Consider the following 55,404-nt stretch of genomic DNA (forward strand, 5'->3'; position numbering starts at 1 on the left):
TAACCCGCAAAGCTGGTCCAACGGGTGGGTCAGAATTCAATGCAAATCGTGGGTCAGGATTCCGTGCAAATCAACAGGTCAGCATCGCTGGCGCTACTTGAAGCGAGAGGCCGCTTCTCTAATGGTACGTTTTTGATGGTAACCGTTGATTCCTAAGGAAAACTTCTGCCGCTGCACCGATAGTTCTCCCTTCCCCTCAGAAGTAGCGATTGCATGCTCTGCATAGTGCTAGGAACCGCTGGCGGGTCTCGTCCGTCTTCGGAGATGTGTAGGGTCCGGGAACGGCTCCTAGAATCGAGAATGCTTAAATCTTGAGCAAACTTTAATGCAAGACTCGTCTGTCGCGTGGTCGTTGCTACAGGTCGCGCTGCTGCTGCACACCGCAGAATATTGTTGTGTGCCCTATGGGGGGCCTTCTCTCTGTTGGTGTCCAAATTGCCGCTCCCCTTACCCAGTAGGGCTCTCAGGGAACGGTGAGTCCAGATAAGATTCTCTACTCACCTTGGGGTTTCCCAGTGATTTATTCGAAAGAGGCTACCATGCTTGGAATATCTGGGTCGGCGCGTAGCGGCGCTACTTGGAGAGACACACTCGGTATGGTCAGCAGAAACCTGAAGAAACTCGTAGACAACACTGGGAGGCTGAAGGGAGGAAGGATTTTTTTAGGCCCTCTCTCCAATGGTAAGAAAATTACCGCTCCCCTTGTCCCGTCGGGCTCTCAGGGTACTAAACCTAAAACTTGGTAAAAGATAAGACTTCTCGGGATTGAGGGGGTCTGAGGGAATCCGGTGTGCTCGGTGGATGACTCTGAGAATGTCAAGGGTTTCCTTGAGATTCGTGCGCCTCTTTAAAAGTGTTGTATCCATACAACTACTAATAGCAATATGTACTAGACGGTACAAATACAGAGACCTCTGGATTCACCCCGATCCTTCGGCCCCTCGAGTCTCGCACGACGATCCTCAATCAATCACATACAGGGTGAACTCGTCGTCAGGTTCCGAATCGCAGTCGATCAGGGTGACCGTGAACTCATCATCGAGCGTGGAATCGCAGTCAATCAGGGTGAAAACGTCTTGTTGCGGCATTCTTGAATCCCTTGGTATCCGTCGCTTCCCGGTATTGGGGCGACTTGTTGTCATTAAGTACTAACGGCTGACTTTGGTTTTTCCTAAAGAGGCCCGAGAAACGGCCTCACCTGTCTGTGTGTTATGCGCGGTCTTTCACGCGAAGGATCGTTGCCCGGGAGGTGTCGAAATCCCTTGCCAACTGGGAGACCGTAACGCCTTGCCCCAGAGCCTCACGGACCTTCTGCTGGTCTGCGGTGCTGAGGCTTGCCTTACGGCCCAACTGTTTGCCTTCAGCCTTCGCGCGTGCCAGTCCTGCCTGTGTACGTTCAATGATCAGGTCCCGTTCAAACTCAGCCATTGAGGAGAGGACGCCCATGATCAATTTCCCTGCAGAGCTAGTGAGGTCCGCGCCGCCAAGCTGGAGGCAATGCACTCGCACACCCATGCTCGCCAGACGGTCAACCGTAGCCCGCACGTCCAGTGCCGAACGTCCCAGACGGTCCAGCTTGGTCACGATCAACACGTCACCCTTCTCCAGACGGTCAACCAACTTTGCGAAGAGGGGACGCTTGAAGGCTTCCGTGGATCCACTAATGGTCTCCTCAACGATCCGTTGGGGTTCCACAGCAAACCCCGCGCTCTGGATTTCCTGAAGCTGGTTGTTCGTGGTCGATTCGATCTTGCTGACTCGGGCGTATGCGAAGGTGCGGGACATTTCGTCTTCCTCGGTGTTCTTGATGTACGAAAGGGGTGAACGAAATATAACTAGTGTCCGGAATAGCGTCAACCTATATTTCGCACAGGCCGTAGCTATCTGTTCACAATTGACCGTTTTCGCACAGAGGACAATCCCTCCCACAGACTGCTGAAGTGTCCGCTATCCTTTCGTCGGATTATTCCAAGGGCATAGGTTGACCTAAGTCCACACATAACTACAGAAACGGGGAAGGTATGAAGATCGTCGCTATCGCTGCAGCAATAACGGTCCTGTCGGGTTGCGTATCTGCTCCAGACCTCGATCTAAGCAAAGTCGATTCAGCTTGTTCTCAGCGTTGCTCCTCTCAATATTCAACCTGCACTGCAGGGTTCAAACTCTTTCCCTTGGTGGCCCAAGCGCATTGCAATGAGTCCCTGAAGGTCTGCGCTTCGACTTGTCCGACTGCACAGCCTGTCATTGCAACCACGACGTCCGCCCAGAAGCTTTCCGAGCTAAATAGCTTGTACAAGCAGGGGCTGATTACGGAGAAGGAGTACGAGACCAAAAAGCAGGAAATCTTGAAGGCTCTGTAGCAGACGTGACCTTCGTGGAACATGTGGCCGCGCCGCTCTTATTTTTTCTGGGCACTTCAGGCTACAAGCACTTATACATATGAAAGCGATAACGACAACGATGCTGTCCGCCATTGCTCTGGCTGGCTGCGCGAGCGCATCAGGCGTGGTGCCTATGGGGCAAGATACATTCATGGTCTCTCGGCAGGCCGCCACAGGGTTTTCGGGCCTTGGCAACCTCAAAGCCGAAGCCCTCCAAGAGGCAAACCAATACTGCATAGGCCATGACAGGGCCCTCCAGCTTGTCCACACCGACGAGACGAAACCTCCTTACCTCCTCGGGAATTACCCCCGAGTGGAGGTTCAGTTCATGTGCCTTTCCGCGAACGACCCGCAATTGAAACGGGCACGCCCGAGGCGCGACGCAGATGCGACTATCGAGGTACGCTAGGTCGAAAGGACACTGCGCTAATGTCCCCGGGAATCTTCGGGGAATTAGGAAAAGATACGACGGCGGGACGACAGCGAGGTAGACCAGAGGCACAGCAAGGGTCAGCGGGGGCGAAGCGGTCTCAGCATTTTCCCGGCTGTTTCCCAAGGTACCGGGTATGCCTCTGCGGAATCCTTTTCCAAAATGCCGCTAAAGGTTTTTCGTTGTTCTTGTTGTTCAGACTCGTGAGTGAGAGAACTTCCCCCAGTTTTTCGAAAGGGAATACAAATCGAGGCTGAGGGTGTGTGGGCTGGGCAGAACAGGGGGGCTTGTTTTCCTACAGTGTCGGCCCCCCATAGGGGCGGGGCTATCTGGGGACTTCTGTAAGGTACCCGTAAGACAGCCTTGGTACTACAAACCTAGCATCTGAGGTACTACAGCGTCTCTAAACGGCCTCTCTCCTGACACCTTGCGATCGACCGCAAATCCTTATACAGTCTGGGGTTGAGCCCTTCACACGGCTATGTTAGGTTACGTTCCTTATTCCTCTTTCCGGCACCAAGCTTCATACAAAAAACCCGCGTGATCGCACACCACGCGGGTTTTTTCATTTTCGCCCTCAACGCCTTCTGCCACCTGCCCTGCGCGTCGCCGAGGCTGTGCACCGGATGTCGTCGAATGGCAAACGGATGGCGCTTTTAATACGCACGATTCGCTGGAATTACGATGCGAATCACGATTCTCCTGCTCTATGTGCGTTTCCACACAAGTGAATAATTATTCTCCCTGGGGCGATATTACGTCAACGATGGTTTCCCGCTATCGTTATATGTATGGAGTGAACGTTAAAGTGCTATTGCAGCGCGTCATCTGCCAGGGCCTGAACCGCCGTACGCCAAGCGCCGCAACGTGGCGCCGCAGCAGATAAAGGCGCACAAAGTACCGGGTCACCGCTGGAGAACGGTAAATCAGTCAATTTGATTTTGCAGGCAGATTTCACGAACGGTCATGCGTATATTAGATAGTCGGATTTATCCGCTCGACCTCAAGTAATGCTGCGACGTTCCGATAAAGCAACAAAGGAACTTGGAAATGTTCCTGCAGTGCAATGGGCTCGGGAAGAACTGAGGCCGAGTCTGAAATCGAGCTACAAGGAGAGAAATCATGGACGCCAAGCCGACGAAAATTCCGACACCCGACAAAGTCCGTTGTCCGGATCCGGAACCGGTCGGGGTCGAGTTCCTGGCTGCCGAACTGCCGGAGCACGTTCGCGCGTTTTTCGACGAGCAGCGCAATCTGCGCGAGTCGAAATAAACGTCGCTGACGGGAACGCCCGCCATCACCGCGCATTCGACGCATCGTGAAAGAACGCTCTCGCGGACTTCGCGAATCCTCGTGGCTCACGCCAAGCGTCGTTGCGCCTGATCGCCCCGACGACGCGCGACACCGGTCGCGCGCCATGCATAATCCTGCGCGGCGGGTAAACGACTGGCGAACGGGGACGCTGAGTTATGCTGGCGCTTTTCGCCGCCCGACCTGTCGCATGCATCCAACGTTTCGCTTCTTCGCCGCACTCGGACATCGCCGAGGCCGCGTACTCGCCGCCCTCGCCTCCTTGTTGCTCGGTTGCATCGGCGCCGCTCACGCCGACGGCGACGACGCGCCGCTCACGAGCCTCGTCGCGCTGGCGTCGCAACGGCTCGCGCTCGCCGAGCCGGTCGCCCGCTGGAAGTGGGCGCGTCACGAACCTATCACCGATGAACCGCGCGAAGCCGCCCTGCTCGCGAGCGTCGAACAAAAGGCGCAGGCGGCGGGCGTCGATCCGGCGTTCGTGCAGCGCTTCTTCCGCGATCAGATCGAGGCGAGCAAGGACGTGCAGAACGCGCTCTTTGCCAACTGGCGCGCCGCGCGCCCGCCCGAAGGATCGCCGCCCGATCTCGCCGCGGACACCCGCCCGAAGCTCGATCGCCTGACGCAGTCGCTGATCGCGGCACTCGCGCGCGTCGAGCCGATTCGCCATGCCGACGATTGCCCGCTGCGACTCGCCGACAGCGTCGCGCGTTGGAAGCACCTGACGCGCTACGACGCCGCACTCAACGCGCCGTTGTCGCGCGCGCTGTCGCACGTGTGCGCGACCGGCGGCGTCGGGGCGGTCGGGTAGATAAAGCAGAAATCAGTCGACGGCGACCATCGCGGCGAGCGGCACGAACGCGAGACCGCGCGCGAGCCGTTCGCCGAGAATCCGATAAGTCGATAGTTCAAAGCCCGTGGCCGGCGATTGCGCACGCAACATTGCCGCATCGACGAGCGTCGCGGCGGAGCCGAAGTACTGCCACTGATCGATGACATGCCACGCGCGCAGACCGGTGCCCGGATCGCGCTCCTCAATGGCGATCGCACCCGGATAGGGCCAGACTGCGCCGCGCGCGTCGTCGCGCCGCTCGCGCACCGGGCGATTGTGCGGCGGCCGCAAGCGCGCCACCGAGCTCGCCTCGGCAAGCAACGCACCGATCTCGCCGCCCGTGGCCGTCCATTCGACGTGCCGCACGAGCGCCGCGAGCCGCAGGTCTTTCGCCGACCGGCGCGGGCCCGTGAGGTGCGAACGCACGCGCTGGCGCAAGCGCACGCTTCTGCCGACGAAAAGCGGCATGTCGTTCTCGCCGTAGAACACATAGATGCCGCAGCCCGCCGGAATCCGCTCGATCGTATCCTCGTCGATGTCACCGGCGAGCCGGAAGCGTCGCGTGACTTTTTCCATATGTCCGCGCAGCACGTCCGACGCATGCGCGCGGTGCAGGTGCTGCCAGAACTGCCAGAGCAGATCCGCGTCGGCGAGCGCGCGGTGGCGCGCCGAAGGCACGAGCGCGTGCCGCTCGACGAGTGCGTCGAGACCGTGCCGCGCTTCCGACGGATAGACCGCGCGCGAGAGTTGGACCGTGCACAGCACGTCGGGCTGGAATTTCAATCCGACGCGCTTGAATTCGCCGCGCAGAAAGCCGTGATCGAAATGCGCGTTGTGCGCGATGAACAGCCGGCCGTTCATCCGCTCGAAGAGGTTCGCGGCGAGTTCGTCGAAGGTGGGCGCGTCGCGCACCATCGAGTCGGTGATGCCGGTCAGGTTCTGAATAAACGACGGGATCGGCTTCAGCGGATTGACGAGCGTGCTCCACTGCGTCACGCCGGACGGACCCGCCTCCACGATACCGATTTCCGTGATGCGATCGATACCGAGCGAGCCGCCGGTCGTTTCGAGATCGACGAAAACGACGGGGTCTGCGGGAAAGTGATTGACGGGAAACGGAGGAAGAGCGTGCATCGTGATGATTGAGGGCACGGCGTTCAGCGGACCCGATGTGAACCGCCGGAACTCACGCGCGTAAAAGATGCGGACATTTTAGCCCAGGCGCGCCATGTGGACGACTTCATCCAGTTCCTGATCCTCAATTGCAGCCGTGGATGTCGGCAGCTTAAAATCCGGAATCGACTCGGCATTTACCCCAATTTACGGATCACGCGTTTGTCGCCTCGATTATCTCGCGGCGTTTAATCATAACGAGCCAGATAGAAAACCGATGCGAAAACATGAACCGCGCCCGCGTGCAATACTGGTATTCCCGGCAAATTAAAAACCCCTTGCGAAGGCAAGGGGTTTCTCAAGGCACCGAATTCACTCGCGACTTAGAGCGCGCGGATGTTGGCAGCCTGCTTGCCCTTCGGTCCGGCCTTCGTTTCGAAGGACACGCGCTGGTTTTCCTTCAGCGACTTGAACCCATCGGCACGGATCTCGGAGAAGTGCGCGAACAGGTCTTCGCCGCCAGCGTCGGACGTGATGAAGCCAAAGCCTTTAGCATCGTTGAACCATTTGACGATACCGGTTTCCATATATTCGACTCCCTCGGAAGTTTGATCAAAGACGGGCGAACCCTTAAAATGCCGCGTGTATTTTATCTGCTGGAATGGACGCCAACATATTAATCCACGGCCTCGCTTTTATATAAGGCAGCGCCGCGACCGTCAAGTCAATTTTAATGACCACCGCGATTGATTCAGCAGTATTTGTGTAAAGCAAATCGGCTCTCGCACCATGAGTTAAGCACATCAGACAGAGTGCGTGGAACGCGCAATATAGTGGGTATTTGTTGTCATATTTGTAACAAGACATTTCTAATGGTAAGTGTTTACGCGTCTTGTTCGAACCGCGTCAGATCCGCAAACTGGAGACGTAATTTGCAGACGAATTAGGAGTATCAGTTGTGATGACCGAACTCAAGCGCGCACTTCAGAAAATGATGTCGCTGGTAGCACCGATGCCTTCCGAGACCACCGCGGTCGCCCCGCTCGAATTCGATCCAGCCTGGCATGGCGATCACTGGCAGAACCTTTTATCGTCGCCGATGGACGCCCGGCATTACGTGATGGAAGACTGGACCGTACCGTTGCAGTACGAATCGGCGGACGCGCCAGCCGGTTTCAGCGCCGGGAAAAAGGCCACATGAAGGGTTGACGGCCCTCGAACCGACGAAAAAAAGCGCGACTAAAGAGTCGCGCTGAAAGGTTTGGAGATCTTTTCCGTCAACGAAAAAGTCTGCTTCGGAAAGCAGAGACACTAGTATAACGAGCGTCGTAGCAATAATTACCACCACAAACGGCAAACGACTATTGCGCTTATCTCAATAATCTAACTTTCGGATTATTCTTCTTGTGCATTGCATTATCTTTGTCGTGAATGCGCAACGGCGAAAGGTTGACACCTCTTCCCAGCTATTTTCGATTTCTCAAAAAGCCTTGTCGCTCAAGGCTTTACGGCAATTTTTCGATCATTGCCGATCAAAGAATACTTTATTGCGTATTTCGGAATGTCTGCGCTGTAACCTCGTCTTTACACTTCGTGTGGTCCGGAAACAAATGTGTTCGAAATGAACATATTGCTCGCCTGACAGCGCCTCTCGCAGCGCGTCGGAGGGAAGGTTTCCTTCAAGCCTGGGCTCACCGCCCATTCTGCTCTCGGAGTTACAAAGATGAAAAAGACTCTCATGGTCGCCGCCCTGACGGGCGTATTTGCTACCGCCGCTCACGCACAAAGCAGCGTCACGCTGTACGGCCTGATCGACGCGGGCATCACGTATACCAACAATCAGCAAGGCCACAGCAACTTCAAGGCGACGAGCGGTTCGGTCAACGGCAGCCGTTGGGGCTTGCGCGGTTCTGAAGACCTCGGCGGCGGCCTGAAGGCAATCTTCACGTTGGAAAACGGCTTCAACATCATGAACGGCAACAACCTCCAGGGCGGCCGTGAGTTCGGTCGTCAGGCGTTTGTCGGTCTGTCGAGCCAGCAATTCGGCGCCGTGACGCTCGGTCGCCAATATGATTCCGTCGTCGACTACCTCGGGCCGCTGGCTCTGACGGGCACGCAATACGGCGGCACGCAGTTCGCCCACCCGTTCGACAACGACAACCTCGATAACTCGTTCCGCGTGAACAACTCGGTCAAGTACACGAGCGCGAACTACGGCGGCTTCAAGTTCGGCGGCATGTACGGCTTCTCGAACGAAGCGGGCGGTTTCGCGAACAACCGCGCTTACAGCGTCGGCGCATCGTATAACTATGGCCCGTTGAACGTCGCTGCGGCATACATGCAGTTGAACAACGCGAATTCGGCGCTTGCCTTGACGACGAACGCAGGCGGCGCAATCTCGACGGACGCTCCGTTCTCCGCGGGCCGTCAGCGCACCTTCGGCGGCGGCATCAGCTACGCCTTCGGCCCGGCAACGGTTGGCTTCGTGTTCACGCAGACGATGCTGGACGACGCAACGCAAATCACGGCAGCCGGCACGGGCGGCGCGGCGATCGCCCTGACCGATCCGCACGTTCGCTTCACCAACTACGAAGTCAATGGCCGTTACAACCTGACGCCGGCTCTGAGCCTGGCAGGCGCGTACACGTACACGGACAGCCGTATCGACGGCGTGAAGCCGAAGTTCCACCAGGTCAGCCTGCAAACGGCCTACGCGCTGTCGAAGCGCACGGACGTGTATCTGCAAGGCGAATACCAGCACGTGACCGACACCGACGGTACGAACCTCGGCGCGACGATCACGGGTGTTGGCGTGTCGTCGACGGAAAACCAGGTTTCGGCAACGGTCGGCATTCGTCACCGCTTCTAAGCCTTGTTCTAAGTCTTACCCGCAGTACCGACGTGCAAAAGGCGCCGCTTGCGGCGCCTTTTTTTATGCTTCGATTGCGGTGCGCTGTTCAGGAAGCGCGCGGATACCGGACATCGAGAATATCGATCTGCTGCACGCCCGCCGGCGTGTGCAACGCCACGGTGTCTCCGATCTTCGCCTTCAGGAGCGCACGCGCGATCGGCGAAATCCAGCTGACGTGCCCGACATCGAGATCGACCTCGTCCACACCGACGATCGTCACCATATGCGACTCGCCGTCGTCGCCCGCGTAGTCGACCGTTGCGCCAAAAAACACCTGATCGACGTTTTCCTGCTTGCTGCTGTCGACGACTTCCGCGAGATCCAGCCGCTTTGTCAGAAAACGGATCCGCCGGTCGATCTCGCGCAGGCGCCGCTTGCCGTAGATATAGTCGCCGTTTTCCGATCGATCCCCGTTCGACGCCGCCCATGAGAGCAGCTTCACGATGTCCGGGCGCTCGACATCGAGCAGATGCAGCAGTTCGTCGCGCAGCCGCTGATGCCCGGCCGGCGTGATGTAGTTCTTGGTGCCCGCGGGCACGTCCGGCTGGGCGAGATCGAGGTCGTCGTCCGTATCGTCCGATTCTTTGACAAATGCTTTATTCATGGTGCAAACCGCTCAAAAGTCCCGTGGGAAATGCGCGCAGGATTACGATTACGCTGATGTACAAGGTAACACGAAGGCCAACGAAAACCCGGCGAAAATGCCTTCCAGCTCTTCCTTTTTCAGACAGCTTTGTCTATAATCTCGCTTCTGCGTGCGGCTGTAGCTCAGTTGGATAGAGTACTTGGCTACGAACCAAGGGGTCGTGGGTTCGAATCCTGCCAGCCGCACCACTCTTTCAAGCGTATTTTCCCTCGGGAAGTCGTTTAATCAGCAAATCGCGCTTAACCACAAGCGCAGCGAAGTATCACGAAGTTATCAAGTAGTATCGGTTTTGCGTGCGGCTGTAGCTCAGTTGGATAGAGTACTTGGCTACGAACCAAGGGGTCGTGGGTTCGAATCCTGCCAGCCGCACCACCTTTTGAAGGGCCTTCCATTCGGAAGGCCCTTTTGTTTTGGCCTCGCGGTTTTGGCCTCGCGTTCGGGTTTATTGACGCGGCGCCGATCCAATATCGCCGATGCGTCCGTCCGGCACCGGCATGTCTTCCACCGATGCCACCGCGCTCGCCTCGCCGATCGGTTCCGCGTGGGCGCCGAGCAGCGTCTGCGGGCGACGCAGGTATTCGTCGTCGACCGTGTCGCCAAACGCATGGCGCACGAACGCGCGCAGCAACGCGATTCTGAGCGACGCGCCCCGCCCTTCCACCTCTCCCCCGTCCTTAGCGAACGTCGCGGTGCAGATCACCTCGCCGCGTCCGTGGTCGCTCACTTCGAGCCGGCATGCGCGCTCCAGCACGACCGACGCCGCTTCCCACGACGTCGACGGCAGGAAGCGGCCGTCCCACGGCTTGCCGCGATCGTTGCCGCGGATCGAGAGCGTCTCGCCGCTGTCGGTGAAGTGAATTTCGCGGATGAAGTCGTGCAGGCCGCGCGCGACCCAGTAGTCGAGCGCGGGACCTTCGAGATCGGATGTTTTCATGGTCGTGCCCTTGTGTACGTCGTGTTCGTTCAACGGGTACAGGCACGCAGGTTACGTTCCAGCGCCGGCGCGCCAAAAACGGTCGATGTCAGTAGTCGCCGCGTTCGCGGTCGATGCGCATGCCGCCATCCTGGTTGCGATGGTGCGGCTCGTCGCTCGGACGCTCGCGCGCGATGCGCATCACGTCGGGATTCGTGCGCACGCGTCGCATCACATTCGCGAGATGCACGCGGTCGCTCACCTGGATCACGAAGCGCAGCAGCGTGGCGTCCTGCGTGGGATCTTCGTCCATCGCGATGTGGACGATGTTCGCGTCCGCCGACGTGATGTCCGCGGCGACCCGCGCGAACACGCCCTTCGTATTCTTCACAAGCACCTTGACCGCGACGTCGAAGAGACGCCCCGGCTGCGGCGCCCACGCCACGTCGATCCAGCGGCCCGGATCGCGGCGATGAATGCGCTGCGCGACGCGGCAGTCGGTCGTGTGGATCGCCATGCCGAGGCCGATGCCGATATAGCCCATGATGTCGTCGCCGGGAATCGGGCGGCAGCACGCCGACAACTGCACCGACATCCCTTCCGTACCCGTGATGACCACCGGCGGTGCCGTGTTCGTGGTGAAGCTTTCGCGCGGGGAATCGTCGTCGTCGCGACCGTTCATCAGCACTTCGATGCGCTTCGCCATCACCGCCGCCACGCGCCGGCCGAGACCGATATCCGCGAAGATTTCCTGGCGCGTCTTGTTGCCGGTCCACTGCACGAGCTTTTCCCACGCTTCCGGCGTGACTTCCGCGAGCGTGAGGCCGTAGCCCTTGAGACTTTGATCGACGAGCCGCTCGCCCAGTTGCACCGATTCGTTGAGCCGCATCGTCTTCAGATAGTGGCGGATGGCCGAGCGCGCCTTGCCGGTGCGCACGAAGCCGAGCCATGCGGGATTCGGCTTCGAATACGGCGCCGTGATGACTTCGACGATGTCGCCGCTCTTCAATTCGGTGCGCAGCGGCAGCAGTTCGTTGTTGATCTTCACCGCGACGCACTGGTTGCCGAGGTCGCTGTGGATCGAATACGCGAAGTCGAGCGCGGTTGCGCCGCGCGGCAGCGGCATGATTTTCGACTTCGGCGTGAAGACGTAGACGGCGTCCGGGAACAGGTCGATCTTGACGTGTTCGAGGAATTCGCTGGAGTCGCCCGCTTCGCTCTGAATGTCGAGCAGCGACTTCAGCCACTGGTGCGCGCGCTTTTGCACGTCGTTGAGATCCGCGCCGCCGTTCTTGTACAGCCAGTGCGCGGCCACGCCCGCCTCGGCGATCTCGTGCATCTTGCGCGTGCGGATCTGGAACTCGATCGGCGCGCCGAACGGACCGACGAGCGTCGTGTGAAGCGACTGATAGCCGTTCACCTTCGGGATCGCGATGTAGTCCTTGAACTTTCCCGGCACGGGCTTATAAAGCGCATGCAGCGCGCCGATGCACGTATAGCATTCGAGCGCGGTTTCGACGACCACGCGAAAACCGTACACATCCAGCACCTGCGAGAACGACAACTGCTTGTCGCGCATCTTCTTGTAGATGCTGTAGATGGTCTTTTCGCGGCCGGTGACTTCGGCGGAAATCTTGGCGTCGCCGATCGTGCGCTGCACCGCTTCGAGAATCTTGCCGACCACTTCGCGCCGGTTGCCGCGCGCCGCCTTCACCGCTTTTTCAAGCGTGGCGTAGCGACGCGGGTTGAAGTTCGCGAAGCTCAGGTCCTGCAGCTCGCGATAGGTATTGTTCAGCCCGAGCCGATGTGCGATCGGCGCGTAAATGTCGATGGTCTCGCGCGCCACGCGCCGGCGCTTCTCCGACGGCACGGCGCCCAGCGTGCGCATGTTGTGCAGCCGGTCGGCGAGTTTCACGAGGATCACGCGCACGTCGCGCGCCATCGCGAGCAGCATCTTGCGGAAGTTTTCCGCCTGCGCTTCCTCGCGGTTGCGAAACTCCATCTTGTCCAGCTTCGACAAGCCGTCGACCAGTTCCGCGACCTTCGCGCCGAAGCGCTCGGCGATCTCGGTCTTGGTGACGCCCTGGTCCTCGATCACGTCGTGCAGCAGCGCCGCCATGATCGACTGCGCGTCGAGCTTCCAGCCCGCGCAGATTTCGGCGACCGCGACCGGATGCGTGATGTACGGCTCGCCGCTCTGCCGGTACTGGCCGAGATGCGCTTCGTCGCTGAAATGGAAGGCCGCCTTGACGTCCTTGATCTCTTCGGGCGTGAGATAGGACGAAAGCCCGTTCGTCAGTTTCGCGATGGAAACGACGTCATGACGGCGTGGCTGCTCGGGTGTCGCGGTCGGCCCGAACAGATGGCGAAACGACTGTTCGAGGACTGCGTCGATGTATCTGCGTGCCGGCGCAGACTGGTTCGGCTCTTGGGCCGAGTCCTGGGCCGACTCGTGGTCGGCGTCGCTATCCGCGTCGACGGAGACGGGCAAGGGTGTGTGACTCATGTTCGCCTCCGTGGTTGTGACGTGGTGGACGCCGTTGCTAAGAAAAGCGCGATGAAAAAACGGCGCCTTTAGACCGGCACCTTCTTCAGCATCTCCACCCCGACCTGGCCTGCCGCGATTTCGCGCAGCGCAACGACCGTGGGTTTGTCGCGGCTTTCGATTTTCGGCGTGTGGCCCTGTGCAAGCTGACGTGCACGATAGGTCGCCGCGAGCGCCAGCTCGAAGCGGTTCGGGATCTGTTTCAGACAGTCTTCTACGGTGATGCGGGCCATGTTTGTTTCCTTCGGAATATGTTCTTCATTCTACCTTATGTGACCGGAACGCCCTGATCACGAAGCGTGCGGCGTATGAATGCCCAGCTCCACGAAAAGCTGCGTGTGGCGGGCGTATTGCGAACCGAAGCGCAGACGCGTCGCCGCCACGAGACATTGCAGTTCCGAGAGCGCGCGTTCGAAGTTCTCGTTGATCACGACGTACTCCGCTTCCGGCGCATGCGACATCTCGCTGCCGGCCGCGAGCAGGCGCCTCACGATCACGTTCTGCGGGTCCTGTCCGCGCTTCTTCAGGCGGTCTTCCAGCGCATCGAGCGACGGCGGCAGGATAAAGATCTCGACTGCGTTCCTGAACTGCTTCTTGACCTGCTGCGCGCCCTGCCAGTCGATTTCGAGCAGCACGTCGTGGCCGCTCTTCATCTGTTCCTCGATCCACACGCGCGAGGTCGCATAGTAGTTGCCGTGCACTTCCGCGCTTTCCAGGAACTCGCCCGTCGCATGACGCTCCATGAATTCGTCGACGGAGACGAAGTGGTACTGCACGCCGTTCTTGTCCTTCGGACGCGGCTCGCGCGTCGTGTACGACACCGACAGGCGGATCGCCGGGTCCTGCGCGAGGAGCGCGTTGACGAGCGTCGACTTGCCCGCGCCCGAGGGCGCGACGACCATGAAGAGGTTGCCCGGATAAATGCCGGTGTAGGTGCTGAGATGCGAGGTGCGCGTCGGGGTGGTCATTGAAACGTTACTCCAGGTTTTGTACTTGCTCGCGCATCTGCTCGATGAGGAGCTTCAACGTCATCGACGCATCGGCGAGTTCCTTCGCCGCCGCCTTCGAGCCGAGCGTATTCGCTTCGCGGTTCAGTTCCTGCATCATGAAGTCGAGGCGCTTGCCGACCTTGCCGCCCTTTTGCAGCACGTGGCGCGTCTCGGAGAGATGCGCGGTGAGCCGCTGCAGTTCTTCCGCGATGTCGATGCGGATGCCGTAGATGGTCACCTCCTGGCGAATCCGCTCCGCGATTTCCTCGCGCGGCAGGCTCGTCGGGGTGCCTTCGGGCGCCGCGATGCCGAGCGCGTCCTGCAGCCGCTCGACGATCTTTTGCTGATGCTTCGCGATCAGTTCGGGAACGAGCGGCGTCACGCGCGCGACGATCGCTTCCATTTCGGTTGCGTTGTTGATCAGCACCGACGCGAGCGCCGCGCCTTCGCGCGCGCGGACGTCGATCAGGTCGGCGATGGCCTGCTTGCCGCAGGCGATGACCGCTTCGCGCAACGCTTCCGGCGACACGCCGCTTTCCGCGAGCACGCCCGGCCAGCGCAGGATTTCGCCGGTGCGCATGCGTTCGGCCTGCGGGAAGGTTTCCAGCACCGAGCGCTCCAGCGCCGCGAGTTGCGAGAGCGCATCGCGGTTGAGCGCGCCGGCGTTCGCGGTTTGTTCCGCGCGATTCAGGTTGATACGGATGTCGACCTTGCCGCGCGAGAGCTTCGTCATCAGCATTTCGCGCAGTTGCGGCTCGCAGGCGCGCACGTCTTCGGGCATGCGGAAGTTCAGGTCGAGAAAGCGCGAATTCACCGTGCGCAATTCCACGGATACGCCGATGCCCGAGCCGCTCGGTCCCGTACCGTCCGCGGCGACTTCGCGCGTCGCGCTGGCATAGCCTGTCATGCTGTAGATCATGGTGCGTCTCGCGATTGATGCCTCCGAACGGAGGCCGGTTTGCTACGAGCGCCCGGCTGGTGACTTGTGCATGAGGGGCACGCGAGGACGGCCGGGCGGGGAAGCAGCCATTATCCCATTTTTGCCGCGAAGGCCCGGCAATCGCGCCGGTCAAGCCGATGCCGCGCGGGGCTCGCCGACGATCGCGATCGATTGGCGATAAAATCGCACGTCGAGCGTCGCTCGCGTTTTTCCACCTTTTCCCGCCCATTCCATGACCGACTCCGTTCTGCTCGACCCCTCCGCCCTCGACCGCCCGAGCGGCCGCCGCGCGAACCAGTTGCGCGACGTGCGCATCACGCGCCACTACACGAAGCACGCGGAAGGCTCGGTGCTCGTCGAATTCGGCGACACCAAGGTGATCTGCACCGCGAGCATCGCCGAGCGCGTGCCCGAGTTCCTGCGCGGCCGCGATCAGGGCTGGCTCACGGCGGAATACGGCATGCTGCCGCGCGCCACGCACACGCGCAGCGACCGCGAAGCCGCGCGCGGCAAGCAGACCGGCCGCACGCAGGAAATCCAGCGGCTGATCGGGCGCGCGCTGCGCTCCGTGTTCGATCTCAACAAGCTCGGCGCGCGCACGCTGCACATCGACTGCGACGTGATCCAGGCCGACGGCGGCACGCGCACCGCGAGCATCACCGGCGCGTTCGTCGCGGCGCACGACGCGGTGTCGAAACTGCTGGCGTCGGGCCGCATCGCGGAATCGCCGGTCAACGATTTCGTCGCGGCCATTTCGGTCGGCGTGTACGCGGGCACGCCGGTGCTCGACCTCGACTATGACGAAGACTCGCAGTGCGACACCGACATGAACGTCGTGATGACGGGCGCGGGCGGTTTCGTCGAAGTGCAGGGAACGGCCGAAGGCGTGCCCTTCACGCGCGCCGAAATGAACAAGCTGCTCGATCTCGCGCAAAGCGGCATCGCCACGCTGATCGCGAAGCAAAAGGTCGCGCTGGAGTTGATCGGTGCCTGAAGTCAATGAACTGAAGCGGGTCGTCCTCGCCTCGAACAATGCGGGCAAGCTGCGCGAGTTCGCGTCGCTGTTGAGCGCGGCCGGCATCGAACTGATCGCGCAGGGCGAACTGGGCGTGCCGGAAGCGGAAGAGCCGCACGTGACGTTCGTCGAGAACGCGCTCGCGAAGGCGCGTCATGCGTCGAAGCTGACGGGCCTGCCCGCGCTCGCCGACGACTCCGGCCTCTGCGTGCACGCGCTGCGCGGCGCGCCCGGCGTGTATTCGGCGCGCTTCGCGCAGCTCGCGGGCGGCGAAAAAAGCGACGCGGCGAACAACGCGCGCCTCGTCGCCGAACTGGCGGGCAACGCGGATCGACGTGCGTACTATTTCTGCGTGCTCGTGCTGGTGCGTCACGCCGACGACCCCGAGCCGTTGATCGCCGAAGGCCGCTGGCATGGCGAAGTCATCGACGCGCCGCGCGGCGCGCACGGCTTCGGCTACGATCCGCACTTCTTCCTGCCGACGCTGGATGCGACCGCCGCGGAACTCGAACCCGCGCGCAAGAACGCGGTGAGCCATCGCGCGATCGCACTCAACGCACTGCTCGGCCGCCTGAAGGAACTCGCGTGAGCACGGGTCCGCAAGCCATCAATGTCGTGAAGGCGTTCACGTCGCCGGGGAGCATCCGGCTGACGTCGCTGCCGCCGCTGTCGCTTTACGTCCACTTTCCGTGGTGCGTGCGCAAGTGTCCGTATTGCGATTTCAACTCACACGAGTGGAAAGGCGATTCGTTTCCCGAAGACCGCTATCTCGACGCGCTGCGCGCCGACCTCGAACGCGCACTGCCGCTCGTGTGGGGCCGGCAGGTGCATACGATCTTCATCGGCGGCGGCACGCCGAGTCTTTTGTCCGCGAAAGGGCTCGACCGGCTGCTGTCGGATGCGCGCGCCCTCCTTCCGCTCGACGCCGACGCCGAAATCACGCTCGAAGCGAATCCCGGCACCTTCGAAACGGCGAAGTTCGCGCAGTTTCGCGCAAGCGGCGTGAACCGGCTCTCGGTGGGCATCCAGAGCTTCAACGCGCTGCATCTGAAGGCGCTCGGGCGCATCCACGATTCGACGCAGGCGCACAAGGCCGTCGAAATCGCGGCGCGTCACTTCGACAACTTCAATCTCGACCTGATGTTCGCGCTGCCGCAGCAGTCGCTCAACGAATGCCGAAGCGATATCGAAACCGCGATCGGCTTCGCGCCGCCGCATCTGTCGCTGTACCACCTGACGCTCGAACCGAACACGCTGTTCGCGAAGTTCCCGCCGCAAGTCCCCGACGACGACGCCTCCGCCGACATGCAGGAGTGGATTCACGAGCGCACGCGCGCGGCGGGCTATGAGCGCTATGAAGTGTCGGCGTATGCGAAGCCGCATCGACAGAGCCGCCACAACCTGAACTATTGGCGCTTCGGCGACTATCTCGGCATCGGCGCGGGCGCGCATACGAAGCTGTCGTTCCCGCAAAAGATCGTGCGCCAGGCGCGCTACAAGCACCCCGCGACGTACATGGACGAAGCGCTCGCCGGCGCGCCCATCCAGGAAGAACGCGAAGTCGGCCCGCATGATCTGCCGTTCGAATTCATGCTGAACACGCTGAGGCTCGTCGAGGGATTCCCGGTGCATGCGTTCGTCGAGCGCACCGGCCTCGCGATGTCGACGATCGAACCCGCGCTCGTCGAAGCCGAGCGGCGCGGCCTGATTCATCGCGACTTCGAGCGCATCGCGCCGACCGAACTCGGGCAGCGCTTCCTCAACGACCTCCAGGAACTCTTCCTGAAGGACAGCCGAACGTGAGCGCGCCGAGCACGCTGCCCGGCCCGATCATGCGTCATCGTCCGTTCGCGCTGTTCTGGAGCGCGCGCGTGATGTCGTCGGTGGCATTCCAGATGATGTCGGTCGCGATCGGCTGGCAGATCTACTCGATCACGCATAGCGCCTACGCGCTCGGGCTCGTCGGGCTCGCGCAGTTCGTGCCGATGTGTGTGCTGACGCTGGTCGTCGGCCATGTCGCGGATCGGTATGACCGGCGCACGATCGCGTTCGTCTGCCAGTTCTTGCAAGGGCTCGCAGCGTTGACGCTGTGCGTCGGCGCGTGGCACGGCTTGCAGAGTCCCGCGCTGATCTACGCCATCGCGACGATCACCGGCGCGGCCCGCGCCTTCGAATCGCCTTCGATGGCCGCGCTCTTGCCCAACCTCGTGCCGCGCACGCAGTTGCAGCACGCGACCGCGTGGTCGACGTCCGCGAACCAGACCGCGCAGATTCTCGGGCCGGCGATGGGCGGCCTGCTATACGGGCTCGGCGCGTCGAGCGTGTACGGACTGGTCGCGTGCGCGTTCGTGGCGGCGGCGGCGTTCGTGGCGTCGATTCGCATCGACGAGGCCGTGCGCATGCGCGCGCCGCTGTCCTTCGAGTCGCTCTTCTCGGGCATCGCGTTCATTCGACAGAAACCGGTGATCCTTGGCGCGTTGTCGCTCGATCTGTTCGCTGTGCTGCTCGGCGGCGCGACCGCGCTCCTGCCGGTCTTCGCGCACGATATTCTGCACGCCGGACCGTGGGCGCTCGGCGTGATGCGCGCGGCGCCGGCGGCCGGCGCGCTTGCCGGGGCGATCTGGCTCGCGCATTTTCCGCTGAAGCAGCGCGCGGGGACGGCGCTCTTCGGCGGGGTGATCGCGTTCGGTATCGCGACGGTTCTGTTCGGGCTGTCGCGCAATCTGGTTGTGTCGCTGGTCGCGCTGGCGGCGCTTGGGGCGTCGGATGTGATCAGCGTCGTCGTGCGGACGTCGCTCGTGCAGTTGCAGACGCCCGACGAAATGCGCGGACGCGTCGGCGCGATCAATTCGCTCTTCATCGGCACGTCGAATCAGCTCGGCGAGTTCGAATCGGGGATGACGGCGGGATTGTTCGGCGCGGTGCCGGCGGTGCTGATCGGCGGGATCGGGACGATCGCCATCGCGCTCTTGTGGATGCGGCTTTTTCCCGCGTTGAGGGCGACGCGGTCGCTGGAGGGATAAGCGTTCGTCGAGCAGGCGAGTTGCGCTACAATACCCGCCTTCTGGAGGTGTGGCCGAGCGGTTTAAGGCACCGGTCTTGAAAACCGGCGAAGGAGCGATCCTTCCGTGAGTTCGAATCTCACCGCCTCCGCCAGAATCCATTCGAGCGCATCAAGCCGCTCGACCCGTCTCGTCGTTCATCCCCGCTCCGTATTCCAAGTACGCGCATCGCAGCGCCATGGCGGCGTCGGACGCTGCTTTTCAGCCTGGCGAAATTGACGCATCGTGAACGCCGTTGCCTGATCCCACTCAAACGCCTTCGATCACAACACCCGGAGACCGCCATGAGACTCCCCGCCATCGCGCTCGGCCTGCTCGCCCTGTCCGCCCTCGCCCTCGCCCACGCGGACGAATCCGCCAGCCAATGGCGCTTCACGGAAACCACGCTGTTCGATCTGATCCAGAACAACTACACCATCATCGCGGTCACGAGCGGCACAACGCGCAGCGGAGCATCCGCGGAAGACACGTTCTTCCTCCAGAAGACCAATAGCGTATTCAAGTGCTTCGAGTCCCGCGACGCCAACGCGGGCGCAAAGCGCGCCACAGGCGCCGTCGAGTGCTACGAGCTGACCAAGCCCGGCGCGACCGCACCGGCCAAGTAACAGACGCGGCAGCGCGAACTTGCGTCCGCGCTGCGCCAATGAAGCTCAGTTATCGTCGGAGCGCACCGGCGGTCGTTCATGCGGATCGGGCTCCGCTTTGTCGGCGTCCGGTTTGCCGGCCTCGGTGCCGGGTGACGCCTGGGGCGCCGGCTCGGGCGCCGGCTGATTCGGCCGGGCAGGTTGCCCCGCCGGTTGCGTAGTGGAGGCTGTGGGCATCGCGTTCTCCCTCTGGCTGGGGACGTCCCCCGCTACCAAGTTAGCACCGAACGCATCGGCCAACACGCGCGAATATCAGCCGACGTCCGGTTCGCCCTCGCCGGACTTCTTGCCGGGCGTGTCGTTCGGCCCTTGCTTTCTCGCGTCGTCGTCGCGCTCGGGCAGCTTGCTCTTCTCGTTGTCGCTGTGTTCGGCGGGCTGTGCGTCGCCGGCCTGCTCCGTATCATTCGTCATGGTTCTCCTCCTCTTCCGATGGATGACGCAACCCTCAGCAAGCGGCGGGCCCGCCCGGCGCTTGGCGTCCTTCTTCGCTTTTGGCTACCATGAAAGTATCGCGAACAGCCGGGCGGCCGCCATGATGGCATCGATCAAACCCTGCGCCACCTACGCGCATACCGTGCTCGCGGCGGTCGGCGTAATCGCGATCGTCGCCTTCGCGGGCTGCACGATCACCCCGCCGCCGAAATCGGTCGAAAGCCGTCCGCCGGCGGCCGTTGCCAGCGGCACTCTCGATCAGTACAAGGCGCGCGTCGCCCAGCGCATCTTCGAACGCAATCCGTCGCTCGTGCTCAAGGGCACGCCGCAGGCGATGCTGCGCTCGTTCGTCGTCGTCACCTTTACGGTCGATCGCGGCGGGCGCGTCGTGGAGTCGTCGGTCTATCGCACGAATGGCGACGACGAAGCCGAAGCCACCGCGCTCGCCTCGCTGCGTCGCTCGTCGCCACTGCCCGCGCCGCCGCCGCGTCTGCTCAACGGCAACGGCACGCTGGAACTGTTCGAAGGCTGGATGTTCAACGACAACGGTCAATTCCAGTTGCAGACCTCGCACTCGCCGCAGGCGACGACCATCGACTGATGCGTGTCCCGCCACGCTCGGTTGCCCCGGCCCGCGCACGGTCGTTATAATTTTCGATACCCTCCGCCGGATACCCCTCCGGCACGGCCTTCGCCGCTTGCCGATCCGCATGCGGCGCGAAGCCCGACCAACGGCCCGCGCATTACGCATGTCGCGGCGCCCGGAACGCAGGCGCGTCGTTCTTCGGCGCGCCTTCTCGTCATACGCGTATCGCACCGATGCACCGCAAACAAGACCGCGGCCCAGCGGCAATCCCCCAGCACAACGACTACGGAGACTCCATGTCCTTAGCATCGCTTTCCGCCGCCGAGCCCAACGACGGAAAAAACAGCGCATCGCGCGTGATTTTCGCGAGCTTCATCGGCACCGCCATCGAGTTCTACGATTTCTACGTCTACGCGACCGCCGCCGCGCTCGTCATCGGCCCGGTGTTCTTTCCGCACGGCGATCCGGCCGCGCAGGCGCTCTCGGCGTTCGTGACGTTCGGCATCGCGTTCGTCGCGCGGCCGATCGGCTCGTTCATCTTCGGCCACTTCGGCGACCGCATCGGACGCAAGTCGACGCTCGTCGCCTCGCTCCTCGTGATGGGCGTCTCGACGACGCTGATCGGCTTCGTCCCCGGTTACGATTCCATCGGCGCCGCGGCGCCCGTGCTGCTGTGCATCCTGCGCTTCGGGCAGGGCATCGGCCTCGGCGGCGAATGGGGCGGCGCCGCGCTCCTCGCGACCGAATACGCGCCGCCCGGCAAGCGCGGCTGGTTCGGCATGTTCCCGCAACTGGGGCCGTCGATCGGCTTTCTCGCGTCGAACGGTCTTTTCTTCGGTCTCGCGCTTTCGCTCTCGGACGAGCAATTCCGCAGTTGGGGCTGGCGTGTGCCGTTCATCGTGAGCGCGGTGCTCGTCGCGCTCGGGCTGTACGTGCGCCTGAAGATCGCGGAGACGCCCGCGTTTCGCGCGGCCGTCGAACGCCACGAGCGCGTGCGCGTGCCGATCGCGACGCTCTTCGGCCGATACCTCGCGCCGACGCTCCTCGGCGCGCTCGCGATGGTCGTCTGCTATACGCTCTTCTATATCTCGACGGTCTTTTCGCTGTCGTATGGCGTATCGACCTTGCACTTCTCGCGCGAGAAATTCCTCGGTCTGCTCTGCTTCGCGGTCATCTTCATGGCAATCGCGACGCCGATCTCCGCGCGCGCCAGCGACCGCTTCGGACGCCGGCCGGTGCTGATCGTCGGCTGCATCGCGGCGATCCTGTCGGGCTTCACGATGGCGCCGCTTCTCGGCAGCGGCAACACGTTCGCCGTGGCGCTTTTCCTCACGCTCGAACTGTTCCTGATGGGCGTGACGTTCGCCCCGATGGGCGCGCTCTTGCCCGAACTCTTCCCGACGAACGTGCGCTACACCGGCGCGGGCGTCGCCTACAACCTCGGGGGGATTCTGGGCGCGTCCGTGGCGCCGTACATCGCGCAACTGCTCGCGAACCGCGGCGGGCTCGCGTGGGTCGGTGGCTATGTGTCGGTCGCGGCGGCGGTGAGTCTCGTCGGCGTGCTGTGCATGCGCGAGACGCGCGACATCCGTCTCAGCTGAGCGCGCGACGACGTGCGGCGCCGCGGCGTCAGCCGTCGCGCCGGTTGGTCACGTGCGCGGGCACGGGCCGCTGCGGGCCGGCCTTGGGAACGGCCACGCGGCGCAGATCCTTGCGATCGCGCCAGAACCGCGCGAGCAGCATCAGACTGCCGATGGCGAGTGCATCGGCGCCGAGCCCCGCGAGCCACGCGAAGTGGCCGGACGGAATCACGCGCAGGGCCGTGTCGAGCGCGAGCGACACGCCCGTTCCCGCGATGAAGCACACGAGCCCCTGCGTGCCGATCGTCACGACGCCCGGCAGGCTGCGCGCGAGCGAGCCGATCCAGCCGGCATGCACGGCGCGTGCGACGACCCATGCGAACGCGGCGAAGCTCACGATGCGCAGCGACGCCAGGTTCTGTTTCATGTATCCCGGCGGCGGCGCGCTTTCGATGAAAAGCTTGGCACACGCGAACCCGAGCACGACCCCGATCGCAATGCGCGTGATCCAGCGCGCCGTCGCGCTCGCGTGGAATTCATCGCTGATCGGCTGGGTTCGGCCGAGGATGCCCGCGACGAACATCAGCTGCCAGGCGAACGGATTGAATGACCAGCCGTCGGCGTAGTTGGAAGGCAGGATGGGCGCGAGCTGGGTGGCGAACAGCCAGATGCCGAGGCTGCCGAACAGGACGAGCACGGGCTTTCTCGCCGCGAGCGGCACGACGACGGGCACAGCCAGCGCAAACAAGGCATACATCGGCAATACCGCCGACAAATACGGCTGATTGCGCAGCATCGCAATACCGGCAATAAGTTCGAGCGGCCTTTCGAGAAACACGGGCCACTCGGTATATTCGACCATCGGCGAATCGATGCGAAGCCACATCAGAAGCGCACCGGCTACGAGCATCAATGCCGCGGTAAAGAGATAGGCGCGATATATCTCCAGACTTCGCTTGAAAAAGCGCCGCCGCGCGGCTGATCCGCTGCGTCGCGATTCGAGCGCGGTATAGGCCGCCGCCGAAGCATAACCGCCGAGGAATACGAAAACCTCGGCGGAATCGCAGAACGCGTATTTATGCAGTGTGAAATTGGAAACCACGCTTCCCGATATGTGATCGACAGCGATGACGAGCAGGACAATTCCTCGAAAGAAATCGACTTCCAGTGAGCGCCCTGTCAGTGATGTCATCGGTGAAGGCTCCGGGTCCGCCAGCCCGCGCTCCAGAGAGGACCGCCAGGTTTGTACGGGTTTGTACGAAGCTAGGGGAAAAGATTCCCCGAATCAAGATTTATTTGATTGCGTCCTGAACAAAGGTCGCGAGTATGGCGGGGAAATGGCTTTTTTGTCGGATTTGCGTCCGGCAGGCGCGCGCATATACTGAAATTAATCGGCGGGATAATACGGGACTGCCGCGAACGCTCGTCAAGGAGCCGGGAAATGCGCATTCATCTGGAAAGCTCGCATCTCGTCGCGATTATTGCCATTGCATTGTTTACGGCCTTGATGCTTGCCATCCGGTTTCGACCGAAAAGCTGGCGCGGCGTACTTTGCGAAGCGCTGATCGCAAATCTCGGTGCAATTGCCGCCGTGGTTGCTTTCGAAATTCTGACGGCATGAATTAGTCCAGGTTCGCGATTTAATTCAAGTCGCTTTCAATCGCTGTGCCAAGGTCTACCGCGCGATTTCCGGCGGGACGCCACCGCCGCGCGCACACCGAACGCCCTTCGTTTTTGAGATGGCTCGTTATAATCGACGCTTTTGCCGGCGGCCATCAGCATGATTCGCGCGCTTCGCTCCCTTCCGATCGTCACCATCCGGCGCGCACGCAGCATCTGGCGCCGGTATGGCATTTTCTGGCTCGGCGCGATCGCGGTCGGCCTCGTCGCGGTGCTCTACGCGCGCCTGATCGACTGGGGTTACAGCCAGTTTCTCCACGTCCAGCGCGAACATGTCTGGCTGCCGCTCATCGTGACGCCCGCCGTCTCCGCGCTGTGCGTCTGGCTCACGCGCAAGTTCTTCCGCGGCGCCGAAGGCAGCGGCATTCCACAGGTCATCGCCGTGCTCAACGGGCCGACCTCGGCGCTGGGCGCCCGCCTGCTCACCTTCCGCATACTCATCGGCAAGATCGCCGTCTCGTTCCTCGCGATTCTCGGCGGCTTCACGATCGGCCGCGAAGGGCCGACCGTGCAGGTCGGCGCCGTGCTGATGTTCAACCTGCGCCGCCTCTATCCGCGCTCCAGTTCGGTCATCGAGCGGCAACTCGTGCTCGCGGGCGCGGCGGCGGGTTTGTCGGCGGCGTTCAACACGCCGCTCGCGGGCATCGTCTTCGCAATCGAGGAGCTCACGCGCAGCTTCTCCGTGCGCACGAGCGGCGTGCTGATCACGGGCATCATCCTCGCCGGTATCGTCGCGCTCGGGCTGAACGGCAACTACACGTACTTCGGCACGATCGACATCGGCCAGCACTTCCCCGATCTGCTCGCGGTCGCCATCGTGCTGACGGCGGTCGTCACGGGCATCGCGGGCGGCGTGTTCTGCTGGCTGCTGCTCAACACCGCGAAGTGGATTCCGGCGCCGCTGCGCCGGCTGCATACGTCGCAGCCGGTCGCATTCGCGGCGCTGTGCGGGCTGGTGATCGCGGCGGTCGGCATCGTGTCGGGCGGCACGACGTTCGGCAGCGGTTACGAGGAAGCGCGCGGCCTGCTCGAAGGACACACGCAGTTGTCGATGTTCTATCCGCTGCTCAAGTTCGTCTCGATGATCGGTTCGTATCTGCCGGGCATTCCGGGCGGCATCTTTGCACCGTCGCTGTCGATCGGCGCGGGCTTCGGCAACGTGCTGCACATGATCTTCGAGGACATGCAGTTGCAGATGCTAATCGCGCTCGCTATGGTCGGCTATCTGGCGGCAGTCACGCAGTCGCCGATCACCGCGTTCGTGATCGTGATGGAGATGGTGAACGGTCACGCGCTCGTGATCTCGCTGATGGCGACGGCGCTGATTTCGAGCCGCGTCTCGGCGTTTTTCGCGCCGCCGCTCTACGAGGCGCTTTCCGAGCGCTACATGGGACACATGCCGCAGCCCGCGCCCGCGCCTTCGCCCGAAGTGCCCGAGCCGCTCGTGGAGGAAGAAGACGAGAACGAGGCGCCGCGGAAATGAACCGCGCGATCCCGCACGTGCCCCGCACGCGCGGACGGCGTGTTCAGCCGACACCGGCTGCGTAACGAGCCGGCCGAACGTTCAACGCGACGTCGACGAAAGACCAGACGATTCCAGACACCCTCGCGCAAACGTTGACGCAAAAAAGCAAAAAGCCAGGATCGCCCGATCCTGGCTCATCTTTTCCCGACGCCCTTCCCGCGCGCGCCACGCGCCGGGCGAAAGCGCCTTAACGTTTCAGGCCTGCGGAATTTCGATCTTCACTTCCAGCACTTCGAGATCGTCCTGACGTTCGAGGCTCACGCGGATGTCGTCGTTGGAAATCTTCACGTACTTGGAAATCACGGCAACGAGTTCCCGTTGCAACGCCGGCAGATAATCGGCGGCGGCTTTGCCACCCGCGCGTTCGTGCGCAATGATCAACTGCAGGCGTTCCTTCGCCACCGAAGCGGACTTCTTTTTCTCGCCCAGCAAAAACGAAAGAATCGACATTGCGTCCCCTTACTTGGTGCCGAAGATGCGTTGCAGCAGACCTGGCTTCTGATAGTCGATGAAACGCAGCGCCTTTTCCTCGCCGAGGAAACGCGACACGATGTCCTTGTACGACTCGGCGACGTCGGTACCATCGAGATGCACGGCGGGCAGACCCTGGTTCGACGCATGCAGCACCGCTTCCGATTCCGGAATCACGCCGATCAGCTCGATGCGCAGGATCTCCTGAATGTCGTTGAGCGACAGCATTTCGCCTTCGCTCACGCGCTTCGGGTTGTAGCGCGTGATCAGCAGATGCTCCTTGATGGGTTCCTTCCCCTCGATCGCACGCTTGGTCTTCGACGACAGAATGCCGAGAATGCGGTCCGAATCCCGCACCGACGACACTTCCGGATTCGTCACGATCAACGCTTCGTCGGCGAAATGCATCGCGAGCAGCGCGCCCGATTCGATGCCGGCCGGCGAATCGCACACGATGTACTCGAAGTCCATCGCGATGAGGTCGTTGATCACCTTTTCCACGCCCTCCATCGTGAGCGCGTCCTTGTCACGGGTTTGGGACGCCGGCAGGACGAAAAGGTTCTCGCATTTCTTGTCCTTGATGAGCGCCTGGTTCAGGTTCGCCTCACCCTGGATCACGTTGATCAGGTCGTACACCACGCGCCGCTCGCAGCCCATGATGAGATCGAGATTGCGCAGACCGACGTCGAAGTCGATCACGGCCGTCTTGTGGCCGCGCAATGCGAGCCCCGATGCGAAGCTCGCGCTGGTAGTCGTCTTGCCGACGCCGCCCTTCCCCGATGTCACCACAATGATTTTTGCCATACATGTACCTTGTGTTCGTCAAATAAGTCCGGCTGGCGGTTCGTCGAGCGTGCGCCGTTCGTTCGGGGCGCGCGTTCGTCTCAATGAATCAGGTGAGCCGCAGCGGTTCGATCATCAGTTTTTCTTCGTCGAGCCAGATTTGCACCGACTTGCCGAGCACGTCGGCGGGCAACGGGTTCTCGGTCGTCCGGTAGATTCCCGCGATCGAGATGAGTTCCGGTTCGAGACAGGTGCAGAAGATCCGCGCGTCGTTGTTGCCGTGCACGCCCGCGAGCGCGCGCCCGCGCAACGGCGCATAGATGTGAATGTTGCCTTCCGCGATCAATTCCGCGCCGTAGGACACGAGCCCCAGCACGACCAGATCGCCCTTCGCGTACACCTGCTGGCCGGAGCGCAGCGGACGGTCGATGATCGTCGTCGGCGACGGTGCCGCGGGCGGCGGTGTCTTCGCGACGGCCGCTTCGATCACGGCTGCGGCATCGGTGTTCGCGCTCGCCGCGCCTTCCGAAGGCTTCGGTGCGCCACGCCGGTCGCGTGCTTCGAGAAGCGGCAGGCCGCCGCCCGACGCCCATTCGGCCGCCCACGCCTGCGCGGGCAGCGCGACGACGCCGATCGGCCGCATGCGCACGCTTGCAAGCAACTGCGCGAGTTCGCCGAGCGCGATGCGCTCGGTCGCCGACGTTTCGGCGAGACGGCGCACGTCGATCGCGACGACGTCGCCCGCGAAAAACTCGGGAGTCGCTTCGAAGCGCCGCGTGAGTTCGGTGCGCAGCGCGTCGAGGTCGGTGGTCTTGACGACGAAGAGAAGCGTGTCGACGGAGCCGCTGCGCAGTTCAAAAAAGGGCGTTTTGTTGAGCGACATAGGAGCGGCCAAAAATTTTGCGTATTTTACAGGCGCGCGCGCGCTCAGCCATCTTTTTCGAGACTGGTTTGCGCGATATTGGCCGGCGGCGGAGTGCCGCGGATGGCGGCGCCCCACGAATGCGACGGCGCCGCGAAAATGAATAGACGTATCGACAATTCACGCCGTGCCCGGCGCATCTTGCTCTTCGTTGTGCACGTGACGCACGAGCAGCGTTTCCCATTCTTCGGCATGCGCGGGCATCATCCGGCGATCGCCTGTCGGACCGAAACCGAGTCGCTCGTAAAAACGCTTCGCGGTGCGGTTTTCATCGGCGATCCACGCATGGATTTCCGTGGCGCCCTCGTCCGCGAGCCATTGCGACGCCGCGTTCACGAGCAGTTCGCCGCCGCGCAGATGCCGGACGGCCGGTGCGACCCACAGCGAATGAACGAATGCGCGCTGCGTGCCCGCTTCGTCGATGAACGCGCCGACGAGCCCCGCCGGATGACCTTCGGTGTAGAGCAGAAACGTGGCCGTGGACGACGAACTCGCGTGATGCGCGGCTGTTTCGTCGAAACTGGATGCTTCGGCGAGAAGCGCGTCCTCGAGGGTCTCGTCGAAGGCGTACGGCGCCTCGCGCAGCGAAGCGGTACGAAGCTCGCGCAGGACAGCGCCCTGATGCGCGGCGATGCGGCGAACGGTCAGTGAAGGACTCATGCGGACGGTTGACTCTCTGGTTCTTTCTGACTATCCGGTAGCTTCAACCGAACGGGCGATCGAGTCAATTTTTTATTTGCACGCGTCGACTCGCGGCGCGCCGTGCGGACTCGGATGGGTCGTGCCATCCGCTTACGGCGCCGCGTAGGCGCCGGTGCCGTCGGGCCACGGCGTCAGCAGCTCGAAGCCGTCTTCCGTGACGGCGACCATGTGCTCCCATTGCGCCGAGAGCGAGCGGTCCTTGGTGGTCACCGTCCAGCCGTCGCGCGACTGCTGCGTGGCGGCGCGCCCTGCGTTGACCATCGGCTCGATCGTGAAGACGAGGCCCGGCTTGAGACGCAGCCCCGCGCCGCGCTGGCCGTAATGCAGCACTTGCGGGTCTTCGTGGTAGACGCGCCCGATGCCGTGTCCGCAATACTCGCGCACGATCGAGAAGCCCTCGCGGTGCGCCACCGACTGGATCGCATGGCCGACATCGCCGAGCGTCGCGCCAGCGCGCACTTCGCGGATGCCGGCGAGCATCGCCTCGTAGGTCGTGTCGCACAGGCGTCGCGCTTCGGCGCTCGGCGTGCCGGCGTAGTACATGCGGCTCGTGTCGCCGAAGTAGCCGTCCTTGATGATCGCGACGTCGATGTTGACGATGTCGCCGTCCTTGAGTTCGCGCGGGCCGGGAATGCCGTGGCACACGACATGATTCACCGACGTGCAGATCGTCTTCGGAAAACCCATGTAGCCGACGTTGGCCGGAATGGCCTTCAGTTCGTCGACGATGAAACGGTTGCAGATCGCGTCGAGTTCGTCGGTGGTGACGCCCGGGCGGACATGCTCGCCGATCATCGCGAGCACGTCGGCGGCCATGCGGCCCGAGATGCGCAGCTTTTCGATGTCGGCGGGAGACTTGAGAGTGATAGCCATTGGGTCTTGCGGGATGGGTTCGGTCGACGCGCGCGGCGGCTGCGGCACGCGCGCGTCGGGCGCGGATTGTCGGCGATGATAGCATTGCCCGCTGGGCGCCCGCCCGCGCACGGGCCAGTCGGCGCACTCGCGCCGGGGCGCGGACGGGCTTGCTTCGAGCGGGCGTTTACGGTTTATTGGGCGCTTTTATCGTCACCCGACGGAGTTCCATGTCCTTGCATCGCCTTGCTGTTTCTGCCGTGACCGCCACCATCGCCCTCGCCGCCTGTAGCTCGACCAGCGGGCCGGAATTGCGCGCGTCGAAGCCCGTCATCTACGTCTCGTCGGCGCGAACGGCGTCGGATATTTCGAGCTGCCTCGAACGCATGCTGCCGTCCGCGCAGACGACGCGCAACGCCGGATCGACGGAACTGCTCGTCGGGCCCAACGCGTGGCTCGTGACGCTGACGCCATCGGGATATGGATCGACCGTCAAGGTGCAGAAGTCCGATGGCGAATACAGCGGGCTGCCCGAGCCGGAATTGCGGTTCGACATTGCACGGTGTACGACCTGAGTCGATCCGCCGGCGCTTCGCACAGAGGCGCACGAGACCGCGCACAAAGCAAAAGCCCCGCAAGTCTTTCGATTTGCGGGGCTTTCAGTATCTTGGCGGAAAGGGTGGGATTCGAACCCACGGTACAGCAAAACTGTACACTGGATTTCGAGTCCAGCGCATTCGACCACTCTGCCACCTTTCCGTCTACCGGGATCTTTCGATCCGGCGCTTCATCGAGCGGGTCGTTGCTCAACGAAGAGCAAGATTATAGCGGACTCGATTTCGCTTTCCAAGCCCCTTTTTGCATCTTCCCGGAAGATTCAGGACTTCGACGGCGCCAGGCGCTCGATGCCGCCCATATAGGGACGCAACACCGCCGGCACCGTCACCGATCCATCGGCGTTCTGGAAGTTCTCCAGCACCGCGACGAGCGTGCGGCCGACCGCAAGTCCCGAGCCGTTGAGCGTATGCACGAACTCCGGCTTGCCCTGCGCGTGGCGAAATCGCGCCTGCATCCGACGCGCTTGAAACGCCTCGGTGTTCGAGCAGCTCGAGATTTCGCGATACGTGTTCTGCGCCGGCAGCCACACTTCGAGGTCGAACGTCTTCGACGCCGAGAAGCCCATGTCGCCCGTGCATAGCGTGATCACGCGATACGGTAGTTCCAGCTTCTGCAGGATCGCCTCCGCGTGGCCGACCATCTCGTCGAGCGTCTCGTAGGATTTTTCCGGCGACACGATCTGCACCATCTCGACCTTATCGAACTGGTGCTGGCGGATCAGACCGCGCGTGTCGCGCCCGTACGAACCCGCCTCCGAGCGGAAACACGGCGAATGCGCGGTCAGCTTCACCGGCAGCGCGCTGGCTTCGAGAATGCTCTCGCGTACGGTATTCGTCAGCGAGATTTCGGAGGTCGAGATCAGGTACTGCGTCACCGTGTTCTCGGCGCCGCCCTTCTCGACGCGGAACATGTCGTCGGCGAATTTGGGAAGCTGGCCCGTGCCGTACAGAATCTCCGGATTCACGATGTACGGCGTGTACGTCTCGGTGTAACCGTGCTGCTCCGTGTGCGTGTCGATCATGAACTGCGCGAGCGCGCGATGCAGCCGCGCAATCTGCCCGCGCAAGAGCGTGAAGCGCGCGCCCGAGAGCTTCGCGCCGGTCTCGAAATCGAGCCCGAGCGGCGCGCCGACGTCGACGTGATCCTTCACTTCGAAATCGAACGCGCGCGGCGTGCCCCAGCGGCGCACTTCGACGTTCTGCGTTTCGTCGTCGCCGACGGGCACGCTTTCGTGCGGCAGGTTCGGCACGCCGAGCAGCAGGTCGTGCAGACGCTTCTGGATCTCTTCGAGCTGCGCCGCCGACGCCTTCATCGTGTCGCCGATGCCGCCGACTTCCGCCATCACCGCGGAGGTGTCCTCGCCGCGCCCTTTCATCGCGCCGATCTGCTTCGACAGGCTGTTGCGCCGCGCCTGGAGTTCTTCGGTGCGCGTCTGGATGTCGCGGCGCTCGGCTTCGAGCGACGAGAACGCGGCGACGTCGAGGGTGTAGCCGCGAGCGGCGAGACGTTTCGCGACGCCGTCCAGGTCTTTGCGCAGGAGTTGGATGTCGAGCATGGCGGGGGCTGCTTTTGAGTAATCGGAATTCGCGATTTTAGCGCACGGCACGCGGCGCCCCGCGTTTGGTCAACGTTTCTTGTCGTCCTTGTGCTCGCGCCGCCACGCCGCGTCCAGTTCGGCGAGCCGCGCCATCTTCTCGCCGATCTTGCCCTCCAGGCCGCGCGGTGTCGGCTCGTACCAGTGCGGGTCGCGCATGCCGTCCGGCAGATACGTTTCGCCCGCCGCGTATGCGTCGGGCTCGTCGTGCGCGTAGCGATACTCGTGGCCGTAGCCGAGTTCCTTCATCAGCTTGGTCGGCGCGTTGCGCAAATGCACCGGCACGCCGCGCGACTGATCTTTCCCGACGAACCGCCGCGCCTCGTTATAAGCCTTGTAGCCCGCATTCGATTTCGGCGCGACGGCCAGATAGATGATCGCCTGCCCGAGCGCCAGTTCGCCCTCGGGCGTGCCGAGCCGCTCGTAGGTTTCGGCGGCATCGAGCGCGATGCGCCCGGCGCGCGGATCGGCGAGACCGATGTCCTCCCACGCCATGCGCACGATGCGCCGCGCGAGATAGCGCGGGTCCGCGCCGCCGTCGAGCATGCGGCAGAACCAATAGAGCGCGGCGTCCGGATTGCTGCCGCGCACCGATTTGTGCAGCGCGCTGATCTGGTCGTAGAACGCGTCGCCGCCCTTGTCGAAACGGCGCAGGTTTTCGGCGAGCGCGCTGCCGAGCAGCGTGCCGTCGATTTCCGTCGTCTTTTGCTGGGCCGCCGCGCGCGCGACGATTTCCAGGTTGTTCAGGAGCTTGCGGCCGTCGCCGTCGGCGGAACCGATGATCGCGTCGCGGGCTTCGTCGGTGAAAGTGAGCCCGCCGAGTTCCGCCTGCGCGCGCTCGAGCAGTTGCTTCAGTTCGTCGGCGTCGAGGCTCTTCAGCACGTACACCGCCGCCCGCGACAGCAACGCGCTGTTCACCTCGAACGACGGATTCTCGGTCGTCGCGCCGACGAACACGAACAGTCCCGACTCGACGTGCGGCAGGAAAGCATCCTGCTGGCTCTTGTTGAAGCGATGCACCTCGTCGACGAACACGAGCGTCTGGTGCCCGTTCGCGCGATGGATCTGCGCGGTCTCGACGGCCTCGCGAATGTCCTTCACGCCCGAGAGCACCGCGGACAGCGAGATGAACTGCGCGTCGAAGGCGTCGGCCATGAGGCGCGCGAGCGTCGTCTTGCCGACGCCCGGCGGGCCCCAGAGGATCATCGAATGCGCCTCGCCCGATTCGAACGCGACGCGCAGCGGCTTGCTCTGCCCGAGCAGATGCTTCTGGCCGATGACGTCGTCGATGGTGCGGGGACGCAGGCGCTCGGCGAGCGGAACGGTGCCACGATTTTCTTCGAACATGTGCTTATGTGACGCAGGTTGGGCAAAGGCGGCGATAATCTCTCGCTTTTCGAGACGAGGGCGCGGCCAGCGGTTCGGCCATGCGCTCCAGCGAATCGGCTCATTATGACAGCGACGGCGAAACGCCTTCGCCCGCATCGAGACATCACGGACAGAACCGACAGGACACAACGCCAATGGCGCAAGAGAGCACACCAGAGAGCACACCATCCAACGACGCCTACGCGCCCCTTACGCCCGTGCCGCCCGAGCGCCGCGCGTTCGCGACCTCCGACGCCTTCGCGCTCTGGTTCTCGCTCGGCATCGGCCTTCTGGTCGCGCAGGCGGGCGCGCTGCTCGTGCCGGGACTGTCGCTGCCGCACGCGCTCGCGGCGATCGCGATCGGCACGGCGATCGGCGTCGTCCTGCTCGCGCTCGCGGGCGTGGTCGGCACGGACACCGGGCTCGCGGCGATGTCGTCGCTGCGGCCGACGCTCGGCGTGCGCGGCGCGTCGGTGCCGGCGGTGCTGAACGCGGTGCAACTCGTCGGCTGGGGCTCGTTCGAGATCATCGTGATGCGCGATTCCGCCGATGCGCTCGCCAAACAATCGTTCGGCTTCTCGATGCCGCTCGTCTGGACGCTCGTCTTCGGCGTGCTGGCGACGCTGCTCGCCATCTCCGGCCCGCTTTCCTTCGTGCGGCGCTTCCTGCGCACCTGGGGCATCTGGCTTTTGCTCGGCGGCGCGGGCTGGCTGACGTGGAACGTGCTCGCGAAACTCGACCTCGGCGCGCTGATGCACCGTCCGGGCACGGGCGAGATGGCGTTCGGCTCGGGCATCGATCTGGTCGTCGCGATGCCGTTGTCGTGGCTGCCGCTGATCGCCGACTACACGCGCTTCGGCAAGAGCGCGGGCGGCACGTTCCGCGGCACGCTCCTGGGCTACGGCATCGCGAATATCTGGTTCTATGCGCTCGGCGCGATCTACGGGCTCGCGGCGGGCGGCGGCGATGCGCTCCTGACGGTCGCGTTCGCGCAGGCGGGCGGCGGCCTCGCGCTGCTTCTGATCCTGATCGACGAAACCGACAACGCCTTCGCCGACATCCACTCCGCCGCCGTCTCGACCGGCACGTTCTGGGCGCGCGCAAGCGTGCCGATGCTCTCCGCCGCGTTCGGTGCGCTGTGTACGCTCGTGGCGCTCGTCGTCGAAATGGGCAAGTATCAGAACTTTCTGCTTCTGATCGGCTCCGTGTTCGCGCCGCTCTTCGGTGTCGTGCTGGCGGATCACTTCGTCGTGAGGCGGCGCCGCATCGACGTCCCCGTTCTCGCGGATGTGAACGGCCGCTACGGCTTTTCGGGCGGCTGGCACGTGAGCGCGTTCATCGCGTGGGCGATCGGCATCGCGGCGTATCACGCGATCAACCAGTGGCTGCCGAATCTCGGCGCGACGCTGCCCGCGCTCGCGCTCGGCGCGGTGTGCTATCTGCTGCTGGTGTCGGGCCGGCGCGCGGCGCTCGCCTGACGTGCAAAAAAACGGGCGCCTCTGGCGCCCGTTTGCTGTCAGCGCTCGTCGCGGCGCATCAGCGCGCTTTCGTGCAGGTCGCGAATCACGCGCTCTTCGGCTTCCAGATCGAGCGAGCGGCTCAGGATCCAGTACACGCCGCCCGACACGATCAGCCCCACGAGCCACGCGATATCCACGCCGCCGAGCATCCGCGCGAAATAGCCTTCGAACACGGCCTTCTCGGCCGCCGCGTCGTAGATGAAGAAGAACGGAATCATCGCGACGAAGCCCACCACGTAGGCCACGATGCCGCGCATCTGCCACGCGCCGTAGATGCCCTTCGGCGTGAAGAAGTGCGCGATCGCGTAGCGGCCGCGGCGCACGAAGAAGTAATCGACGAGATTGACCGCCGTCCACGGCACGAGAAAATACAGCATCAGCATGAGGAACGTGTTCAGGAGCGCGATGCCGTTGCCCTTGATCGCGAGCACGCAGGCGAGCACGACGGCGCTGATCGCGATCACCGATGCGATGCGCGCGCCGCGCGACGGCTTGATCCGGCGGATCGAATCGACGCCGGTCAAAAGCGTCAGCATCGCGCTGTAGGTGTTGAGCGCGATGATCGGCAAAAAGCCCGCCACCGAGACGAACACGATCACGCTACCAAGCCCCGGCACGACCGACGAACCGACCTGATTCAGCGCGACGAGCGCATCCGACGCCTTCAACTCCTGCGCGAGCCACGCGCCGAGGCCGATCATCCAGGTGCCCGACAGCGCGGCGCCGATGAAGATCGCCGCGATCAGCTTGCTGCGGCTCGTGTTCTTCGGCAGGTAGCGCGAGTAGTCGGAGACGTAGGGCGCGTACGAAATGTTGTAGCTCGCGCCGATGGCGAACTGCGTCGCGAAGGCGATCCAGCTAAAGCCGAGATGCGGCGCGTTTGCCGCCGGCACCGAAGGCGCGTGGCCGGCGCCGAATAGGAGCGCGATCGACACGAGCGCGTAGAGCGGCAGCGTCGCGATCAGCGCCCACTTGAACGCGCGGTGCATGAGGTCGTGCCCGTAGATCGACAGCAGCGCGCCGGCTGCGATCGCCACCACGGCGACGAGCGTCGCGTCCAGCCCGAAGACGTGCTTGAGGCCGTCCGTAATCAGCGAAACATTGACGACGTTGAATCCGACGAACACGAAAAGCGTCGCGAGGAGCGCGAGGATCACGCCGCGATAGCCGAACTGCGCGCGCGACTGGATCATCTGCGGCAATCCCATTTCCGGCCCCTGCGAGCCGTGAAATGCCATGAAGATCGTGCCGAACATGATGCCGAGCGCGCCGGCGAGCGTCGTCCACCCCGCCGACAGCCCCATGCCCGGCCCGACGAAGCCGATCGAAATCGTAAAAAAGTGAAAATTGCCGAGGAACCAGAACGGTCCCTGGCCGGAGAGCCGGGCGTGGCGCTCGCTCTCCGGAATGTAGTCGATCGAATGACTTTCGACTTCGAGGGCCGGCCCCGCGTGGGGCAGGCCGATGACTTCTTCGTTACGCATCTGCTGTTGTCTCGCTTGGTTTTTCTGATCGGCGCCGGTTCTCACACGCATTGAATCTTCAGGCGCGACGCTCGACGCCCGGCAGCACGCACAGCAGTTCGAACGCGAGGTTTGCGCCGAGCAGCGCCGTGGTGCCGAACGGATCGTAAGGCGGCGCGACTTCCACCAGATCCGCGCCGACGATGTTCAGCCCGTGCGCGCCGCGAATGATTTCGAGCGCCTGCGGCACGGTCAGCCCGGCGATTTCCGGCGTGCCCGTTCCCGGCGCGAAAGCCGGATCGATGCCGTCGATGTCGAAGGTGATGTACACCGGCCCGTCGCCCATTTGCGCGCGCACTTCCTCCATCAGCGGAGCGAGCGACTTGTTCCAGCATTCCTCCGTCTGCACGACGCGAAAGCCCTGCTCGCGGCACCAGTCGAAGTCGCCGGCTTCGTAGCCCGTGCCGCGCAGGCCGATCTGCACGACGCGCTCGCAGTCCAGCAAGCCCTCTTCCACCGCGCGGCGAAACGGCGTGCCGTGGGCGATCTTCTCGCCGAACATGGTGTCGTTGACGTCCGCGTGGGCATCGACGTGGATCAATCCGACCTTGCCGTGCTTCTTCGCGATCGCGCGCAGGATCGGCAGCGCGATCGTGTGGTCGCCGCCGAGCGTGAGCGGCTTGCAGTCGTGCGCGAGGATTTCGTCGTAGGCGCGCTCGATGCGGTCGATCGAGTCGAGCAGGTTGTACGGATTGATCGCGACGTCGCCGATGTCGGCGACACGCAGCGAATCGAACGGCGCAGCGCGCGTCGCCATGTTGTACGGGCGCAGGAGCACCGATTCGCTGCGCACCTGACGCGGGCCGAAACGCGCGCCGGTCCGGTTCGACGTGCCGAGATCGAACGGCACGCCGACGAAACACGCATCCAGCCCCGCCGCCGTGTGGACGTGCGGCAGACGCATCATCGTCGTGATGCCGCCGCAGCGCGGCATCTGGTTGCCGGACAGCGGCTGCGGCCGCTCGTCGCGATGGTCCGGCGCGGTGAAATGCGAGTCGAAGTGCTCGGCCGGTGCGAAATGTGAAAATGTATTCATGGCGTTCGATGATTTCCCGTGGAAGGTTTAATCGGTTCACCCTCCATTAATAGGCGCTCGCGCGGGAAGTTAAAATGGCGACAAAATTAACTTCACATCGATCTCCATCGATGTATCGGGCGCCGCCATGTTCACGCACCTCTCCGACCTCGACTTGCGGCTCATCCGCGTGTTTCTCGCGATCGTCGATGCGGGCGGGATTTCGTCCGCGCAGGCGACGCTCAACGTCGGCCAGTCGACCATCAGCACGCAACTCGCGACGCTCGAAACGCGCCTCGGCTATCGTCTATGCGAGCGCGGACGCGGCGGTTTCGCGCTGACTTCACGCGGCGGACAGTTCGTCGAGGCGTGCCGGACGCTGCTCGCCGCCATCGACACGTTCGACATGACCGCGCGCAACGTCGGCAAGAAGCTGGTGGGAACGCTCGCGCTCGGGTTGATCGGCCACACGCCGGTGGCGGCGAGCGCGCGCATCAGCGAGGCGATCGCGCGGTTTCGCGAACGCGACGAATCGGTGCGGTTTTCGGTGCTGGTGCGCTCGCCGGGCGAACTGGAGGAATTGCTGCTAGCGGGCAGGATTCAGGTGGCGATCGGCTATTTCTGGCATCGCGTGCCGTCGCTGGAATACACGCAGATCTTCGCCGAGGACCAGTACGCGTACTGCGCGCGGCGGCATCCGCTTTTTCGGGAAGCGGGCGAAGTCGATCCGGAGCGCGCCGCCAATTTCGAATGGGCGTGGCGCAGCTATCCGCTGCCGGAAGCCGACGCGATGTCGCCGAGAAACATCACCGCGGTCGCCGACAACATGGAAGCCGTCGCGATGCTCGTGCTGTCGGGCCATCATCTCGGCTATCTGCCCGAGCACTTCGCGGCGCCGCATGTGAGGGAGGGAGCGCTCGCGCCGCTGAATCCGGCGCGGATGCGTTACCGCGTGGCGTTCCAGATGGTCACGCGCGCGCGGCAACTGAGAAACGACATCGTGGAAGCGTTCATCGAGGACATGAACGCCGCCCACGCGACCGGCGACGAGCCGATCAGCCGTTGATGACGTCCGCGCCCTTCGGCACGGCGAACTTGAACTGATCGGATTTGAGCGGCGGGTTCTTCTGCATGTTCGAGAACGTGAGCAGCGTCACGTTGCCGAAGACGTCGTGCAGTTCCATCGCTTCGAGATTGCCGTCCTTGAAGCCGATGCCGACCGTCTCGAACTGCGTGTCCTTCGCTTTGGGCGTCAGTTCCAGCCAGTCGATGCCGCCCTTCACGCCCGCGTCGCGCAGCGTGAAATTCTTTTCCAGATCGTTGCTGCCGAAGAGAATGGCCGCCGGACTCGCGCCGAGCGAGCCGCCGAGCGGACGCACGGTCACCTGATTCAGGTCTTTGTCGTAGACGTAGAGCTTGTCGCCGTCGGCCTGAAGCACTTGCGAGTACGGCTTCTCATACGACCAGATGAACTTGCCGGGACGCGCGAACACAAACGTGCCGCTCGACGTGCCGCCGGTCTTGGGCGCATTCGACTGGCTCGCCGCCTTGCTCGGCGCCTTCACTTCCTGCTGCACAAAGGTGCCGCGCGCCGCGTGGACCTGCGACACGAACGCCTTCAACTGCTCGGTGCCGCTCGCGAAAGCCTGCGACGCGATGAACATCGACGCGCCCGCGAGCACGGCGCCGACAGTCTGCTTGAACCACTTCTGCTGCATGAATTCGTTCTCCAAGGTGAAGCGCTTACTCTGCGTCGCGTGCCGGCGTGAGGATTTCGCGATTGCCGTTCGACGACATCGCCGAAACCAGCCCGGAGTTTTCCATCTGTTCGAGCAGCCGCGCCGCGCGGTTATAGCCGATCCGCAGGTGCCGCTGCACGAGCGAAATCGACGCGCGCCGGTTCTTGATCACGACCTCGACGGCTTGATCGTACAGAGGGTCGGACTCGCCATCGGCGCCACCGGTTCCCGCGCCGCCCGCCGCGCCTTCGTCGCCTTCGCCCGCGAGGCCGCCTTCCAGGATGCCTTCGATGTAATTCGGCTCGCCCTGCTCCTTCAGTTTGTCGACCACGCGATGCACTTCCTCGTCCGACACGAACGCGCCGTGCACGCGCACCGGCAGCCCGGAACCCGGCGGCAGATAGAGCATGTCGCCCATGCCGAGCAGCGATTCGGCGCCCTGCTGGTCGAGAATCGTACGCGAATCGATCTTCGACGACACCTGGAACGCCATGCGCGTCGGCACGTTCGCCTTGATGAGGCCGGTGATGACGTCCACCGACGGCCGCTGCGTCGCGAGAATCAGGTGGATGCCGGCCGCGCGCGCCTTCTGCGCGATCCGCGCGATCAGTTCTTCCACCTTCTTGCCGACGACCATCATCAGGTCGGCGAGTTCGTCGATCACGACGACGATGTTCGGCAGGCGCGTGAGCGGTTCCGGTTCGTCCGGCGTGAGGCTGAACGGATTCGGGATCTTTTCGTCGCGCTTGGCGGCTTCGTCGATCTTGTTGTTGAAGCCGGCGAGATTGCGCACGCCCATCTTGCTCATCAGCTTGTAGCGGCGCTCCATTTCGGCGACCGCCCAGTTGAGCGCGTGGCCCGCCTGCCGCATATCAGTGACGACCGGGCAGAGCAAGTGCGGAATGCCTTCGTAGACGCTCATTTCGAGCATCTTCGGATCGATCAGGATCATGCGGACCTGGTCCGCGCTCGCCTTGTAGAGCAGCGACAAGATCATCGCGTTGATGCCGACCGACTTGCCCGAACCCGTCGTGCCCGCGACCAGCAAGTGCGGCATCTTCGCGAGATCGGCGCAGACGGGCTTGCCGCCGATGTCCTTGCCGAGCCCCATCGTGAGCGGCGAGGCGGCATCGGCGTAGACCTCGGAGCCCAGGATTTCCGAGAGCTTCACCGTCTGGCGGCGCTGGTTCGGCAATTCGAGCGCCATGCAGTTCTTGCCCGGAATCGTCTCGACGACGCGAATCGACACGAGCGACAGCGAGCGCGCCAGATCCTTCGCGAGTCCGACGATCTGGCTGCCCTTCACGCCCGTCGCGGGTTCGATCTCATAGCGCGTGACGACCGGCCCCGGATACGCCGCGACCACGCTCACCTCGACGCCGAAATCCTTCAGCTTCTTCTCGATCAGGCGCGAGGTGTATTCGAGCGTATCGGCGGAGATGGTTTCCTTCACTTCGGGCGCGGCGTCGAGCAACGCGATCGGCGGCAGCGTGGAATCGCCGGGCAGGTCCTTGAAGAGCGGCACCTGCTTCTCGCGCTCCACGCGCTCGGACTTCGCCGGCGTCGCGACCGGCGGCACGATCATCACCGGCTCGTGGTCCTCGATCTTCACGCGGCTTTTCACGACCTTGCCTTCGCGCGTCGAGGCCGCTTCCTCGCCGAGCTTGCGGTCGCGGCCCGCCTCGCGGCGCAGGCGCGCGCCGGTGATCGCGGACAGGATGGCTTCGCCCGTCTTCTCGCACACCGAGAGCCACGAGAAACGGAAATACAGCGACAAACCGATCGCGAGCGCGATCAGCAGAAAGAGCGTCGCGCCGGTGAAACCGAACGCGTGCATCATGTTCTTCGCGATCGCTTCGCCGACCACGCCGCCGGGCGCGCGCGGCAACTGCACTTTCAGCGACCACATCCGCAGCGCCTCGATGCCGTCGCTCGCGAGCAGCACGAGCACGAACGCGAAGGCTTCGGCGAGCCAGGTGCGGTCTTTATGTGCGTCGGTGTCGACGGGCGCCTCGGCCTGCGTGATGCGCCGGTAGTTCGCGACGATGCGCCGCGCAAGCAGCACGATCAGCCAGTAGGACGAGAGCCCGAAGAGCAGCAGCAGGATGTCGGACATCCACGCGCCGACGCGGCCCGCCCAGTTGCCGATGTGATCGACGCTCGCGGCATGCGTCCAGCTCGGATCGCGCCGGCTGTAGCTCACGAGCGCCATCAGCAGGAAGAGTCCGAGCCCGACCTGGAGAATCCAGCGAATTTCGGTGAAGAGGCGCGACATGCGGTGCGGCAACGCCTGCGCGCTCGCAGAATAGGTAGCTTTTGCCATTGATCCGTGAGGCTTTTTCACGGCCTCGCACCAACAGGAGCGGGCCGAATGTGTCGGTCGCCCATTGTAAACGCTGCATTGCGGCGAGCGGTCAAAAAGGGCCGCACGTTTCATCCTGTAACACGGCTGAAAGCCCTGCCGGCGCTATCGCCGCCATTGAAAGGTTCACTCGGTGAGCCTTCTTGCGGACCTTTATAATGGCGTCTTTGCGCCCAACTAGGGTTCATCGACCGGTTTTGCGCCGGCGCCCGCACGCGAACCACCCGCCGCGCGGCACCGAAGTGGCATCCCGTCGATCGAAACCATCAACAACGGAATTGCTCTCATGTCCTCGCCCAAACACGCCAAAGTGCTGATTCTCGGTTCCGGTCCCGCTGGCTATTCCGCCGCCGTCTATGCGGCGCGGGCCAACCTGTCGCCGCTGCTCATCACCGGTCTCGCGCAAGGCGGCCAGTTGATGACCACCACCGATGTCGAAAACTGGCCCGGCGACCCGATGGGCGTCCAAGGCCCCGAACTGATGCAGCGTCTGCTGGAACACGCCGAGCGCTTCAACACCGAGATCGTGTTCGACCACATCCATACGGCGAAGCTCAACGAGCGGCCGCTGCGCCTCATCGGCGATTCGGGCGAGTACACCTGCGATTCGCTGATCATCGCGACGGGCGCGTCGGCGCAATATCTCGGCGTGCCGTCGGAAGAGCTTTTCATGGGCAAGGGCGTGTCCGCCTGCGCGACCTGCGACGGCTTCTTCTACAAGAACGGCGAAGTGGCCGTGATCGGCGGCGGCAATACGGCCGTCGAGGAAGCGCTCTATCTCGCGGGCATCGCGAAGAAAGTCACGGTCGTGCATCGCCGCGACAAGTTCCGCGCCGAGCCGATCCTGATCGACCGCCTGCTCGCGAAGGAAAAGGAAGGGATCGTCGAGATCAAGTGGAATCACGTGCTCGACGAAGTGCAAGGCGACCAGTCCGGCGTCACCTCGCTGCGCGTCAAGCACACGCAGACGGGCGACACCACCGACATCCCGCTGCAAGGCATCTTCGTCGCGATCGGCCACAAGCCGAACACCGATCTCTTCGCGAACCAGCTCGAGATGAAGAACGGCTACATCATCACGAAGGGCGGCGCGAGCGGCGACGCCACGTCGACGAGCATTCCCGGCGTGTTCGCCGCCGGCGACGTGCAGGACCACATCTATCGCCAGGCGATCACGAGCGCCGGCACGGGCTGCATGGCCGCGCTCGACGCGCAGCGCTATCTCGAAAGCATCAACGAAACGCCGACGCCGCATTCGATGAGCCACGAGAAAGACCGCTGAAAGGCGCGCGTCGCGGGCGGCCGGTAAAATAGTGTCGCCGGGCCTCGATACAAGGCGACGGTGACGGTTCGAAAACCGGCGCCTGCGCCCAAAGCGCAAGAAAGGGCCGCGGATCGTCTCCGCCGGCCCTTTTTTCTTGGCTTTCGCGTGAGACGCTGCGCGACGCCGGAGGAATCCGTCGCATCCTGCAAGCACCGCTTCATCACCGACTTCCAGCGCGATGCCCAAGAATCTGCCCCATCCGAACGAACCGAAGCCGCGGCGCCCGCCCGCGGCACGCCCGGCTGCGAGCGCCGACGAGCCGTCCGCGACGCTCGCGGACGCGGCCGGATCGCTCAAGCGCGACGGCCTCGCCGGTCTCGCGAGCCTGAAGAGCGCGCTCAAAGCCGACGCCGCGAAGCGCGAAGTCGAGCGCGTGGCGGCGGCGCGCGCGCAACGCGAAGCGATCGCGGACGCCGACGTGTTCCGTCGCTCGATCGGCGAAGTCGAGCCGCTGAAGACGCCGCCGCGCCAGACCGTGACGCGCATTCCGCCGACGCCCGTGCCGTTGCAGACGCGCCGCGACGAAGAAGCGGTCCTGCAGGAAGCGCTCTCCGACGAATACGACCCCGAAAGCCTCCTCGACATCGACGAGACGCTCTCGTACTGCCGCACCGGCGTGAGCCAGGAGGTCGTGAGGAAACTCAGGCGCGGCGCGTGGATCGTGCAGGCGCAACTCGATTTGCACGGCATGCGCCGCGAAGAGGCGCGCGAGGCGCTGGCGGAATTCATCCGCGAATCGGTCAAGCGCGGGTTGCGCTGTCTGCGCGTGATTCACGGCAAGGGGCTCGGCTCCATCGGCCGCGAACCGGTACTGAAGGGCAAGGTCCGCGCGTGGCTCGTGCAGAAACAGGAAGTGATCGCGTTCTGTCAGGCGCGGCCGCACGACGGCGGCGAGGGCGCCGTGCTCGTGCTGTTGCAACCTGGCGGCGCGCCGCGTCATCGCGGGCATCCGCTGGACCCGCACGAAAAAGTCAGCCGAAAGGACCCGCGCAGTGCATCCTAGGCTCACGCTCGCCATCTCGCTGATGGAGGCGCTCGCGCTCCTCTCTTATGCGCTCTCCGGGTTGATCGAAGCGAGAAAGCGCCGGCTCGACGCCGTCGGCGCGTTTCTCGTCGCGCTCGCGACCGCGTTCGGCGGCGGCACGGTGCGCGACGTCCTGCTGTCGCGCCGGCCGTTCTACTGGGTCGAGCATCAGGACTACGTGCTCATCATCTTCGTGATGGCGATCTTCGCGCCGATCCTGCTGCGCATGACGACGCGCCTGTTCGACGAACGCATGCTGCTCGTCGCCGATGCGATCGGCCTCGGTCTCTTCAGCATTTCCGGCACGTCGGCCGCGCTCGACGCGCAAATGCCCGCCTTCACCGCCGTCATGATGGGCGTGATCACGGGCGTGTTCGGCGGCGTGATGCGCGACGTGCTCTGCAACGAGATTCCGCTGATCCTGCGCGACTCGCGGCCCTACGCGGTATGCGCGTTCGCAGGCTGCTGGCTGTACCTCGCCCTGGAACGGATCGAATTCGACACGATCTACGCGGTGCTGGTGTCGACGGCGTTCATCCTCGTCGCGCGGCTCGTCACCTTCAAGCTCGATATCCGCCTGCCGCACTAGCACCCAAGCGGTCCGCGAAGGCTTTCGGGGCCGCGATTTGCTACAATCGGCCGGTTCCCCCACCGATTCCCGCAGACTGAACATGAACATCGAGCAAGCGCGTTTCAACATGATCGAGCAACAGATTCGTCCTTGGGATGTGCTGGACCAGGACGTCCTGAACCTGCTGTCGATCGTCAAGCGTGAGAACTTCGTGCCCACCGTGTATCGCAATCTCGCGTTCGCGGACCTCGAAATTCCGCTGCCCGGCGGCGAGCGCATGTTGTCGCCGAAGGTCGAGGCGCGCGTGCTGCAGGAACTGGCCGTCACGAAGCACGAAACGGTGCTCGAAATCGGCGCGGGCTCGGGCTACATGGCCGCCCTGCTCGCCGCGCGCGGCCGCAGCGTGACCACCGTCGAGATCTCGCCGGAACTCGCCGCGTTCGCGGAACAGAATCTGGCGGCCAACGCGGTGTCGAACGCGCACGTCGTCACCGGCGACGGCGCGCTCGGCTGGGAAGGCGGCGCGCCCTTCGACGTGATCTGCGTGTCGGGCGGCCTGCCCGTCATGCCGCAGGAATTGCTGGAGCAACTGAAGGTCGGCGGGCGGATCGCGGCCTTCGTCGGCGACGCGCCCGTCATGAAGGCGCAGATCATCACGCGGGTCGACGAGAAGCAGTTCCGCGTCTCGGACATCTTCGAAACGCTCGTGGCGCCGCTCACGAACGCCGTGCAGCCGCCGCGCTTCAAGTTCTGATCATGCAGAATCTTTCCGCCACCGACCTCGCCGCCTGGCTCGCCGATTCGTCGCGCCCCGCGCCCGTTTTGCTCGACGTGCGCGAACCGTGGGAACTGGAAACGGCGAAGCTGGCGAACATCGTCGCCATTCCGATGCGCGACATCCCGGCTCGCAGCGAAGAACTCGACGACGAAGCGCAAATCGTCTGCATCTGCCATCACGGCGCACGCAGCGCGCAAGTCGGGATGTTCCTGGAATCGCGCGGATTCACGCAGGTGTTCAACCTGTATGGCGGCATCGATGCGTGGTCGCGTCAGGTCGATCCGGGCGTGCCGACGTACTAGGTTTCCCCCGCTCCAAAAGCAAAAAGCCGCATGCGCCAGAAACGCATGCGGCTTTTTTTCGTCCTGACGATTACACCACGTTCATCGCCAGCGCACTCTCGCGGTAATGCAGGCTCGCCTTCTCGGTATCGCCGAGCTGCTCATGCAGGCGCGCGAGCGCACGGTGCGTGCGAATCTTGAGCGGCTCGTTGTCGGCGAGCTTGAGCGCCGATTCGAGAAACGCCTGCGCCTTGCCCCACAACTGCTGATGCAGACACAGCCGGCCGAGCGTGAAGAGCAGGTCGGCGTCTTCGGTGCGCTCCTTCTGCCAGGCTTCCGCGCGCTGGATGAGCGGCAGCGCATCGCCGCCCGACACGCAATCGGGATAGCGGCGCAAGAGCCGCGCGTCCCAGTTGTGCGCGAGCGCTTCCTCGACGATCTTGCGCGCTTCCTGCCGCCTGTCCAGCGCGATCAGCAGTTCGGCAGCGAGATCGGCGAGACGCGGCGACTGGCGTTCCGCCGGCGAAAGCGACTGCCACAGTTCCAGCAGCGCATCCGGATTGTGCCGACGGTCGCGCAGCAGGTTTTCCGCCGCGACCTGCCGCAGACGCACCGCGACCGCCGGATGCAGCGCCTCGCGTTTCTCCAGCATCTTGACGAGCTTCAGCACCTCGCCCCAGTTCTTCAACTGCTGCTGCGCCCGCAGCGCGATCTGCTGCGCGTGCAGACGCCGGCCGCCCTGCGCCTGCATTTCGGTCAGCGCGACGAGCGCGCCGTCCGCGTCGCGGCCGTCGGCGCGCATGTCGGCGGTCGCCATCAGGCGCGCGTCCTGCCATTCCGCGCCGGTGATCTGGCCGAGCCACTCGTCGCGGCGCGCGTACTCGTGCATCCGGTGCGCCGCGTTCGCGCCGACGAGACCGGCGGCGCCCTTGTTATCGTCGACGCTGAGGGCGTCGCGCGCCGCCTTCTCCGCCTTCGAGAAACGGCCCGCGTACAGATGGCCGATCGCATCGCGCAGCGACGCGTTCGCCTTCGCGAGCTTGCTGCGCGCGCGATAGGCCGCGACGCGCCGCGGCATCTTCCAGACGGTGCGGGCCGCGCGGATCAGCCCATAGAGCACGATGAACAGCACGACGAGCGCGACCGCGAAGAGATTGAGCGAAATATCGACGCGATACGGCGGCAACACGATGAGCACCTGCCCGCCGTTGAACCCGCCGACCGTCGCGACGACGACCGCGACCGCGAACAGGAGCGCCAGCCAGATGAGTCCACGAATCGTCATCATCCGCCTCGCTTGAACTGGTGGACCGCGGCCAGGCTGTCGTTCAGGTTCGGCACGGCGACCGCGAGCGATGCCTGATCGACCTGTTTCACGAGATCTCGCACGGACGCGACCTTCTTAGACGACGGATCGAAATAGCGGCCGAGCGCGGCATCGGCGGCGCGCAGGTCGGACTTGAGCGTCGGTTCGCTGCGCGAGAGCAGCGACAGGCGCGCCGACAACAGCCGCAGCTTCACGTTCTCACGCACGAAATAGCCCTGATCGGGCGAGGTCAGCATCGCGTCGGCGTTGTCGATGCGGCGCACCGACACGAGGCTCGACAACTGCTGCCCGACGCCGCTCACGAACTGCTGCCAGAGCACCTTCCAGCGCGGCTGGCCGGTCGCCGCTGCAATCGACGCGCTGTCGCCGGGCGCGGCCGCCTTCGCGCTCGCGCGCTCGATCGGCGCTTCGCCCGCGAGCGGCAGGTTGTCGACCTGACCGATCGCGGTGTCGAGCTTGATGGCGAGGCCGGTGAGATCGGTGCTCGGCGTGGCGTTGAGTTTGTCGATGTCCTGCGCGATGGCCTTCCTGATCGCGACGATCTGCGGCCCGGTGGCGGCAGCGAGGCGCGTATCGGCGCTTTGCAGCGCGAAGAGCGCGAGCTGGACGTTGCCCGTCAGTTGCAACTGCTGGCTCGCGCTCGACAGGATCTGCCCGACTTCGGCGATGGTCCAGTCGTCGCGGTTGCTCGCGAGATCCTGATATTGCTGTTGCAGCGCCTGGCTGTGCGCTTCGGCGTCGTTCAACTTGCCCTGCAACTGGATGATCTGCGTGTTGAGCGCGCCCGTGGAACTCGCGGCCTGGTCGGCTTTCGCGCGCAGGTCGGCAGTTTGCGCGTCGTTCGCCTGCAAACGCTGGGCAATCTGCTGGTCGGTGCGATCGAACTTGCGGTTCAGCAGGAAGCCGCCGCCGCCCGCCGCCACCGCGAGAATCACGATGACGAGCCACAACAGCGCCGTGCCCGCACTGCTTTTCTTCGGCTGCGCCTCGTAGGGCGTGAACGGCGTGTTCGGCGGCAGGGGCTGCGTCACGGTCGGCTGAGGTGAAGCTTTCTTGGAATCGTTCGAATCAGTCATGCGTGATTGAGCCGGTTGGTGGGCCGGCGCTCTGGCCGGTTTGGAATCCGTCGGCGTGGATTCCGCATTAGAGGTCTTCGTCTGTGTTGTCGTCGCGCTGTGTGTCGCATCGGCATTGTGTTGCGCTTCGCTTGCGAACACCGTCCTGAGCGACTCGGCGATGCGCTCGTCGCCGGCGCCGGACACCGTAATCCTATCAAAACCCGCCTTCCGCGCGGCTTCGGCGATGCGCGGATGCGGGCTCACGAGCGGCGCGCGCTTCAGTCGCGCGGTTTCGTCGGGGCTCAGATGCTCGCGCGCGAGTTCGTCGAGATTGCGCACGCCTTCGGAACTCGTCAGCAACCACGCGTGCGGCTCATCGGCGAGCAGCGCGTGAATCCGCTCCCACTTCTGCATCGACGGTTCGGGCACGATGCGCCGGTAGGCCGCGACTTTCTCGACCGTCGCGCCCGCTTCCGTCATGCGCTCGGCAAGCCATTCGCGCCCGCCGTCGCCGCGCACGATCAGGACGCGTTTGCCTTCGAGGCCGTTCGTGCCGAACTGAGACTCGATGGCGGCATAAAGCGCTTCGGAATCGAAACGCGGATCGGCGGATTCCGCCGACGGGCTGATCACGCGATGCGCCGGCGCCGCGACGCCCTGACGCGCGAGCGCCGCGACGCTGCCCGGCCCGACGACCGCGACCGGCACGTCCGCCGGCCACGGCGCGGCGAGCTTGCCGAACGCGTGATCGACCGCATTCGGCGACACGAACACGACCAGCGCGTATTTCCGCGGCCCGTAGAGTTCGTCGAGGGCCGCGCGCAACGGCGCCTCGTCCGTGACGGGCGCGATGTCGATCAGCGGAAATTCGAGCGTGTCGAACCCCGCGTCGGCCAAGAGCGCGAGGAGCGTGGCGGACTGGCCGATCGGCCGGGTGACGACAATGGTGACGCGTCGCGCGCTCGTCATCAGGCAGCGGGTGTCGCGGCGGGCGGCACGCGGGCGCCGCTTGCCGTGGAAAGCGCGCGCACGATGTCCATCGCGCCCTGGGCTTCGAGATCGGCGGAGACGCGGCGGCCGAGTTCCAGCGCGCCGGCGACGTCCGGTGCGTTCGCCGTGTCCTCGGCGGTGAGCACGCGCGTGCCGTCGGGCGTCGCCACGCAGCCGCGCAGATGGAGCGCGCCGTCGCGCCAGGTCGCGTAGGCGGCGAGCGGCACTTCGCAGCTTCCGCCGAGCGCGCGCGACACCATGCGCTCCGCTTCCACCGCGGCCGCCGTCTCCGGATGATGCAGCGGCGCGAGCCACGCGGCGAGTTCGGCGCGATCCGCGCGAATCTCGATGCCGAGCGCGCCCTGCCCGGCCGCCGGCAGACTTTCGTCGGCGTTCAGCAACGCGCGGATGCGCGACTCCAGTCCGAGCCGCTTGAGACCGGCCGCCGCCAGAATGATCGCCGCGTAATCGCCGCGATCGAGTTTGGCGAGCCGCGTGTCGAGATTGCCGCGCAGCGGCCGCACGTCGAGATGGGGAAAGCGCATGCGCAGCATCGCTTCACGGCGCAGGCTGGAAGTCCCGACGACGCTGCCTGCCGGCAGTTCGCCGAGCGACCCGTAGTGCGACGACACGAACGCATCGCGCGGGTCCTCGCGTTCGAGGATCGTCGAAAGCGCAAAGCCTTCGGGCAGCTCCATCGGCACGTCTTTAAGCGAATGCACCGCGAGATCGGCACGGCCGTCCGCGAGCGCGGCTTCCAGTTCCTTGACGAACAGGCCCTTGCCGCCGACCTTCGACAGCGTGCGATCGAGAATCTGGTCGCCGCGCGTCGTCATTCCTAAAATTTTTACGTCGCAAGATGGATATAATTTGTGCAGCGCACACCGCACGTGCTCCGCTTGCCACATCGCGAGCCGGCTCTCCCTCGAAGCGATCACAAGGCTTTTGGGTGGTGTCGTGGAATGCGTCTCGGAATTCATTGATGCTCGGTGAAATGACGGGATGGATAACAAACAATGGTAGCACGCACGCCAGGGTCCATTTACAGACGGACAACCCGCTCGAGCCTTGTGCCAGGCACGTGCGGCGGGCGTCGTGGGAGGAGACGAGGGACCAGAGAGTCCCGGCAAGCAAGGCCCCCGCCAATTCCTTTTCACGCACGACCGACGAAGGTTCCAGTGACTTCGTCGCCCTCTGTACATGGGTCCTGGCTTCCAAGAGGAACCCATCGTGACGTCTTCCGGATCGGCGCGCCGCGCGCGCCGCAATGCTCCTTTGCCCGACGCGCCCGCCGTGCCGTCGCCGTCATCCACCGTCGTTACGCGCGCCGCGACCGCGGGCAAGTCGTCGAAAGCGGCCGTGGCCGTCAAGGGCAAACCGTCCTCGAAAGTGGCGCCCAAGCTGAACGGCGCATCCGTGGACGCAGCGGAGCCCGCCGCGAAGCGCGCGTCGAGCCGCGCCCGCGACGACAAGGACCGCCCGCTCTTCGAAGACATCCGCTTTCTCGGCCGCCTGCTCGGCGAAGTGCTGCGCGAGCAGGAAGGCGACGCGGTGTACGACGTCGTCGAGGCGATTCGTCAGACGGCCGTGAAATTCCGCCGCGAGGACGACCGCGACGCGTCCCAGACGCTCGAAAAGCGCCTGAAGCAGCTCACGCCCGCGCAGACCGTGAGCGTCGTGCGCGCGTTCAGCTATTTCTCGCATCTCGCGAACATCGCCGAGGACCGGCATCACAACCGCCGCCGCCGCATCCACGCGCTCGCCGGCTCCGCGCCGCAGCCCGGCACGATCGCCTACGCCATCGAGCAGATGCAGGCGAAATCGAAGGACGCGGAAACGAAGGCGCTGCTGCAAAAATTCTTCGACGACGCCCTGATCGTCCCCGTCCTGACCGCGCATCCGACCGAAGTGCAGCGTAAGAGCATTCTCGACGCGCAGCACGACATCGCGCGCCTGCTCGCCGAGCGCGACCAGGAACTGACCGTGCGCGAGCGCGCGCACAACGAATCGTTGTTGCGCGCGCGCGTGACGTCGCTCTGGCAGACGCGCATGCTGCGCGACTCGCGCCTGACCGTCGGCGATGAAATCGAGAACGCGCTCTCGTACTATCGCGCGACCTTCCTCGCGGAAATTCCCGCGCTCTACGCCGACATCGAAGCCGCGCTCGCCGAACACGGCCTGCCCGCGCGCCTGCCGCCGTTCTTCCAGATGGGAAGCTGGATCGGCGGCGACCGCGACGGCAATCCGAACGTCACCGGGCCGACGCTCGAAACCGCCATCACGCGGCAGGCGACGGTGATCTTCGAGCATTATCTGGAGCAGGTGCACAAGCTCGGCGCCGAACTGTCGGTGTCGAATCTGCTCGCCGGTTCGAGCGACGCACTGAAAGCGCTCGCCGACGCCTCGCCCGACCAGTCGCCGCATCGCACGGACGAACCGTACCGGCGCGCGCTGATCGGCATCTACACGCGGCTCGCGGCGAGCGCGCGCGTGCGGCTCGGCGAAGGCGTCGTTTCGGTGCGCAGCGCGGGACGCGGCGCCGCGCCCGTGCGCGCGATTCCCTACGCCGACGCCGCCGAGTTCGCACGCGATCTGCACGTGCTGATCGACTCACTCGGGGAGCATCACGGCGCGTCGCTCGCGACGCAATGTCTTGCGCCCCTCGCGCGCGCCGCCGAAGTGTTCGGCTTCCATCTCGCGAGCATCGACTTGCGGCAGAGTTCGGACATCCACGAAGCGGTGATCGCGGAACTGTTCGCGCGCGCGGGCGTCGAGGCGGATTACGCCGCGCTTTCCGAAGAAGACAAGCGCACGCTGCTGCTGAAGGAGCTGGCGCAGCCGCGGCCGCTGCGTCTGCCGTATACGCCCTATTCCGAACTTGCGAAGAGCGAACTCGGCGTGCTGGAAATGGCGCGCGTGACACGCGAAAAATTCGGCGAGCGCGCCGTGCGCAACTACATCATCTCGCACACGGAAACCGTGAGCGATTTGCTCGAAGTGATGCTGCTGCAAAAGGAAACGGGCGTGCTGCAAGGGCGCCTCGGCAGCGACGACGACCCCGTGCGCGGCGGCCTGATGGTCATTCCGCTCTTCGAGACCATCGCCGACTTGCGCAACGCGCCCGTCATCATGGGCGAGCTGTTCGCACTGCCGGGCGTCGATGCGCTCGTCGAAAATCAGGGCGGCGAGCAGGAAGTGATGCTCGGCTACTCGGACAGCAACAAGGACGGCGGCTTCCTCACGTCGAACTGGGAGCTGTATCGCGCGGAACTGGCGCTCGTCGCGCTGTTCAAGGAGCGCGGCACGACCTTGCGCCTCTTCCACGGGCGCGGCGGCACGGTCGGACGCGGCGGCGGCCCGACCTATCAGGCGATCCTGTCGCAGCCGCCCGGCACCGTCGACGGCCAGATCCGCCTCACCGAACAGGGCGAGGTGATCGCGAGCAAGTTTGGCAATCCGGAAATCGGGCGACGCAATCTGGAAACGGTCGTCGCGGCGACGCTCGAAGCCACGCTCTTGCCGCACGAAAACTCGCCCGCGCAACTGCCGCTCTTCGAAGCGACGATGCAGGCGCTCTCGGATGCCGCGATGGCGTCGTATCGCGCGCTCGTCTACGAGACACCCGGCTTCACCGACTACTTCTTCTCGTCGACGCCGATCGCGGAAATCGCGGAACTGAACATCGGCAGCCGGCCCGCTTCGCGCAAGCTCCAGGACCCGAAACAGCGCAAGATCGAAGACCTGCGGGCGATTCCGTGGGGCTTCTCGTGGGGACAATGCCGGCTGCTTCTGACCGGCTGGTACGGGTTCGGCGGCGCGGTCGCGCAGTATCTCGACGGCGCGGGCAGCGACGCCGAGCGCGCGAAACGCCTTGCCACGCTCAAGAAGATGCACAAGAGCTGGCCGTTCTTTGCGAACCTGCTGTCGAACATGGACATGGTGCTGGCAAAGACGGACCTCGCGGTGGCGTCGCGCTACGCGCAACTCGTCGCGGACAAGAAGCTGCGCAAGCATGTGTTCGAGCGGATCGTCGCGGAATGGGCGCGCACGTCGGACGCGCTCGCCGAAATCACGGGCAAGGGCGAGCGTCTCGCCGACAATCCGCTGCTCGCGCGTTCGATCAAGAACCGCTTCCCGTATCTCGATCCGCTCAATCACCTGCAAGTGGAACTGCTCAAGCGCCACCGCTCGGGTGACCAGAACGAGCGCCTGCGGCGCGGCATTCATCTGACGATCAACGGCATCGCGGCGGGCCTGCGCAATACCGGCTGATTGGCGACGGCGGCCGCGTGCTTCGCGCGGCCGCCGCTTTTTTCAACTCGCCTCGATCATCATCGCGTCGAGTTCGAACGAGCCGTCTTGCTGCACGGCAAAGTACTTGCGCACCTCGTCCGGCGCGTTATTCCACATCGATTTGATCGCCACGACGCGTTCCGCGGGCGTTCGCATGCGCGTCACCCACGCATCGAATTCGAGCGGCAGGCGCCAGCGGCTCGTCACCTTCGCGGCGAAACCCGCCGCTTCGAAAAGCGCAATCCATTCGTCGGCGCGATAGTCGCGGATATGCGATGCGTCGCGCAGCAATTCGATCGCCTGAATGTGCGTGTCGAGGAGCGGATGATCGGCGCCCGCGATATCGACGAACACCACGCGGCCGCCCGGTTTCAGCACGCGCCGCACTTCGCGAAGCGCCGCCGGGACGTCGTGCCAGTGATGCGCGCTCATCCGCGAGAGCACCCAGCAAAACGACGCATCCGCGAACGGCAGCTTTTCCGCCGGCCCTTGCTGCGTGCGGATGTTGCCGAGCCCGCGCTCGGCCGCGGCGCTGGCGACGGTCGCGAGCATCGGCTCGGCGATGTCGTACGCCACCACCGATTTCACGTGCGGCGCCACCGCGAAGCTCACGTGCCCCGCGCCGCAGCCCAGATCGAGAACGTTGGCTTGCGGCGTCGCAGAAACCTGGCGCGCCAGTTCCTTGAGATCGGCGCCCGTCGCGTGGACGGCGCTCGTCAAATAGGCGGCGGCGGTGCTGCCGAAGGCGTCGGCGACCTGGTCATGGTGTTTCATCGATTGCTCCGTGGGGTTGAGTTTGGGTTGTCGGTGGAGTCCGTGCCGCTACAATAGAGCCCGCCCTGTACCGGTACAAGTCAAGCGATTATTCCGGTATCTAAACTACCTGCCCCGATTCACCGACGTTTCATGACCACCCTGTCCACGGAAAAACACGACACTGACGTCACGCCCGCGCGGGCGCTCGGCGATTTCATCCGCGCGCATCGCGAACGGCTCTCGCCGCTCGCGGTCGGCCTGCCGCCCGGCCCGCGCCGCCGCACGCCGGGCCTGCGCCGCGAGGAAGTCGCGCAACTGTGCGGCGTCAGTCCGACCTGGTACACGTGGATCGAACAGGGACGCCCGGTCTCCGCCTCCGCCGACGCGCTCGCGCGCATCGCCGTCGCGCTGCAGCTCTCGCGCGCCGAGCGTGCGTATCTGTTCGAACTCGCCGGCGAGCGCGATCCCGCCGAGCCCGATCCCGCCGCGCAGGACGCCCCCGCCGCGCTGCTGCAAACGGTCTCGCTGATCGGCGCGCCCGCTTATGTGCTCGATCGTCAGTGGAATGCGCTGCGCTGGAATCCGCAGGCGTCGGACCTGTTCGTCGGCTGGCTCGACGGAACGCACGACCGCAATCTGCTGACGTATATGTTCACGACGCCGCAGGCGCTGGAACTGGTGGTCGACTGGGAAACGCGCGCGCGGCGGCTCGTCGCGGAATTTCGCGCGGATTCGATCCGGCATCTGAACGACGCGCCGACGCGCGCGCTGATCGACGGCCTCACCGCCGCGAGCGACGCGTTCGCGCGCTTCTGGGCATCGCAGGACGTGGGCGAGCGCGAAGGCGGCGAGCGCGCGTTCAATCATCCGGTGCACGGACGGCTCGTCTTCGATCAGATCACGTTCAAGCCCGCTCATCGCGAGGATCTGAAGCTCGTGATTCTGGTCGGCGGCGCCTGACCCGCTGGGCGAAAAAGCGCCACCAAAAAAATGCCCAGCCGAGGCCGGCCGGGCGAACCGTTCTCCCCGGATGCGCCGGCGAGAACGGGGACACGCAATGAGCCATGCCCGCGCTCTCGTCGCAGGACGCTCTCGTTTCTTGTTTCCCCGATGGTCTCCCGCTCTTTTTTTGCGCTATGTCAAAAGCCTTACGCGGCGCAGAACCGATCGGATGCACACACGGCGCGAAAAAATCGGTTCTGGGCGCGAGGATTCGTTCTGTAAGATGGCCGGGCCGCTTTCACGAACGGACATACGAGCGTCACGATGCCGACAGCCCTTCCCCGCGATCCGACGCCCGACACGCTCGTCGAACTCCTCGAACGCGTTGCTACCGAAGACGCCGCTGCACTGCGCGCGCTCTACGACCTCACATCGTCGAAACTGTTTGGGCTCGCGCTTCGTATATTGGTGAAGCGCGAGTGGGCCGAAGAGGTCCTGCAGGACGCGTTCGTCAACATCTGGCGCTATGCGGGCGACTACCGCGCGGGACTCTCCGCGCCGATGACCTGGATGGCGGCCATCGTGCGAAACCGCGCGCTCGACTTTCTGCGTCGGCAGAAGGCGAGCGGCGCGGCCGCGGAAACGCAGTGGAGCGAAGCGTTGGACGACATCCTGCCCGGCAACGAGGCCGATCCGTCGGAAGAAACGCTCTTGAGCCAGGAAGCCCGGCGGCTCAGGATCTGCATGGAGCAGCTCGAAGCGAGCCAGCGCCAGGCGGTCGCGCTCGCCTATCTGCGTGACCAAAGCCACAGCGAAGTGGCGAATGCAATGCAGGTCCCGCTCGGCACGGTGAAATCGTGGATCCGGCGCGGTCTCGACAAGCTCAAGGCTTGCCTGGGAGGTCTGTGATGGATCTGAACAGACATCCCGACCTCGTCGACCGGCTCGCCGCCGAATATGCGCTCGGCGTGATGCGCGGCCCGTCGCGGCGGCGCTTCGAAGCCATTTCCCAACGCGATCCGGCGATTCGCGTCGCCATCGAAACGTGGCGCGCGCGGG

53 protein-coding genes and 4 tRNA genes (1 of these 57 only partly in view) are annotated in these 55,404 nt (G+C 64.1%); 29 read left to right on the top strand and 28 right to left on the bottom strand.

Features of this window, described 5'->3' with window-relative positions; genetic code table 11:
- Nucleotides 1–962 precede the first annotated feature (962 nt).
- Nucleotides 963–1,088 carry a hypothetical protein gene (locus tag AWB66_RS34900; RefSeq protein ID WP_268811149.1) on the bottom strand — a complete coding sequence of 42 codons (126 nt, stop codon included), beginning with the start codon at nt 1,086–1,088 and terminating at the stop codon, nt 963–965.
- A 121-nt stretch (nt 1,089–1,209) separates the two neighbouring features.
- A complete protein-coding gene (locus tag AWB66_RS13155) occupies nt 1,210–1,785 on the bottom strand; it encodes a recombinase family protein (RefSeq protein WP_087630734.1) in 576 nt (191 codons plus the stop codon).
- A 236-nt stretch (nt 1,786–2,021) separates the two neighbouring features.
- On the opposite strand from AWB66_RS13155, the gene AWB66_RS35100 reads away from it, so the two are divergent.
- From AWB66_RS35100 to AWB66_RS13170, 3 genes are all read left to right on the top strand, one after another.
- On the top strand, nt 2,022–2,360 hold the full coding sequence (locus tag AWB66_RS35100) for an SHOCT domain-containing protein (RefSeq protein ID WP_087630735.1): 339 nt from the start codon (nt 2,022–2,024) through the stop codon (nt 2,358–2,360).
- Nucleotides 2,361–3,933: 1,573 nt separating this feature from the next.
- Nucleotides 3,934–4,083, top strand: coding sequence for a hypothetical protein (locus AWB66_RS34030; protein ID WP_165829947.1), 150 nt, complete (start codon nt 3,934–3,936; stop codon nt 4,081–4,083).
- A gap of 229 nt (nt 4,084–4,312) precedes the next feature.
- Entirely contained in the window at nt 4,313–4,930 is a 618-nt protein-coding gene (locus AWB66_RS13170) for a chorismate mutase (RefSeq protein ID WP_087630737.1), read from the top strand.
- A 12-nt stretch (nt 4,931–4,942) separates the two neighbouring features.
- On the opposite strand, the gene AWB66_RS13175 is transcribed toward AWB66_RS13170, so the two are convergent.
- A complete protein-coding gene (locus tag AWB66_RS13175; RefSeq protein ID WP_087630738.1) occupies nt 4,943–6,085 on the bottom strand; it encodes an exonuclease domain-containing protein in 1,143 nt (380 codons plus the stop codon).
- Between the two features lie 362 nt (nt 6,086–6,447).
- Nucleotides 6,448–6,651, bottom strand: coding sequence for a cold-shock protein (locus AWB66_RS13180; RefSeq protein ID WP_062634503.1), 204 nt, complete (start codon nt 6,649–6,651; stop codon nt 6,448–6,450).
- Between the two features lie 404 nt (nt 6,652–7,055).
- Between AWB66_RS13180 and AWB66_RS13185 the strand changes: the two genes are divergently transcribed.
- Both AWB66_RS13185 and AWB66_RS13190 read left to right on the top strand, forming a co-directional pair.
- Nucleotides 7,056–7,265, top strand: coding sequence for a hypothetical protein (locus AWB66_RS13185; RefSeq protein ID WP_087630940.1), 210 nt, complete (start codon nt 7,056–7,058; stop codon nt 7,263–7,265).
- Nucleotides 7,266–7,787: 522 nt separating this feature from the next.
- Entirely contained in the window at nt 7,788–8,933 is a 1,146-nt protein-coding gene (locus AWB66_RS13190) for a porin (RefSeq protein ID WP_087630739.1), read from the top strand.
- 88 nt (nt 8,934–9,021) lie between these two features.
- Here AWB66_RS13190 and greB read toward each other — a convergent pair whose 3' ends face one another.
- Nucleotides 9,022–9,579, bottom strand: a complete 558-nt coding sequence (gene greB / locus AWB66_RS13195) for a transcription elongation factor GreB (protein ID WP_087630740.1) — start codon at nt 9,577–9,579, stop codon at nt 9,022–9,024.
- A gap of 153 nt (nt 9,580–9,732) precedes the next feature.
- Between greB and AWB66_RS13200 the strand changes: the two genes are divergently transcribed.
- Both AWB66_RS13200 and AWB66_RS13205 read left to right on the top strand, forming a co-directional pair.
- Nucleotides 9,733–9,809, top strand: a tRNA-Arg gene (locus AWB66_RS13200).
- Between the two features lie 107 nt (nt 9,810–9,916).
- A tRNA-Arg gene (locus AWB66_RS13205) sits at nt 9,917–9,993 on the top strand.
- Nucleotides 9,994–10,063: 70 nt separating this feature from the next.
- On the opposite strand, the gene AWB66_RS13210 is transcribed toward AWB66_RS13205, so the two are convergent.
- The 5 genes from AWB66_RS13210 to AWB66_RS13230 all read right to left on the bottom strand — a co-directional run bounded on the left by AWB66_RS13210 (nt 10,064) and on the right by AWB66_RS13230 (nt 14,987).
- A complete protein-coding gene (locus tag AWB66_RS13210; protein ID WP_087630941.1) occupies nt 10,064–10,555 on the bottom strand; it encodes a phage protein NinX family protein in 492 nt (163 codons plus the stop codon).
- 88 nt (nt 10,556–10,643) lie between these two features.
- Nucleotides 10,644–13,040, bottom strand: a complete 2,397-nt coding sequence (locus AWB66_RS13215; protein WP_087630741.1) for a RelA/SpoT family protein — start codon at nt 13,038–13,040, stop codon at nt 10,644–10,646.
- A gap of 68 nt (nt 13,041–13,108) precedes the next feature.
- The gene (rpoZ, locus tag AWB66_RS13220; RefSeq protein ID WP_006025620.1) at nt 13,109–13,312 is read right to left on the bottom strand and encodes a DNA-directed RNA polymerase subunit omega; all 204 of its coding nucleotides are present in this window, start codon (nt 13,310–13,312) and stop codon (nt 13,109–13,111) included.
- 57 nt (nt 13,313–13,369) lie between these two features.
- Complete coding sequence (gene gmk / locus AWB66_RS13225) at nt 13,370–14,047, bottom strand: guanylate kinase (protein ID WP_087630742.1); 678 nt, start codon at nt 14,045–14,047, stop codon at nt 13,370–13,372.
- Nucleotides 14,048–14,054: 7 nt separating this feature from the next.
- Entirely contained in the window at nt 14,055–14,987 is a 933-nt protein-coding gene (locus tag AWB66_RS13230) for a YicC/YloC family endoribonuclease (RefSeq protein ID WP_087630743.1), read from the bottom strand.
- Between the two features lie 253 nt (nt 14,988–15,240).
- Between AWB66_RS13230 and rph the strand changes: the two genes are divergently transcribed.
- The 6 genes from rph to AWB66_RS13260 all read left to right on the top strand — a co-directional run bounded on the left by rph (nt 15,241) and on the right by AWB66_RS13260 (nt 19,690).
- Complete coding sequence (rph, locus tag AWB66_RS13235; protein ID WP_087630744.1) at nt 15,241–16,002, top strand: ribonuclease PH; 762 nt, start codon at nt 15,241–15,243, stop codon at nt 16,000–16,002.
- Nucleotides 15,995–16,612, top strand: coding sequence for an RdgB/HAM1 family non-canonical purine NTP pyrophosphatase (rdgB, locus tag AWB66_RS13240; RefSeq protein WP_087630745.1), 618 nt, complete (start codon nt 15,995–15,997; stop codon nt 16,610–16,612). Before rph ends, rdgB begins: the two co-directional genes overlap by 8 nt.
- The gene (gene hemW / locus AWB66_RS13245) at nt 16,609–17,826 is read left to right on the top strand and encodes a radical SAM family heme chaperone HemW (protein WP_087630746.1); all 1,218 of its coding nucleotides are present in this window, start codon (nt 16,609–16,611) and stop codon (nt 17,824–17,826) included. Before rdgB ends, hemW begins: the two co-directional genes overlap by 4 nt.
- 29 nt (nt 17,827–17,855) lie before the next feature.
- Nucleotides 17,856–19,046 (top strand): MFS transporter, encoded by a 1,191-nt coding sequence (locus AWB66_RS13250; protein WP_200818988.1) that lies wholly within the window; start codon nt 17,856–17,858, stop codon nt 19,044–19,046.
- 43 nt (nt 19,047–19,089) lie between these two features.
- Nucleotides 19,090–19,179, top strand: a tRNA-Ser gene (locus AWB66_RS13255).
- 190 nt (nt 19,180–19,369) lie between these two features.
- Nucleotides 19,370–19,690, top strand: a complete 321-nt coding sequence (locus AWB66_RS13260; RefSeq protein ID WP_087630748.1) for a hypothetical protein — start codon at nt 19,370–19,372, stop codon at nt 19,688–19,690.
- Between the two features lie 291 nt (nt 19,691–19,981).
- On the opposite strand, the gene AWB66_RS34035 is transcribed toward AWB66_RS13260, so the two are convergent.
- Nucleotides 19,982–20,140 carry a hypothetical protein gene (locus AWB66_RS34035; protein WP_200818984.1) on the bottom strand — a complete coding sequence of 53 codons (159 nt, stop codon included), beginning with the start codon at nt 20,138–20,140 and terminating at the stop codon, nt 19,982–19,984.
- 121 nt (nt 20,141–20,261) lie between these two features.
- Between AWB66_RS34035 and AWB66_RS13265 the strand changes: the two genes are divergently transcribed.
- A complete protein-coding gene (locus AWB66_RS13265; RefSeq protein ID WP_407642281.1) occupies nt 20,262–20,762 on the top strand; it encodes a TonB family protein in 501 nt (166 codons plus the stop codon).
- Between the two features lie 281 nt (nt 20,763–21,043).
- Complete coding sequence (locus tag AWB66_RS13270) at nt 21,044–22,348, top strand: MFS transporter (RefSeq protein WP_087630749.1); 1,305 nt, start codon at nt 21,044–21,046, stop codon at nt 22,346–22,348.
- A gap of 28 nt (nt 22,349–22,376) precedes the next feature.
- Here AWB66_RS13270 and AWB66_RS13275 read toward each other — a convergent pair whose 3' ends face one another.
- Nucleotides 22,377–23,519, bottom strand: a complete 1,143-nt coding sequence (locus AWB66_RS13275; RefSeq protein ID WP_087630750.1) for an OpgC domain-containing protein — start codon at nt 23,517–23,519, stop codon at nt 22,377–22,379.
- A gap of 249 nt (nt 23,520–23,768) precedes the next feature.
- On the opposite strand from AWB66_RS13275, the gene AWB66_RS13280 reads away from it, so the two are divergent.
- Both AWB66_RS13280 and AWB66_RS13285 read left to right on the top strand, forming a co-directional pair.
- Nucleotides 23,769–23,948 (top strand): hypothetical protein, encoded by a 180-nt coding sequence (locus AWB66_RS13280; protein ID WP_087630751.1) that lies wholly within the window; start codon nt 23,769–23,771, stop codon nt 23,946–23,948.
- Between the two features lie 159 nt (nt 23,949–24,107).
- Nucleotides 24,108–25,490, top strand: coding sequence for a chloride channel protein (locus AWB66_RS13285; protein WP_087630943.1), 1,383 nt, complete (start codon nt 24,108–24,110; stop codon nt 25,488–25,490).
- 237 nt (nt 25,491–25,727) lie between these two features.
- On the opposite strand, the gene minE is transcribed toward AWB66_RS13285, so the two are convergent.
- The 5 genes from minE to map form a co-directional block, all read right to left on the bottom strand.
- Nucleotides 25,728–25,982 (bottom strand): cell division topological specificity factor MinE, encoded by a 255-nt coding sequence (gene minE / locus AWB66_RS13290; RefSeq protein WP_035926261.1) that lies wholly within the window; start codon nt 25,980–25,982, stop codon nt 25,728–25,730.
- A 9-nt stretch (nt 25,983–25,991) separates the two neighbouring features.
- Nucleotides 25,992–26,807 carry a septum site-determining protein MinD gene (gene minD, locus AWB66_RS13295; RefSeq protein ID WP_087630752.1) on the bottom strand — a complete coding sequence of 272 codons (816 nt, stop codon included), beginning with the start codon at nt 26,805–26,807 and terminating at the stop codon, nt 25,992–25,994.
- An 88-nt stretch (nt 26,808–26,895) separates the two neighbouring features.
- The gene (gene minC / locus AWB66_RS13300) at nt 26,896–27,669 is read right to left on the bottom strand and encodes a septum site-determining protein MinC (RefSeq protein WP_087630753.1); all 774 of its coding nucleotides are present in this window, start codon (nt 27,667–27,669) and stop codon (nt 26,896–26,898) included.
- 159 nt (nt 27,670–27,828) lie between these two features.
- Nucleotides 27,829–28,368 carry a GNAT family N-acetyltransferase gene (locus AWB66_RS13305; protein WP_087630754.1) on the bottom strand — a complete coding sequence of 180 codons (540 nt, stop codon included), beginning with the start codon at nt 28,366–28,368 and terminating at the stop codon, nt 27,829–27,831.
- A 132-nt stretch (nt 28,369–28,500) separates the two neighbouring features.
- Nucleotides 28,501–29,283 carry a type I methionyl aminopeptidase gene (map, locus tag AWB66_RS13310; RefSeq protein ID WP_087630755.1) on the bottom strand — a complete coding sequence of 261 codons (783 nt, stop codon included), beginning with the start codon at nt 29,281–29,283 and terminating at the stop codon, nt 28,501–28,503.
- 209 nt (nt 29,284–29,492) lie between these two features.
- Here map and AWB66_RS13315 point away from each other — a divergent pair, with 209 nt between their 5' ends.
- Nucleotides 29,493–29,837, top strand: coding sequence for a hypothetical protein (locus AWB66_RS13315; protein WP_087630756.1), 345 nt, complete (start codon nt 29,493–29,495; stop codon nt 29,835–29,837).
- 93 nt (nt 29,838–29,930) lie between these two features.
- Here the strand turns inward: AWB66_RS13315 and AWB66_RS13320 are convergent.
- The 3 genes from AWB66_RS13320 to AWB66_RS13330 form a co-directional block, all read right to left on the bottom strand.
- A tRNA-Ser gene (locus AWB66_RS13320) sits at nt 29,931–30,021 on the bottom strand.
- A 118-nt stretch (nt 30,022–30,139) separates the two neighbouring features.
- Nucleotides 30,140–31,435: a serine--tRNA ligase gene (serS, locus tag AWB66_RS13325; protein ID WP_087630757.1), complete on the bottom strand. Its 1,296-nt coding sequence runs from the start codon at nt 31,433–31,435 to the stop codon at nt 30,140–30,142.
- A 69-nt stretch (nt 31,436–31,504) separates the two neighbouring features.
- Nucleotides 31,505–32,821, bottom strand: coding sequence for a replication-associated recombination protein A (locus AWB66_RS13330; RefSeq protein ID WP_087630758.1), 1,317 nt, complete (start codon nt 32,819–32,821; stop codon nt 31,505–31,507).
- 176 nt (nt 32,822–32,997) lie between these two features.
- Here AWB66_RS13330 and cytX point away from each other — a divergent pair, with 176 nt between their 5' ends.
- Nucleotides 32,998–34,320 (top strand): putative hydroxymethylpyrimidine transporter CytX, encoded by a 1,323-nt coding sequence (cytX, locus tag AWB66_RS13335; RefSeq protein ID WP_087630759.1) that lies wholly within the window; start codon nt 32,998–33,000, stop codon nt 34,318–34,320.
- Nucleotides 34,321–34,358: 38 nt separating this feature from the next.
- Here the strand turns inward: cytX and AWB66_RS13340 are convergent, their stop codons facing one another.
- Together AWB66_RS13340 and speB are read right to left on the bottom strand one after the other, a co-directional pair.
- Nucleotides 34,359–35,846, bottom strand: a complete 1,488-nt coding sequence (locus AWB66_RS13340) for a purine-cytosine permease family protein (RefSeq protein WP_087630944.1) — start codon at nt 35,844–35,846, stop codon at nt 34,359–34,361.
- 58 nt (nt 35,847–35,904) lie between these two features.
- Nucleotides 35,905–36,921: an agmatinase gene (speB, locus tag AWB66_RS13345; RefSeq protein WP_087630760.1), complete on the bottom strand. Its 1,017-nt coding sequence runs from the start codon at nt 36,919–36,921 to the stop codon at nt 35,905–35,907.
- A gap of 127 nt (nt 36,922–37,048) precedes the next feature.
- Here speB and AWB66_RS13350 point away from each other — a divergent pair, with 127 nt between their 5' ends.
- Entirely contained in the window at nt 37,049–37,966 is a 918-nt protein-coding gene (locus AWB66_RS13350) for a LysR family transcriptional regulator (RefSeq protein ID WP_087630761.1), read from the top strand.
- Here the strand turns inward: AWB66_RS13350 and lolA are convergent.
- Both lolA and AWB66_RS13360 read right to left on the bottom strand, forming a co-directional pair.
- On the bottom strand, nt 37,956–38,618 hold the full coding sequence (gene lolA / locus AWB66_RS13355) for an outer membrane lipoprotein chaperone LolA (protein WP_087630762.1): 663 nt from the start codon (nt 38,616–38,618) through the stop codon (nt 37,956–37,958). The genes AWB66_RS13350 and lolA overlap by 11 nt on opposite strands.
- A 25-nt stretch (nt 38,619–38,643) precedes the next feature.
- A complete protein-coding gene (locus tag AWB66_RS13360; RefSeq protein ID WP_087630763.1) occupies nt 38,644–40,962 on the bottom strand; it encodes a DNA translocase FtsK in 2,319 nt (772 codons plus the stop codon).
- 325 nt (nt 40,963–41,287) lie between these two features.
- On the opposite strand from AWB66_RS13360, the gene trxB reads away from it, so the two are divergent.
- The 5 genes from trxB (at nt 41,288) to AWB66_RS13385 (ending at nt 45,000) form a co-directional block, all read left to right on the top strand.
- Nucleotides 41,288–42,283, top strand: a complete 996-nt coding sequence (gene trxB / locus AWB66_RS13365; RefSeq protein WP_087630764.1) for a thioredoxin-disulfide reductase — start codon at nt 41,288–41,290, stop codon at nt 42,281–42,283.
- A gap of 220 nt (nt 42,284–42,503) precedes the next feature.
- A complete protein-coding gene (locus AWB66_RS13370; RefSeq protein ID WP_087630765.1) occupies nt 42,504–43,328 on the top strand; it encodes a Smr/MutS family protein in 825 nt (274 codons plus the stop codon).
- Entirely contained in the window at nt 43,318–43,938 is a 621-nt protein-coding gene (locus AWB66_RS13375; protein ID WP_087630766.1) for a trimeric intracellular cation channel family protein, read from the top strand. Before AWB66_RS13370 ends, AWB66_RS13375 begins: the two co-directional genes overlap by 11 nt.
- An 82-nt stretch (nt 43,939–44,020) precedes the next feature.
- On the top strand, nt 44,021–44,674 hold the full coding sequence (locus AWB66_RS13380) for a protein-L-isoaspartate O-methyltransferase family protein (RefSeq protein ID WP_087630767.1): 654 nt from the start codon (nt 44,021–44,023) through the stop codon (nt 44,672–44,674).
- A 2-nt stretch (nt 44,675–44,676) separates the two neighbouring features.
- Nucleotides 44,677–45,000, top strand: a complete 324-nt coding sequence (locus AWB66_RS13385; RefSeq protein ID WP_087630768.1) for a rhodanese-like domain-containing protein — start codon at nt 44,677–44,679, stop codon at nt 44,998–45,000.
- A 70-nt stretch (nt 45,001–45,070) separates the two neighbouring features.
- Here AWB66_RS13385 and AWB66_RS13390 read toward each other — a convergent pair whose 3' ends face one another.
- From AWB66_RS13390 to hemC, 3 genes are read right to left on the bottom strand one after another with little or no spacing between them, the layout of a single operon-like run.
- A complete protein-coding gene (locus AWB66_RS13390) occupies nt 45,071–46,264 on the bottom strand; it encodes a heme biosynthesis protein HemY (protein ID WP_200818990.1) in 1,194 nt (397 codons plus the stop codon).
- Nucleotides 46,264–48,333, bottom strand: a complete 2,070-nt coding sequence (gene hemDX / locus AWB66_RS13395; protein ID WP_087630770.1) for a fused uroporphyrinogen-III synthase HemD/membrane protein HemX — start codon at nt 48,331–48,333, stop codon at nt 46,264–46,266. Before hemDX ends, AWB66_RS13390 begins: the two co-directional genes overlap by 1 nt.
- Entirely contained in the window at nt 48,333–49,334 is a 1,002-nt protein-coding gene (gene hemC / locus AWB66_RS13400; protein WP_087630771.1) for a hydroxymethylbilane synthase, read from the bottom strand. Before hemC ends, hemDX begins: the two co-directional genes overlap by 1 nt.
- Before the next feature lie 250 nt (nt 49,335–49,584).
- On the opposite strand from hemC, the gene ppc reads away from it, so the two are divergent.
- Nucleotides 49,585–52,626: a phosphoenolpyruvate carboxylase gene (gene ppc / locus AWB66_RS13405; protein ID WP_087630945.1), complete on the top strand. Its 3,042-nt coding sequence runs from the start codon at nt 49,585–49,587 to the stop codon at nt 52,624–52,626.
- Nucleotides 52,627–52,668: 42 nt separating this feature from the next.
- Here ppc and AWB66_RS13410 read toward each other — a convergent pair whose 3' ends face one another.
- Complete coding sequence (locus AWB66_RS13410; protein WP_087630772.1) at nt 52,669–53,421, bottom strand: class I SAM-dependent methyltransferase; 753 nt, start codon at nt 53,419–53,421, stop codon at nt 52,669–52,671.
- 132 nt (nt 53,422–53,553) lie between these two features.
- Between AWB66_RS13410 and AWB66_RS13415 the strand changes: the two genes are divergently transcribed.
- From AWB66_RS13415 to AWB66_RS13425, 3 genes are all read left to right on the top strand, one after another.
- A complete protein-coding gene (locus AWB66_RS13415) occupies nt 53,554–54,363 on the top strand; it encodes a helix-turn-helix transcriptional regulator (RefSeq protein WP_087630773.1) in 810 nt (269 codons plus the stop codon).
- A 306-nt stretch (nt 54,364–54,669) separates the two neighbouring features.
- Nucleotides 54,670–55,254 (top strand): sigma-70 family RNA polymerase sigma factor, encoded by a 585-nt coding sequence (locus tag AWB66_RS13420; protein WP_087630774.1) that lies wholly within the window; start codon nt 54,670–54,672, stop codon nt 55,252–55,254.
- Nucleotides 55,254–55,404: the 5' end (the start) of an anti-sigma factor gene (locus AWB66_RS13425; protein WP_087630775.1), read on the top strand. Its footprint extends 593 nt past the window's final position; only the first 151 of its 744 coding nucleotides appear in the window; the start codon lies at nt 55,254–55,256; its stop codon lies beyond the right edge, outside the window. Before AWB66_RS13420 ends, AWB66_RS13425 begins: the two co-directional genes overlap by 1 nt.

The sequence above is a fragment of the Caballeronia telluris genome, assembly GCF_001544495.1.
Taxonomy (GTDB): Bacteria; Pseudomonadota; Gammaproteobacteria; order Burkholderiales; family Burkholderiaceae; genus Caballeronia; species Caballeronia telluris.

What these genes read in the sequence shown, in the direction of transcription:
- AWB66_RS13360 (WP_087630763.1), bottom strand. Translation starts at nt 40,962, where the DNA reads ATGGCAAAAGCTACCTATTCTGCGAGCGCGCAGGCGTTGCCGCACCGC.
- AWB66_RS13155 (WP_087630734.1), bottom strand. Translation starts at nt 1,785, where the DNA reads ATGTCCCGCACCTTCGCATACGCCCGAGTCAGCAAGATCGAATCGACC.
- AWB66_RS13410 (WP_087630772.1), bottom strand. Translation starts at nt 53,421, where the DNA reads ATGAAACACCATGACCAGGTCGCCGACGCCTTCGGCAGCACCGCCGCC.
- AWB66_RS13285 (WP_087630943.1), top strand. Translation starts at nt 24,108, where the DNA reads ATGATTCGCGCGCTTCGCTCCCTTCCGATCGTCACCATCCGGCGCGCA.
- AWB66_RS13420 (WP_087630774.1), top strand. Translation starts at nt 54,670, where the DNA reads ATGCCGACAGCCCTTCCCCGCGATCCGACGCCCGACACGCTCGTCGAA.
- AWB66_RS13390 (WP_200818990.1), bottom strand. Translation starts at nt 46,264, where the DNA reads ATGACGATTCGTGGACTCATCTGGCTGGCGCTCCTGTTCGCGGTCGCG.
- minE (WP_035926261.1), bottom strand. Translation starts at nt 25,982, where the DNA reads ATGTCGATTCTTTCGTTTTTGCTGGGCGAGAAAAAGAAGTCCGCTTCG.
- AWB66_RS13275 (WP_087630750.1), bottom strand. Translation starts at nt 23,519, where the DNA reads ATGACATCACTGACAGGGCGCTCACTGGAAGTCGATTTCTTTCGAGGA.
- AWB66_RS13210 (WP_087630941.1), bottom strand. Translation starts at nt 10,555, where the DNA reads ATGAAAACATCCGATCTCGAAGGTCCCGCGCTCGACTACTGGGTCGCG.
- AWB66_RS34030 (WP_165829947.1), top strand. Translation starts at nt 3,934, where the DNA reads ATGGACGCCAAGCCGACGAAAATTCCGACACCCGACAAAGTCCGTTGT.
- hemC (WP_087630771.1), bottom strand. Translation starts at nt 49,334, where the DNA reads ATGAATTCCGAGACGCATTCCACGACACCACCCAAAAGCCTTGTGATC.
- gmk (WP_087630742.1), bottom strand. Translation starts at nt 14,047, where the DNA reads ATGACCACCCCGACGCGCACCTCGCATCTCAGCACCTACACCGGCATT.
- AWB66_RS13175 (WP_087630738.1), bottom strand. Translation starts at nt 6,085, where the DNA reads ATGCACGCTCTTCCTCCGTTTCCCGTCAATCACTTTCCCGCAGACCCC.
- AWB66_RS13280 (WP_087630751.1), top strand. Translation starts at nt 23,769, where the DNA reads ATGCGCATTCATCTGGAAAGCTCGCATCTCGTCGCGATTATTGCCATT.
- AWB66_RS13250 (WP_200818988.1), top strand. Translation starts at nt 17,856, where the DNA reads ATGCGTCATCGTCCGTTCGCGCTGTTCTGGAGCGCGCGCGTGATGTCG.
- AWB66_RS13180 (WP_062634503.1), bottom strand. Translation starts at nt 6,651, where the DNA reads ATGGAAACCGGTATCGTCAAATGGTTCAACGATGCTAAAGGCTTTGGC.
- AWB66_RS13380 (WP_087630767.1), top strand. Translation starts at nt 44,021, where the DNA reads ATGAACATCGAGCAAGCGCGTTTCAACATGATCGAGCAACAGATTCGT.
- AWB66_RS13385 (WP_087630768.1), top strand. Translation starts at nt 44,677, where the DNA reads ATGCAGAATCTTTCCGCCACCGACCTCGCCGCCTGGCTCGCCGATTCG.
- AWB66_RS35100 (WP_087630735.1), top strand. Translation starts at nt 2,022, where the DNA reads ATGAAGATCGTCGCTATCGCTGCAGCAATAACGGTCCTGTCGGGTTGC.
- AWB66_RS13315 (WP_087630756.1), top strand. Translation starts at nt 29,493, where the DNA reads ATGTCCTTGCATCGCCTTGCTGTTTCTGCCGTGACCGCCACCATCGCC.
- trxB (WP_087630764.1), top strand. Translation starts at nt 41,288, where the DNA reads ATGTCCTCGCCCAAACACGCCAAAGTGCTGATTCTCGGTTCCGGTCCC.
- lolA (WP_087630762.1), bottom strand. Translation starts at nt 38,618, where the DNA reads ATGCAGCAGAAGTGGTTCAAGCAGACTGTCGGCGCCGTGCTCGCGGGC.
- greB (WP_087630740.1), bottom strand. Translation starts at nt 9,579, where the DNA reads ATGAATAAAGCATTTGTCAAAGAATCGGACGATACGGACGACGACCTC.
- AWB66_RS34035 (WP_200818984.1), bottom strand. Translation starts at nt 20,140, where the DNA reads ATGACGAATGATACGGAGCAGGCCGGCGACGCACAGCCCGCCGAACAC.
- AWB66_RS13350 (WP_087630761.1), top strand. Translation starts at nt 37,049, where the DNA reads ATGTTCACGCACCTCTCCGACCTCGACTTGCGGCTCATCCGCGTGTTT.
- serS (WP_087630757.1), bottom strand. Translation starts at nt 31,435, where the DNA reads ATGCTCGACATCCAACTCCTGCGCAAAGACCTGGACGGCGTCGCGAAA.
- AWB66_RS13265 (WP_407642281.1), top strand. Translation starts at nt 20,262, where the DNA reads ATGATGGCATCGATCAAACCCTGCGCCACCTACGCGCATACCGTGCTC.
- AWB66_RS13215 (WP_087630741.1), bottom strand. Translation starts at nt 13,040, where the DNA reads ATGAGTCACACACCCTTGCCCGTCTCCGTCGACGCGGATAGCGACGCC.
- AWB66_RS13340 (WP_087630944.1), bottom strand. Translation starts at nt 35,846, where the DNA reads ATGCGTAACGAAGAAGTCATCGGCCTGCCCCACGCGGGGCCGGCCCTC.
- AWB66_RS13370 (WP_087630765.1), top strand. Translation starts at nt 42,504, where the DNA reads ATGCCCAAGAATCTGCCCCATCCGAACGAACCGAAGCCGCGGCGCCCG.
- AWB66_RS13270 (WP_087630749.1), top strand. Translation starts at nt 21,044, where the DNA reads ATGTCCTTAGCATCGCTTTCCGCCGCCGAGCCCAACGACGGAAAAAAC.
- minD (WP_087630752.1), bottom strand. Translation starts at nt 26,807, where the DNA reads ATGGCAAAAATCATTGTGGTGACATCGGGGAAGGGCGGCGTCGGCAAG.
- AWB66_RS13305 (WP_087630754.1), bottom strand. Translation starts at nt 28,368, where the DNA reads ATGAGTCCTTCACTGACCGTTCGCCGCATCGCCGCGCATCAGGGCGCT.
- hemDX (WP_087630770.1), bottom strand. Translation starts at nt 48,333, where the DNA reads ATGACGAGCGCGCGACGCGTCACCATTGTCGTCACCCGGCCGATCGGC.
- AWB66_RS13260 (WP_087630748.1), top strand. Translation starts at nt 19,370, where the DNA reads ATGAGACTCCCCGCCATCGCGCTCGGCCTGCTCGCCCTGTCCGCCCTC.
- AWB66_RS13170 (WP_087630737.1), top strand. Translation starts at nt 4,313, where the DNA reads ATGCATCCAACGTTTCGCTTCTTCGCCGCACTCGGACATCGCCGAGGC.
- AWB66_RS13190 (WP_087630739.1), top strand. Translation starts at nt 7,788, where the DNA reads ATGAAAAAGACTCTCATGGTCGCCGCCCTGACGGGCGTATTTGCTACC.
- AWB66_RS13185 (WP_087630940.1), top strand. Translation starts at nt 7,056, where the DNA reads ATGATGTCGCTGGTAGCACCGATGCCTTCCGAGACCACCGCGGTCGCC.
- cytX (WP_087630759.1), top strand. Translation starts at nt 32,998, where the DNA reads ATGGCGCAAGAGAGCACACCAGAGAGCACACCATCCAACGACGCCTAC.
- rpoZ (WP_006025620.1), bottom strand. Translation starts at nt 13,312, where the DNA reads ATGGCCCGCATCACCGTAGAAGACTGTCTGAAACAGATCCCGAACCGC.
- speB (WP_087630760.1), bottom strand. Translation starts at nt 36,921, where the DNA reads ATGAATACATTTTCACATTTCGCACCGGCCGAGCACTTCGACTCGCAT.
- AWB66_RS13415 (WP_087630773.1), top strand. Translation starts at nt 53,554, where the DNA reads ATGACCACCCTGTCCACGGAAAAACACGACACTGACGTCACGCCCGCG.
- rph (WP_087630744.1), top strand. Translation starts at nt 15,241, where the DNA reads ATGACCGACTCCGTTCTGCTCGACCCCTCCGCCCTCGACCGCCCGAGC.
- AWB66_RS13330 (WP_087630758.1), bottom strand. Translation starts at nt 32,821, where the DNA reads ATGTTCGAAGAAAATCGTGGCACCGTTCCGCTCGCCGAGCGCCTGCGT.
- minC (WP_087630753.1), bottom strand. Translation starts at nt 27,669, where the DNA reads ATGTCGCTCAACAAAACGCCCTTTTTTGAACTGCGCAGCGGCTCCGTC.
- AWB66_RS34900 (WP_268811149.1), bottom strand. Translation starts at nt 1,088, where the DNA reads ATGCCGCAACAAGACGTTTTCACCCTGATTGACTGCGATTCCACGCTC.
- AWB66_RS13230 (WP_087630743.1), bottom strand. Translation starts at nt 14,987, where the DNA reads ATGATCTACAGCATGACAGGCTATGCCAGCGCGACGCGCGAAGTCGCC.
- map (WP_087630755.1), bottom strand. Translation starts at nt 29,283, where the DNA reads ATGGCTATCACTCTCAAGTCTCCCGCCGACATCGAAAAGCTGCGCATC.